The sequence below is a fragment of the Phocaeicola sp. ICN-14070 genome, from assembly GCF_037892625.1.
GTDB lineage: Bacteria > Bacteroidota > Bacteroidia > Bacteroidales > Bacteroidaceae > Phocaeicola > Phocaeicola plebeius.
In genome coordinates, this window is record NZ_JBBKBF010000006.1 from 57,672 (window position 1) to 115,342 (window position 57,671).

Sequence of the window (57,671 nt, forward strand, 5' to 3'; positions counted from 1 at the left end):
TCAATGCCAAGTTATCTATACCTCCTGAAATACGAGAATATCCAAATTTCAAACCGACCACCGTGTTATCCTTTATCGCATAACCGACAAAAGGTTTTACCGACAGGGTACGCAAATTCAAATCAATATCCTTCAGCAACGAAAACAACAATCTGCTGTTGTCACTTTCAAAATTGAATACAGATACAGTCACCCCGCCAATCCATTTATTTTTCGGGATAAAACGATAATTGGTAATTCCACGGTCATAACGTCCCACAGGCTTGGTATAAATAATCCGCGAAGAATCCACCGGCATCTTTGCTTCCGGTATCGGTACATACACCGTGTCATGCACTACCACCAGTTTATATTTCATCAATGAATCTCCACGGGTCACCGCTACTGAGTCCACCGCCTGAGCTTTCATCTGCAAACATCCCATACAGAAGAACAAACACCACATTATATACAATTTCATCTTCATCATGCTTACAAATAAAATGCAATTCCCAAACCGATTGAGAATATATTAATCTTAAAGTTCGCGGAGGTAGACGATTGCTCTCCTGTCTCCACCTGATTCGTAACCTGTCTTGTCTTGCTCAGATTAACTCCTAACACACCAATACTGACTTCCACTGCCGTATAGTTATTGATAAAAGCTACCATTCCCGGAGAAACTCCAAACCCAAGATCTGTCGACTTGGAATAAGTACCGGTAAGCGCTTCACCTTTTCCATTCGAGACCTTCGACTGACTTCCACCGACTTCCAACTGTGTCTCGCTAAACACCGCAAAACGCTTGCTATCCCCTAAAGGAATATAGTTTCGAAAAATAGCCATGGCAGAATAAGAATGTTTCAACTGGTAAATATTGTTGATGTCAAATGACGTCTCATCATCCAAATTCAGTTGAGTTTCATCCATACGCACCAATGTACGCCCATATTTAAAGCGTCCTCCCAACGCCATATTATCTTTCAAGGCATAGGCAAACATCGGACTGAGTTTAAAAGAATACCCGTCCGAATTTATTTTTTCCACAACCAAAAAGTCATAATTATTTTCCGTATGTTCTGAATACGAAACAGAACTTCCGACAATCCATTGTCCTTTAGGGACAAAAACTTTTGACGGAAGTTTCTTTTGAGTATCTTGCGCATACCCCCCTAAGGCAGTACACGCAAGACATATTATACATAACAGTTTCTTCACAAATTCAATCGAATTATTTTATTATTCATAAATCAGCTCCATATCGTCAAGCCACATCTTGCTAGATCCACTTCCTTCAAAATAATCTCCATACTTACTAGCTGATGCAACAATAATAATAGAAGTTGGCTTACGTTGAGTTCCTCCATAGTTATCATAATCCAATTCTATGGTCAACTCTTTCAAATTTTCAGCGTCATTATAAGACTCCGTAAATACTTTCTCACCATAGGCAATAGTACCATCACCAGAATAGGTACCTTTCTCAGCGCTAAACAAGCTAGAAGAGTTTTTGGTTTTTACTACAAACGGCCAAGTTTCACCATCATACTCTTGTCCAGCCCAATCACCTACAGCTACATAAATTATACCCTGATCTGTCTCACCATCAGCTATATGGCTTCCTCCATTATCAACAGTACCAGGTTCGTAGCGTACCCAGACTTTTAAAGCCTTCGGACGACTTGTGCAAGGACATCCCCATCCCAACACACCATCAGTACCATCGGTCTTCAGATATTTTCCAGCAAAAAGATTTCCGGCAGCGAATTTACCAATAACTCCAAATCCTACAAACTGAGACGAAAGCAATATAGACTGATTTCCGGAATGTTTCACCGAAGTATCAGGAGTAGTCACATTCTTATTCATTGTAGCAGAACCATGATTTCCGGTATCCCACCACATTGACTGTCCACTTCCATACATCAGGATAGCGGAAGAAGAAGTAGAAGTAGATGTATATTCAAACCCTGCATTCTTCGGCTGGAATGTTGCCTCTGTTGTAAATTCATAAGTAACAGATGATGCCTGCTCACCGTCCATAGCTTGATATTCATAAGTAGTACCAGGTGTCAGTCCAGTGATTTCCTTACTAAATACATTTTCAGCTAAATCAGCATCCACCGTCGTCCAGTCTGCTGTATTTTTGACACGATAACGGAATTTAGGAGTAGAAGCCAACGTACCTGTCACAGTTCCATGCAAGGTTGCTTTTGAAGTCCACACTTCATACGGAATTATCTCATTCGTCACAACCGTCGCATTTGAAGCAACAATATTCCAAATCACTTTACGACTCTTTCCATTTGCATCAATCGCTTCAATTGTAGTAGATACACTGCCTTCATTTGCTGTCATTTTGGCAATCAACTCTTTTGCGAACAACAAAGTCCAGACATCGCCGTTCAAAGAAGTCTTTGAATCAGACACTGAAATACCAAAAGTTTTCAGTTCTTCATCTTTACCATCCAATTTCAACATATCGAACTGATTGGCAATAAATCCCCATTCGGTAAAACGTTCATTCTGAATGATTAAAGAACTCAAAGACGAAGAAGTAGCAACTTGCAGATAAAAATCCTTCTGTGCACCAACTTCCAAATACATAGGCTGCTCAAGGTCATAAGAACTTTCTTCCGAATCCTTGCATGTAATCACCGGACGTTGTCTGATAGTAATCACATGTTCTTCTTCTGCCAGCGGAGTTTCATCTACTTTAATCTGCAAAGCAGCACCACCAGTAGGATCCTGCCCTACAGCCGTATAGCTATAGTTCAAATTATAAAGTGTAGCCGACTTCAAGTCACTCAATTCAGTAGATTTTTCATACGACTCACCTCCTAATGTCTTTGCACTAAACTTACAAGTCAATTTATGGTTATCTTCCGGCAGACTGAAATATCCTTTTGCATCCGCATTTGCTGAAGAATAAACTAATTCTCCGGTAGCCGATGTAACCGTTACCTGACAATCTCCCTCGAATGCCTCTTTCAACGACTCATCCCAAGTGATAGCTACTACAGTATTGGCAATTCCACAATCTACCTCTACAGTACTAACTTGTCCCTTCGTAATGGTAAAATCCTTTTTTCCTTCAAAAAAGCGCTGTTCAAACGAAGCAGCTACAGAGTCTCCAGCAGTTACCCGTACAGAATAGTTACCATTTACCAATGCAATTTCCGAAGGTACATTTTCTACTCCCTGATACTTTTGTATCAATGTTTCGCCATCGTAAATACGAATCTTGCAATTTTGTTTCAGCACCTCCTGTTCCTCGCTGGCTAAGCTACGAGAAACTACGTTTACTTTATCCGACACTCCGATAGAAAGCTTTAAGCTTCCTTCGGCCTCAGCAAAGCCCGTGTCAGTTTTGCAAGAAGCCAAGCTTAAAACAGCACTTGCAAAAGCTATTATATAATAATATCGTCTCATTATTCTACACTCTTTATCTTTAATGTTTCTGTTGCCTCCAAGCCAATCTGATCAACTAAACGAATAATAAAATTATGATTTGCAGCTCCATAGATACCCAGCAAAGAAGTAAAGTCTGTAATATCAAAAAGAAGTTTGGTTTGGCCCATCACAGCATCTCCCGTAGGGAATCCCAAACCCTTCAGCCCTGCTTCCAAAGCTCCAGGTTCTGCCAAATCAAAACGATCAGTTAACCCAACACTTTCCAACACCTTTTTCGTCAGAGTTTTAGAGTCAATTGTTACATATACATGAGCTATACCATTAAGCGCAGAAAGAGTCACTTGCAACTGTGCGCTAGCACCTTTTTTAACTTCCAATACATCTTTAGTGATATCAAAAGCTTTTCCATTAAAGTTAGATCCCACAATAGTCGGAGCATTTTCATCGCCATCACCATCGCCCGGATCTTCACCGCCTTCTTCTGGGAAATCATCTATTCCAGGTTCTTTTCCCGGATCAGTTCCAACGACTTCATCCGATCCTGTCATCGATGAATCAACTACAATTGCCACACCTAAAGTACCATCACCTTCAGAACCATCACTTACAGGTGCAAACTTGTATTTTATAATATTATGTACACCGATTTTTACACTCTCAAACCGTTCGCTATAATCTATACTTTCTCCATCAATTGTACCTTTCAGAGTGACAATCATAGAAGTCGTTTCACCTTCAGGAGCAATCAGATAAGCCGAACGTGTTTCTGAGTATGGAATTTCTAAAGAATTCTCTCCCACAGTAATTGTCGTCACGACATCCTCTCCCATTTTACCTTGGAACTCTTCATCATATTCCACTGAAAATAGCATGTTTGCCAGTTTACAAGTAATAACAGGAACATCAACTACTTCATTTTCTTTTATCTCACAGGTCGCAGTTCCCTTATAATAAGGTGTATCAAACCCATTAGACGGAGTTTCTGCAGATGTAACCACAATAGAATAAGTCCCCACGGCCAACGACACAATTTCAGGCATTGCATTGTAATTCCATTGTTCTACTTTCTGCGACTGAGCATCATATATGGTCACCAAAAAATTGCTTACATCCACTGTTGATTCAGCACGTGAACCCACATACACCGTATCGACATTCGTATTTACTTCTGCCTTCATTGAGGACAAATTCAAATCCCCTTTCGCACTAGAGACACTTTCCATGGCTTCACTATGGCAAGCTGTAAAAGCTAACATACCCGCAAGCAGCGTCAAACAGATTAAAAAATATTTCTTCATATTATGTAGGCTTTTATTCGTAATTCAGTTTAATATCATCAATTCTCAATACACTTCCAATACGAGCCGTTTGTTGCTGACCCGAAATCTCCATTGTTCTTTTTTTACTATCTACAGAACCTGAAGAGGATTTAAATACCATATAAATAGAAGACACCTTTTTATGCACATCCGGAGAATAGGTAAACGGTAAAGTAATTGTATTTCCACTCGGGTCACCCTCTTCTCCATTAGGTATCTCATTTGAAGCAACTATAGTACCGTCTGCAGCCTTTAATACAACTTGCATATAAAATTTTTCATTATCATTAAAAGATTCATATTGATACCAGAAAGTCATAGAATTGGGTCTACTTGCAAATGAATGACCTTCCGATGCATGTCCTCCACTATCATTAGATGTACCAATCCAAATTTCACCCGCATGAGGTGTTGTTGAGCCTCCATCAACAATCGCTGCACTACCCACAGCAATAGTAGCTATTTGAATTGATTTTTCACCTTGAGATTTATTTGATGATGACCATGAGATAGTAGGAAATACTTTATACTCATAATAAAAAGCAGCACATTCAGAAAGCATTGTTGCCCTACTATTAACAGCCCACCATGTATCATTTTCATTCGTATTCCAAGGCAAATACCATTCACGCTCTCCAGTACCAGCCCACGTTATCTTATATGTAAATATTTCCGTATGCCATTCCTCAAATCCCGCATTCCCCACTTGAGCCTTCGGTTCAGTAGTTATACCAAGTTCTTGGGAGAACGAAGCTACTTCTCCCCCACGCTTATACACAGCACGCAAAGTATAAGGAATACCCTCTGTTTCAGTTGCCCCTTCTCCCAGACCAGTCAATAAGAACAATCCGGTTTCAGCATCATAAGACTGGTGAGGCCATGCTATCCACTCCTCTCCCTCTTTATACTGAATTTCTACTGTAGAAGAAGAAATGGTACGCGATGAACGTGATTTAGCAGATGCAACTACTTGAAGATATGCCTTCGTTGCCCACACATCCGCATCACCATTCTTTAAAGACAAAGTAAGTTCCGGATCTTCTACCTTAAAAGTGCGTTCAATAGTTTTCGCACCATACTGTGCTTTAAACTTCACTCCATTCTCCGTATCCACCAAAGGCTCCGGATAAGTAAATGTCACCTTATATTTATTTTCTTCCGTTCCTGGCTGTATATTAATATTTTCAGCAGTAAACTCCTGAGGAGCACCCAAGTATATATAATAGAACTTAATTAAGGCTGGATCACCCTCTAAAGTCAAATCAGCGGTCATCGTTGTGCTACCATACGAAACATACTCAGGCAAAGCCACAGCAAAACCATTATTACGAGTAGTTACTTTCAATACTAAATCTTCCGATACTTTAGTCAATACATCCGTAGCTCGAAGCGTAAACGTATGCACATCATTTCCATCAGAAGTACAATATAAATAAGGAAGCACATTTTTAAAATCAACCAATGCTATTTTATCATGGTTGGCTCCCAATCCTTTGGTAGAAAGTCCCAGCTCAGTCAGCTTCTGCGACTGTTCAGTCGTAAGATTCATCAAATCCACACTTTCCGGCCACCCCTGTGCCTTCAAAGCCTCAGAAACCGTTATCAATTCACATTTAGCCAACCCGGAAGATGCATTTAAATAAGCCTCCAATTTATCGGAAACAGTACTACCTTCCATCACTTCAATCGCATTTCCCGATGTAAATCCATAAGCTGCAAATTCAGGAGCCGGTGCATTCAGAGCCTCATCCGAAATATTAATATCCACATTCTGCTCTGAAGAAGGATTATCATTAAACACAATCTTCAAAGAAGCCGTAGAAGCGTCCACATCCATTGTCAAGCGATATTCGTGTTTCACTTCTGCCGTAAAATTCTTTGGATTTAAAGTCACCTTTTGAGATACACCCTGACGGGTCACCTCCAAGAACAATTCCAGATTTCCCGGAACGAAATATGCCCCACGTGTTTCGTCATCAGCATAAGTTATCTTATTCCCCTTCGAAGAACTGACATAAGCACTATATGAAGAAAAATAAGACTTAAAATCATCCGTATACGAAAGAATAACTCTAGCTTTATTAATCGTACACGTTACAGAAGCCTCCGCTGTTTCATCTTTACCAACCTCCACAGTGGTACTTCCCAAATAACTCAAAGCATCAAAGCCTTCTGCATTTGCATCTCCATACGAAGCTGTCACCAAATATGTACCTACAGGAACAGATACTGGTTGAAATTTCCCAAAACTATCCCATGAATTAGAGACCTTACCATCAGCAGATTCTATCGCCAATGCAAAGTCATTAATTTCAGGAGCCACTTCTTCTGAAGCTCTGGATTCAGCATCCGCCAAACTCCAGTCCGTGCTAACTCTCACATCTATGCGCCCTTCAAGCGAACTCCGTGTATCTTCTTTCGTACACGAAGCTAGTCCTATAAACAAAAAGGACAACAATCCGTAACAAATCTTTTTCATCTTCTATTTTCTATGAAAACTTCTATTTTTTCGGGTGCAAAATAACACCAAATCGCAAATTCTCACAAGGTCTATTTCTTTTATTTTTGGCTGATTTTTAAATAAGAGTAAAACACACACTCTTTATTCTATCTGAAAACTAATACTAATCAGCTATTTTAGGCATACATCGATAGTCTATTTTTAAGATTACCGCATTTTCTAAACAAGCAAAAATATTTTGAATACATTTCATCCATTATCATACCTCATATTCCAGCTCCAACATCCCAACAAGCAGAGAATCCACAAATGAAACAAGTAATAATAATAAGCTTATGAAGTTTTTTCTTATCTTTGCAAGATATAGTAATATCTAATCTATAATCAAAACAATGAATTTAAAGTACATTTTAGCCGGATTTTTACTAAGCTTATCTATAAGCTCCTGTATTCAGGACGAAGCTCTAAATGTAGAAGCAGCTATAGACAGTTGCACCGGAACAAACATCCAATCCACCACAATTGACCATTTAAGAAAAGAAATAGAAGTCTATGTACTAGACGGTACTGATATTTCCCACCAGGAATTGATTTTCACTCTTCCTGAAGGGGCTTCCATTCAAGCAGAGGAAGCTGAAACAAACGACCAGCCTCCTTTGTATGATTTCAGCCAAAAGACATTACGAACATTTATCGTAACTTCTGAAGATGGAGCAACGCAAACCAAGTACCTTATTCGAGTAAACAAACTGACTTTACCCACAAGCTATTCTTTCGAAGAATTAAAAGAAATAACTCCATATAACGTATTTTATTTGACAAATGAGTCCGGTATTATGCAGTGGGCAAGCGGAAATCCAGGATACGACTTAAGCGGAATGGCATTAGACGAAACTCAATACCCGACTGTACAACATCCTACTGGCTATTCAGGAAAATGTGTAAAACTCACCACCCTCAGTACAGGAAACTTTGGAAAGCCTATAGGAATGCCTATTGCTGCCGGAAATTTATTTATCGGATCATTCGATACTCAAAATGCCGTACTTGCTCCTTTGCAAGCGACCCACTTTGGATTTCCGTTTACCAAACGCCCTTCCAAAATTACCGGCTGGTTCAAATATAAAGCAGGAGAGGTTTTTACCGATAAATCAGGAAACATTGTTACTGGCAAAAAAGATAAAGGAGACATCTACGCAGTACTTTATGAAGCTCCCAGCAGTGATTTCTCATTAGATGGCAATCTTTTTCCGAATAATGGTACCGGAATAGATGAACACATTGTCCTTTTAGCACGTATTTCCGAACAAGAAATGACAGAAACAAGTGAATGGACAAAGTTTGATTTAGACTTCAAGTCTCAAAACGGCAAAACAATCAACACTGAAGACTTAAAAAATGGAAAATACAAACTTGCAGTTGTATTCTCCTCCAGTGTCATGGGGGCGTATTTCCAAGGAGCCGTAGGAAGTGAACTATGGATAGATGAAGTAGAAATTATTTGTAAAAATTAATTATTATAGAAGAAAGACATATGAAAAAACATATAAAACCAATATTAGCCCTCCTTTTATGTGGCTTTACTCAAATTAGCCATGCACAATCATCAGAGCACAAAGGTTTGATATGGCTGGCTTCACACGGACTTGACTACGAAGTAAAAGCAGGAATAAATATAGGAGGAACTTCCCCTTTACCTCTACCTAAAGAAATCAGGAGTTTAGACAGCTATTCTCCCGGACTCGCCATTACATTGGAAGGAAATGCCACCAAATGGATTGACGCCCAGCAAAAATGGGGAGTAAGTCTGGGTATAAGGCTTGACAGCAAAGATATGGAAACAAAAGCCAGCGTAAAAAACTATGGCATGGAAATATTCAGTGAAACCGGAGGAAAAATAAAAGGACTCTGGACTGGAGGGGTAAAGACAAAAGTAAAAATGTCATATCTGACTATTCCCGTCTTAGCTAATTATCGTATCAGTAGTCGCTGGAAAGTCATGGCAGGTCCTTATTTTTCATATATGATGAACGGAGAATTTTCAGGAAATGTATATGAAGGACATTTGCGAACTCCTGACGCCAGTGGAAGCCGGGTTAATTTTGAAGGAGGAAATATGGCTGCATATGATTTTTCAAACAATCTCCGCCATTTTCAATGGGGATTACAAGTAGGTGGAGAATGGAAAGCCTACAAGCACCTGAATGTACATGCAGATTTGACCTGGGGCCTGAATGATATATTTGAAAAAGACTTCACCACGGTTTCATTTGCCATGTACCCCATTTATCTGAATCTCGGATTTGGATATGAATTCTAATATTACGAACCAACCATAAAAAATACGAAAAGAACATATTGTATTTAATATGAACCCCGAAAGTTAGACAAAAAACTTTCGGGGTTTATATTAATCATACCACGCCTACCAGCACAATATGAAAGAGATATACAGCACATGAATAAAGCGTTTGCAAAACACTTGATAAAAGAAAGAGTCCGGCAAAAATACCGGACTCTTTCCATTATGAGATAGTTTATGTCCAACTTTTGGGAATCACTTCATTGTGAAGCAACCTCTTTCTCAAATAATTGATATATTATTTATTAATAATTGCAACATTATCAACAACTAATTTACTACCTACAGCAGCATTATAAGCAGCTCCATCAGCACTAGCTGAAAAAATAACTGCAAACTTGTACAATTTTTCAGGATTGTATTCTTTAACATATTCCAAATTTAATTCAAATGGAGTATATTCTTCAACAACCTGATCACTTGTAAATATTACCTTAGCTACAATCTTATCTGAAGTGTAGATATCATCTCCATATAAAGTTTCATTTTCATTGCTAACTTCATAAAGAACTGCACTCAAAGAACATTTGTCAGTAACCCCTTCCTGCAATTTTCCATCTGCATTATAGAACTCTGTTCCAGGAGTATATTTATAATAACCAGTAACTTTTACAGGCTCTTTATAATATGGAATTCCAAACTCTGTAGTTTTCATAGCACCACCAGGGGACATCGCAGCCAAAGGATTAAAATTACCTAAGAACAAAGAACCAGCAGTTACCTTTGGAACCTTTTGTCCCATCATATTATCACTACCTTGAGTATCAACCGACTCCATACTTGCTGCCAATTTTCCAGAATGCACATCCTGTGTTGAAGTAATAGGCCAACCACCAGTATAAGAAATAGGAGGAGTAGCAAAAACACCAAATGCTTTTATAAATAAAACAGCCTGATTACAACTAGCCCATCCTCCCTCTGCTATAGGATACTGATTTTCTTCACTGGTCTGAGTTTTATCCACAGTCCAATTCTCAAAGTCATAAACAACCACATTTCCTGATATTGAAGCTTTATACTCAGCTACAGTACCATCTTCAGCTGTTACCGTATAAGTAACAACTTTGCCATTAGAAAAATCTTGTGCCTCTCCACTAGCTGGAACTACGGTAGCACCTTTTGAAACTTCAATAGTAGGAACCAACGCAGTCAAATACTCAGCTTTAGCTGTATCTGCAACCATGAAAGTAATAGTCTTAGCTTCTTCATTAATCACACTTTCACCTATAACCAAAGAGTCAACTTCTGCTACTTTTCTATCGAAGACAAAAGATGTAATCTTTGCTTCACTACTTTCATCACCTTTCAGACGAGTACCTGAATATGTAACTTTCACTGCTTGCTTTACTCCTCCTGTCAAAGTAGCATCTATATCTAGATTCAGATTTAAAGATCCATTACTGAAAACACCAGTAGCATCCACATCAGCAGTTAATAATTCAGCCTCAACCTTGGTTGTTCCAGTAAATTCATAATTATCGCCATTAGCCGTCAGCACACAGTTCTCCAAATTTATATCACCAATTTCAATTCCCATAAACGAAAAATCTGTAATAGATAAACTTACAGCGTTATCTCCAGCTTTCGTTACATTAATAATTTGAGAATTAATTGTTCCTCCCGGAATTTCTGTCCCGTTTTGCGAAATAGAAACATCTAATTTTCCTTTGTATTTGCCAGCCAACTCACTATCAATAGGAACCGCTATTGATTCATTTTCACTACAAGAACTAAACAAATTCACCGCACACAATACGGCAAACAAGTAATAAAATAAACTCTTTTTCATTTCTTGATTATATTTTTAATTGCGACTGCAAAGGAAAAGAATAAGCTTTACCTGTGCAAGGTCGATTTATATTATTTTTATTCCATTTTTTAGGTTTTTAAAATAAAAGAGAAGATAAAGCACAGATTCTATATTATTTACAAAGAATTTAGCAAAGCATAATTGGTCCATATTTAAGATTAGCAATCTTTCACCGAACTCTATTTATAACAATACAAAGCTATAGACACAAAAATAAAGTAAGCGCAATTCATTATAACGAATCACTTACAACCAATAAATAAAAAAATATATTTACCTTAAAAAGGCACATATAAGAATAAAACTTTCAGTATATTTGGAATCCATATATAAATAATAAATACTATAAAACACTAACGCTAAAAAGAAATAAAATGAATTACTCGACAATCTACCGAACCCTAGGTATCTTACTTTTTATTACTTTTAAAACAATCACGGTTCATGCACAATTTGCCGTAAAAGGAACACTTGTCGATTCACTGACCCATGAAAGTGAACCCTATGCCACCATACGCATTACGCTCGACAAGTCGCCTGAAAAACCGGTCAGAATGAATGTGACCGATGATAAAGGAAAATTCCAGGAAAAATTGCCTCAAACCGGGAAATACACTCTGCAAATCACCTCTGTAGGAAAACGCACAGTAATCCGCCATTTTACCATCACCGACAGCAAACGGGTGGCCGACCTGGGTACGCTGTACACTGGCGATGATACCCAGATGCTGAAAGGCGTGGAAGTAGTGGCTCAGAAACCGCTTGTAAAAGCCGAAATCGATAAAATTTCTTACAGTATAGAAGACGACCCTGACTCCAAAACCAATACCACTCTCGAAATGCTGCGGAAAGTACCGCTCGTTTCCGTCGACGGAGAAGACAACATACAGGTAAATGGTTCCAGCAATTTCAAGGTACACGTAAACGGAAAGCCGAACACGTTGATGAGCAACAACCCAAAAGAAGTGCTCCGCAGTCTGCCTGCCAATTCCGTCAAGTCCATTGAAGTGATAACTGAACCAGGAGCCAAATACGATGCAGAAGGCATTGGAGGTATCCTGAACATCATCACGACCGATGCCAAGATGCAGGGGTACAATGTTACTCTCGGAGCAAATGCCAATAACATGGGAGTATCGGGATATGCTTATGGAACAGTGCAGGTGGGCAAATTCACCCTCACCGGAAACTATTCGTACAATCATCAGGACCAGCCGCGCAGCCTTTCTGAAAGCGGACGTGAAGATTTTACGTCTGCCGACTACCGTCACCTGCTGTCACAAGGCTCTTCCAAGAGTACCGGCGATTTCCAGTTTGGAAATATTGAAGGAAGCTATGAAATAGACAGCCTGAACCTGATTACATTTTCAGCCAACGTATTTGGCGGAAAATTCGATACGCATGGCGATTCACGTACCGTCATGAGTGACAATGACTGGAAAGAACGCTATAGTTACCTCACCCTCAACCAGTCTAACAGCCAGTTTGGAAACATCGGCCTCAATGCCGACTACCAGCATTCTTTTAAGAAAAAGGGAGAATACCTCACTTTATCCTATAAGTTCAACAATTCACCCAACGGAAATGAAGCCGACACCTACTATGACGAAGTGAAGGATGTACCTTTCAACCTGCTTCATCAGTATTATGACAACGATGCCCATACGGCAGAACATACGGCACAGATTGATTATGTCAATCCGCTGAATGATATGCATTACATAGATGCCGGCATGAAATACATTTTCCGTGAGAATTACAGTGACAGCCAGTATTTTCTGGAAAATGCAGAAGGTGAAATGGAGGCCAGTCAAGACCTTTCCAGCAAATACCAGCAGGGACAACACATTCTGGCTGCTTACGCAGACTATCAGCTGAAGTGGAAAAAATTCGGTGCAAAAGCCGGTGTACGCTATGAGCACACGTTTATGGACGTGAAATATGACTACATGCCCGAACGCAACTTCAAGGCCGGATTCGACGACGTGGTTCCTACCTTGAACCTGTCCTACATGCTGGGCACAAGCGCCAGCCTGCGTGCCAACTACAACATGCGTATCAACCGCCCGGGAATATGGTGCCTGAACCCTTTCCGCGATACCAGTAACCCGACTTCCATCAGCTATGGTAATCCGGATCTGGACACAGAAAAAGCCCACATCCTTGGCATGACCTTCAATTCCTTCAGTGCCAAGTTCAGCCTGAATGCCAACCTTACTTATACGTTTACCAATAACGGCATCGAACGCTACTCTTTCATGAACAACGGAGTACAAGAAAACACCTACGGCAATGTGGGCAAGAGCCAGCGTACACGCCTGGCCTTATGGATGAACTGGAACCCGGGCAGTACCACCCGTCTCTCACTCAACACCAGCGGAAGCTATTCCGACTATCAAAGTAAGGAGCTGAATTCGTACAACAGCGGATTCTCTGGCGACGTATTTGCCAACGTACAGCAGACCATCCCCTGGGAACTGCGGCTCAGCCTTTACGGCGGTGGAAGCACTCCTTACGTATCCTTGCAGGGAAAAGGTTCTTCCTTTTATTATTATGGCATCAACCTGAGCCGTTCTTTCTTGAAAGAAAAACGGCTTAACATATCACTTTTTGCCAGCAATCTTTTCCAGAAATACACCTCCCACAGCAGTGAAACCTGGGCAGAGACCTTCCGTTCATGGTCGAATAACAGCTATCCTTCACGCAGATACGGAATCAGCATCAGCTGGCGGTTTGGAGAACTGAAAACACAAGTGAAAAAGACACAGCGCAGCATTACCAACGATGATGTGAAAGCAGGAGGAGACAACCAGGCTGGCGGAAGCATGCAATAAATTCATTATCTTTCTGTATCTTTGCCAAAAACAGAACAAGATGGAAAAGGAATTACCTAAAATAGATTTGCCCGAGGAATGGCTGGTAGGTACCGGAATCAGCAAGGAACTACTGGGATTGTACAGAAACTATCCGGTACGCCTGAAATGCGAAATTTTTGTACTTTGCACATCAGGAGAGGTAGAAGCTTCGGTCAATCTTAATAAGATAACGGTAGAAGCCAACGATTTTATCGTACTCACTCCCGGAAGTATCTTCCAGATAAACGACATCAAAGGAGACCTGAACATTTATTTTGGAGGTTTTTCCTCTGAATATATAGAGCGTAATCTCCAGTCGCACTCTTTTCTGGATACCATGTACCTCACACTGGGACGCCCGGTTATCCGTCTGAAGCCGGAAGGAGCCAAAATGATGGAGGAATATATGCAGCTGCTTATCAAGATGTATGAATTCCTCCCAGAAAAAATCAGACCAGAAATGGCTCCCAATCTTTATGCCGACATACACAAAGGCATCTCTATACTCTACCGCAACAAAACCGACGGAGTGCATTCTCTGTCAAAAAGCGAACTGATTTGCCGTAACTTTGCCCAGCTGGTGATGCAACATTACAACCAGACACGCAATGTGGCCTGGTATGCTGAAAAGCTGCAGATTACGCATGCTCACCTCTGTACTACAGTGAAACAGATTACGGGAAAGACTTGCGTGGATATCATTTCCTCCATGGTCATTATGGACGCCAAGTCACAGCTGAAATCATCCCAGCTTTCCATCCAGAATATTTCCGACTCACTGAACTTTGCCAATGTGTCTTTTTTCGGAAAATACTTCAAACGTTATGTAGGCATGAGTCCGCTGGAATACAGAAATAACGGATAAGAACCTAACAAACTATCCTTCAAAAAAAACGCACTTGCGTTTAAAGGAAAACGCCGAAGAATTTTGATTAAAACGCACTTGCGTTTCGGATAAAATGTACTTGCGTTTTCAATCAAACGTACTTATGTTTTTTAGTACCCTGAAAAATCCCATGAAAAGAATTTATTTTTTACTCGTTTTCAGCCTGATAGGAGTTTCCTTGCGAGCCATATCCAACATCCGGATTACTCCCGTTCCTTCCCTCCCCCAACTTCCGGTCAGTGCCATACACCGGATTTTTCAGGACAGCGAAGGCATGATGTGGTATGGCACGGTCAACGGACTGTGCTGTGACGACGGATACCAGATCAGCGTCATCCGTTCCGACATCAACACACCGGGACTGCTGAACGATAATACCATCCAGTCCATTGCAGAAGATGAAACAGGTAGAATCTGGTTTGGAACCGACCATGGAGCCTACATTCTTGACAAGGCAACCAGACAAGTCACTCCGCTAGATGCCGAACAACTGCAGACCAACTTTATCTACAGCATACGAAAGACCTCCGACGGATACATGTGGATAGCGACGGGGCACAGGCTCCTAAGATACAACACCTTGGGAGAGTTACAAAAGACTTATCTGCTATACGACCATGAAGGAAAACCCTCATGGATGGCCGGTTTTTGCGAAAGCCGGCAAAAACAGATTCTGATTACCGTAGGAAGAGAAGGTATCTACCGTTACGACAAAAAGACAGACACCTTTACCCGTTATGCCAATCCTCCTTCAGAGAGAAACCTCACCTGCATTGTGCAAGACCGTACCCACAATTATTTCTGGGTAGGCACCAGTTCCAGCGGCCTGCTCCTCTTCAACCCTTCTGCTCCCAAGGACTCCGTCTATACTTACTCACCGTTACCGGTCAATCCCATGGGAGAAACCGAAGGAGAGATTTTGTATATGGAACAGGACAGTCACGAAGGAACTCTCTGGATGACCACCCGAAGTTCCTTGATTGCCATGCGCTACGATGAAGCACATCGCTCCCTGCGCCAGACAGATTTCCGTCTTCCCGCAGAATACGGAAACATGCTCAATGAAATCTATCAAGATAAAGAGGGAAATCTCTGGGTAGCCTCTTTCGATGGGAAAAGTTTCATTATCCACTTCACGGAAAATGCTCCGGAAGAATTCACGCTGCCGGCCCTGCAGCAAAGAGTACGGTTCCAGCCGGCCATCATGGCACTGAGTGATGCGGGCGAAGGCAAAATGTGGATTTCACAAGAACGGACGGGACTCGGCCTGTACGATCTGTCCCGCCACGAAGTCATGCTTTACAGCGATGTCCTCGCCCTGAAGTCTCTTGCCCTGGGCTCCATCAAGCAAATGACCGAACCACGGAGAGAAGGCAACGTATGGGTCATTCCCGAAGGACGCAACCTTATCTATGAACTCGGACGAGAAGGTATGCGGATGAAGCACATCCGTACCCTGAGTCTTCCCGACAAGGCCAAAAGGCACTTCACCCAAACCTACGAAGACCGCAACGGCACGCTCTGGGCTGGAACGAACAACGGATTATTCACCTTTAGCCTACGTGATAACCAATGGCATACGGTGTGCGACACACTGGGGCAGGTCAGCGCACTTAAGGAAGACAAACAGGGAAATCTATGGATTGGCACCACCAATAAAGGGCTTTATCAGCAATCCTCCAAAGGGAAATGCAAAAAAATACCTTCTTCCCTCTCCATTACCTGCCTGAGTGTGCAGGAAGACAGCCTCATCTGGATAGGAACACAAGAGGGAGGAGTCTACGCCCTGAACCCACAGACAGGAAAACTGACCGACCACACCCGGCTGTGCGGACTGAACGGAAACATTGTCAACCAACTGGAGTTCGACGTATACGGCCATCTGTGGATAGACACCAACCAGAAACTGATAGAGTATAACCCGAAAAACCATTCGTTCTCCACTTACCTCACTACCGACAATTCCATGCTGCTCAGGCGGTTTATCCCTACAGCTATCTGCAAGGGACACGACGGACGAATTTATTTCGGAGGTATCCCGGGAATCTGTGCGGTAACTCCTTCTGCCCGACTTGACCAGCCCAGCAAGAACATTCCGACATTTATTACCGGAACATACGTCATGGGAAAACCTGTCACCAATGAAAACTCCCTGACACTCCACCCCGATGAATACGACCTGGACATTCATTTTTCTTCCCTCGACTATCTGAATGCCTCCAAGATACGTTATGCCTATCGTCTGATTGGACTTGACAAGGAATGGAACTACACCGCCGTAGGACAACATACCGTCAATTATAAACATCTGCCTCACGGAAATTATGTGTTCGAAGTGAAGGCAACCGACGGATATGGAATCTGGAGTGACAAAATCACCCGCCTGCACATTGAACGTCTGCCTGCTTTCTACCAGACAGGCTGGGCCATTACCTTATATATATTACTACTGGCAGCCGGAGTCTTCCTCGGGCTTCGTTTCTACCTTCGCCGGATGAAGCTGAAAAATGAAGAACTGTATGCCGACAGCACGGAGCTGATGAAGATGCGTTCTTACCTGAACGAAAAATCAGTCCCCCAGGCAGAAGTACGGATTTCGGACATGGAATTTGCCAAACTGGATGAGATTCTATTGGAAAATATCCTGAAAGCTGTGGAAGAAAACCTGAGCGAACCCGACTTCGACGTGCAGCATCTGGCAGAAAAAGTCAACATGTCACGCTCCACACTGACCCGCAAGCTGAAAGCCATTACAGGGCTCACTCCGTTGGAGTACATCCGCCGTGTAAAGATGCAGCATGCCTGCCGGATGCTGGAAGATACCCGCGCCACCGTGAACGAAGTAGCCCTGGCTCTGGGATATTACAACCGGAAATATTTCACCACCTGCTTCAAGGAAGAGTATGGAATCACTCCCAGCGAGTATCAGAAACAGCAAGGAAAGAGGGATACATCTGAATCAAAAGAGGGATAAAAATGAATCAAAACACCCTCTGAAGCATTTCAGACTGCTCTTTGGCGCATTCTGTTCTCTTTGTCTGACGGAAATCTCTTTACATTTGAACCATCAACCTTTGTATGTAAAAACAATCTGATAAAAAAATGAGAAAAGAGATTTTATTCCTAACCGCACTGGCATCTTGCCTGTCTTCCTTCGGTCAGACTTTTGAAAAGACCGCTCAGGGAGGAAAGTTCCAGACTGCACAGCCCACATTGAACGGGGAGGTGATTTTCTACTCTCCTTCCATCGTGCGCATTGTAAAGTATCCTTCGGCTGAAATGCCCGAAAAGAAGAGTTATCCAATCATCAAGACTCCCGAAAAGGTAGAGATTTCTTACAAGCAGAACGGGAACACGGTAAGCATGACCTCCGGAAAAATGACAGTAACACTCGACGTAGCTACCGGAAAAGTGACTTATACCGACCCACAGGGTGAAACTTTATTGAAAGAAAAGGTGGAAGGCACCAACTTTATTCCCCGCAAGGATGTAAACCGCGATGCCTACACTGTCAGCCAGGCATTCAGCCTTGAACCGGAAGAAGCCATTTACGGACTGGGACAGCGCCAGAGCGGAGCTATGAACCACCGAAACCAGCAGATTCACCTGTCAAACGGCAATACCAACATCTGCATCCCTTATTTCACATCTGAAAAAGGATATGGTGTATACTGGGATAATCCGGGCATCTCCGATTTCAGCGATACCCCGTATGAAACCTCCTTCTCTTCGCAGGTAGGCCTCTGTTCTGATTACTATTTCCTTTATAAAGACGGTACACAAGACGGCGTAATTGCCTGTATCCGCGACCTGACCGGAAAGGCCACCATGTTCCCGCTCTGGACCATGGGCTACTGGCAGTGCCGCGAACGTTACAAGAGTCCCGACGAACTGTGCGGCGTACTCGACAAGTACCGCAAGCTACAAATTCCGCTCGACGGTATCGTACAGGACTGGCAGTACTGGGGATGCGATTCCAACTGGAATGCCATGAAATTCATGAATCCGCGTTACATCAACAAGATGGACGACAAGGAAGCACTTCGCTACCTTCCGAATGGAGAAGACAAGAACGCACGCTATCCAAAACCCCGTTTCAAAAGTCCGGAAGAAATGGTGGAATACGTTCATAAGCACAATGCCCACCTGATGATTTCCGTATGGGCTAGCTTCGGCCCTTGGACCGATCAGTTCAAGGAGCTCGACAAGATGGACGCCCTGTTGAAATTTGAAACATGGCCTCCAAAATCGGGTGCACATCCTTACGACCCGTTCAACAAAGACGCCCGCGACCTGTACTGGCGTTACCTCAGCCACCTGCATAAAATGAACATCGACGCCTGGTGGACCGACTCTACGGAACCCGACCATCTGAACCCCAAAGAAAGTGATTTCGACCTGATGACGGCCGACGGTTCTTTCCGCTCGGTACACAATGCGTTCCCGCTGACTCACAACCAAGGTATCTACGAACACCAGCGTGCCATATCAGACGAGAAACGTGTGTTCCAGATGACACGTTCAGGTTACCTGGGCCAGCAGCGCTACGGTGCCCTGAGCTGGAGTGGCGACGTGGTATCAAGCTGGGATGTACTCCGTCAGCAGATTCCGGCCGGATTGAACTACACGCTTTGTGGTATCCCCTTCTGGAACACAGATATAGGAGGGTTCTTCGGATGGGAATACAACAATGACTGTACCAACGTAGCTTATCAGGAACTGCACGTACGCTGGTTCCAGTGGGGATGCTTCATGCCGCTGATGCGTAACCACTGCTCTTCACCGATGATGAACGAAATTGACCTCTTTGGCAAAGAAGGCGACTGGGCTTACGATGCACAAAAACGCATGATTGAACTCCGCTACCGTCTCTTGCCTTACATTTACAGCCTGGACGGAGCCGTAGTACAGGAAGACGGTACCATGATGCGTCCGCTGGTAATGGATTTTGCCCACGACCGCAAGGCCATCCTGCTGGACGATGAATACATGTTCGGTAAAAACATCCTGGTATGTCCGGTCACCGAACCACTCTATACCAAGAAAGTAGAAAAGAACAAGGGAGTTACTACCGTGCCCGATGTAGCGAAAGCTTCAGCTCCGGTAGAAGTGTACTTGCCTAAAGGAACAAAATGGATTGACTTCTGGACCAACGAAACAGTAGAAGGCGGCCAGCACATTAAACGCGAATGTCCGGTTGACATCCTGCCACTCTACATCAAGGCGGGAAGCATCCTTCCGCTCGGCCCGAAGGTACAGTACACTACCGAAAAGAAATGGGACAACCTGGACATCTGCATCTATCCGGGAGCCAACGGCGAATTCGTACTCTACGAAGATGAGTTTGACAACTACAACTACGAAAAGGGTATGTTCTCTACCATCAAGTTCAGCTGGGACGATGCGTCACGTACACTAACCATCAGCGACCGTAAAGGCGAGTTCCCCAAAATGCTGAAACGCCGCAGTTTCCGCATCACCCTGATGCAGCCTGGCAAGCAATCGGCCGAAACTGTCATGGTGAGCGCAGACAAGAAAGTTAACTATTCAGGCAAGAAACTGACAATCAAGCTGTAAATACACCCTAACATACAAAAAACGGGGTGCACTTCAAATGTGAAGCATCCCGTTTTTGTATATATTATTTTTTAATCTTCCGGCAGCTCTACCACACCGAGCTTTTTCTTTCCGTCCATCTTGACGGACAAAGGTTTCTCAAACCGTACCCAGCGCAGGTATTTGGTTTCTTCTACCGCCGGCATGCTGTCGAGCAAAGCCTGGTTGTAGATACCGTCGTTCATATAGGCATTGATGGTGAAATATCCCACCCCGAAAGAGGTCAGATTCTGGAAGAAGTGGGTTCCCTGACTGGGGTCTACCCGGTAATTGGTCAGTCCGGCTTCCACGATGATACGGGCTGCCGAAATGTTGGGCCACTTCACCGGAATACCCAGCCACGTGTCACTGCTTCCCCAGCGTCCGGGGCCAACCAGTATGTAATGTTTACCTTCATCCAGGAAACGACGGTTGAGTTTCTCGATGTCGTAAGCTATCAACTGGTTATTGGAGGCAGAATAGCCTTCTGTCTTGACATAAATCACATCTTGTATGTCGTCCATCACCCCGTGTCCCAGGGAGTTTTCACTCTTGAGTAACAGGCGTTCATCGGGAATCACGCTCAGGTCTTCATCCAATCCGGCTTTTACATCGACCATCGGACGTATCTGCAACAGATAGAAGATGCCGCTCTTCGTACGGGCATCAAAATTGACGGCAAACTCGATTTCTACCGGACGGCGCATTTCGCCCTGACCGTATTTCTGGGCCAGTTGCAGGATGCGTGCCAGCGGGAAGACATCGTGCTGAAGGATGTTGGCAAAGGTTATCAGCTTGCGGCCGCCGGGATAAATACCATCGCGTATCACCATGTCGTACGGATCGTAGGTAGAAGCAATAAAGTTCAAAGCTCCGTCGGCTTCGGCGTCTTTCACATGGAGTTTCAACAGGTTAAATCCATCGTCGAGCGAGAAGTTCTGTCCCAGGTTCTTCAAGTCGAGGGCATAGAAGCGGGTCTGTGTTTCACGCAGGGCAATTTCCATTTCGCTGGTCTGAAGCACCTGCGTAGGATGATACGGACACACGCGCAAGGTCAGTCCGCCGTCGACAATGTATTTTCCTAACCCCAAGGCCAGACTGACGGTACCTTCTTCGGCCAGCTCGTCATTAATCGGGTAATAGTTGATGGAGCGGGCTACTCCAGAAATGGCCGGATAATAGCGGTCGCCATACTGTGTGCCGACTACTTCCTGCAGGATGACAGCCATCTTTTCCTGGTCTATCACGTTGCTGGTGGCTTGCATGTAGGCTTTACTATCCTTATAATATACGGAAGCATATACTCCCTTGATGGCATCGCCCAGCATGCGGAGCATTTCGTACTTATCGTCCAGATAGGGAATCATGTAAGTGGAATAGATTCCGGCAAAGGGCTGGTAGTGGGAGTCTTCCAGCAGACTGGAGGAACGGATAGCAATCGGTGCCTTTACCGCATCGAAGAAGGCAAAGAAGTCTTCTACCAGCCGGTCGGGCAACTTGGCACGAAGGAAGGCGCGGAGAATCACGTCGTCGGCCGCATCACTCAGGGCTATCTGGTACAACTGGTTGGAGTCCATGAACTCATCGAAAATATCGGTACAGAGGACTACGGTTTTCGGAATCATGACGGAGGCATTCTCAAACTCATCGAACTCCGTGTGACGTTTTACCATGTTGTCAATAAAGGCCAGACCGCGTCCTTTTCCTCCCAGTGAGCCATCGCTGATGCGGGCAAAGTTGGAATAACGGTCGAAGCGGTCGCGCTGGAACACGGCTACTACGCCCTGGTTTTTCATCTTACGGTATTTTACGATGGCTTCGAATATTATCTGTCGGTGGGCATCAATGTCCTGAAGTGACTCCCATGTAATCTGTTTCAAGAATTCAGCAACTGGAAAGATGGCACGCGAATACAGCCAGCGTGAAATGTGGTTGCGGCTGATGTGATAGAGGAAGGATTCTGCAGGGATGGCAAATATCACGTTCTGCAATTCCTTCAGGTTGTGGATGCGGGCCACTTCCTTCATGGTATGGGGGTCGCGGAAAATGAAATCACCGAAGCCGAAATTGTCTGACACGGCTTCACGAAGGTCGATATTCATTTTCTTGGAGTTCTTATCGATGAACACGGCACCCAGTTCGGGCGCGTAGCTGCGATTGCTTTCTTCTGCTGACTGAAGGATAAGGGGTATAAAGGAGTCCCGCTTACGGACTTCACGCAGCAGGGTGACACCGGCCTGGGGGTCGTTGACTCCGCCGTGAGGGAAACGGGCATCGGATATGATACCGAGCACGTTATTCTGGTACTTATTATATAGTTCAGTGGCTTCTTCGTAGGAACGGGCCAGCACGATTTTGGGACGTCCGCGCATGCGAAGGGTTCGCTGGTGCTCGTTCAGGGCTTCTGTGGCAAATTCCTGACTCTGCCGGAGAACGAACTTGTAGAGGTTGGGCAATACGGAGGAATAAAAGCGGATGGAATCTTCTACCAGCATAATCATCTGTACGCCGACTTCCTTAATGTCATGCTCCAGGTTCATCTTGTCTTCTATCAGCTTGATGATGGACACCAGCAAATCGGTGTTTCCCAGCCAGCAGAACACATACTCGAAGATGCTCAGATCTTCATGCTCCATTCGTTCCTTAATACCGTGCGAGAAAGGAGTCAGTACAACCAACGGTAGATGAGGGTATTGCTTCTTGATTTCACGGGCAATGTCGAAGGTATCGCTGTTGTCGGAACCCGGCATACAGATGACCAAGTCGAACATGGTGTTGCGCAACTGTTCCCAGGTTTCTTCTGCCGTGAAGACCTGCGTGAAACGAGGGGGATAGCGCAAACTCAGGTTCATATATTCATTGAAAATCTTTTCGTCAATGCGGCCGTCATCTTCAAGCATGAACGCATCGTAAGGATTGGCCACCAGCAACACGTTGAAAATGCGCTTGGTCATCAGGTTGGCAAACTGCGTATCCTTGAAATAAAGCTGACGGAGTTTAATTCTTAGTTTGGTAAGCATGGTATCTTCTTTTAAAGCTTATATTACAGAAACAAAAATCGGAATTTCACACGATTTTTGCAAATCTTTCTTGAGAGTTGATAAAAAACTAACAAAATTCAACCTGCAGCTCAAAAAATCGGGTAAATTCCTTTGAAGATATAAGTAATTTCCTATCTTTGCATATACAAAATATTTCATTTTGTCAGACCTTAAATTATTTGATTATGGACATTAACAAAATCATGTCATCACTGGAAGCCAAGCATCCAGGTGAATCTGAGTACCTTCAGGCAGTCAGGGAAGTATTGCTTTCTATCGAAGATATCTACAATCAACACCCCGAATTTGAAAAGGCGAAAATCATTGAACGGCTGGTAGAACCCGACCGCATCTTTACATTCCGCGTGACATGGGTGGACGACAAGGGTGAAGTGCAGACGAACCTAGGTTACCGCGTGCAGTTCAACAACGCCATCGGCCCGTACAAGGGAGGTATTCGTTTCCATGCTTCTGTGAACTTGTCCATCTTGAAGTTCCTGGGATTTGAACAGACTTTCAAAAATGCCCTTACTACTCTGCCGATGGGCGGCGGAAAAGGTGGATCCGACTTCTCTCCACGCGGCAAGAGCAATGCGGAAATCATGCGTTTCTGCCAGGCATTCATGCTGGAACTGTGGCGTCATCTGGGACCGGATATGGATGTGCCGGCAGGTGATATCGGCGTAGGCGGACGCGAAGTGGGTTATATGTTCGGTATGTACAAGAAACTGACCCGCGAATTTACCGGTACGTTTACCGGCAAGGGACTGGAATTCGGAGGTTCACTGATTCGTCCGGAAGCTACGGGCTTCGGCGGCTTGTATTTCGTGAAACACATGCTGGATGAAAAGGGTATCGAAATCAAGGGCAAGACAGTAGCTATCTCCGGCTTCGGCAACGTGGCATGGGGAGCTGCTACCAAGGCTACCCAACTGGGAGCAAAGGTAGTTACCATCTCCGGACCGGACGGCTACATTTATGATCCGGAAGGCATCAGCGGAGAAAAGATTGACTATATGCTTGAACTGCGTGCATCGGGTAATGACATCGTAGCACCATATGCGGAAAAATTCCCGGGAGCTACCTTCGTGCCGGGACGCCGTCCGTGGGAAGTGAAGGTAGATATCGCATTGCCGTGTGCTACCCAGAACGAATTGAACGGTGAGGATGCACAGAACCTGATAAAGAACCAGGTGCTCTGCGTAGGAGAAATTTCTAACATGGGATGTACACCGGAAGCTATTGACGCATTCATCGAACACAAGATGATGTATGCTCCAGGAAAGGCTGTCAATGCGGGTGGTGTGGCTACTTCCGGACTGGAAATGAGCCAGAATGCCATGCACCTGAGCTGGACTGCACAGGAAGTGGATGAAAAACTCCATCTGATTATGCACAATATTCATGAACAATGCGTGAAATACGGTAAGGAAAGCGATGGATACATCAATTATGTGAAGGGTGCGAACATTGCCGGATTTATGAAGGTGGCTCACGCCATGATGGCTCAGGGAATAGTCTGAATATTAAGGATAATTAAAAAATCAGACAAGCATGAGGAGCGGATGAAATATTATTCGTATCTTTGAATGCTTTAATTTTTAGCACAAAATCTCGTTTAGTTGTATTTGTATTTTGTATTGTAGCTTGCGCTATCCGCCTGTGAAGGTCTGATAGCGCATTTTTTGTATATAAACGAAAGTATAGGAAAATAAAAAAGTCCCGCAGGAACTGCAGGACTTTCAATTTGTTACGGGTGACTAGTGGGACTCGAACCCACGACATTCAGAACCACAATCTGACGCTCTAACCAACTGAACTATAGTCACCATGTTGGTAGGAAAATTTTTGCTCTTGAAGAAAGGGTGACTAGTGGGACTCGAACCCACGACATTCAGAACCACAATCTGACGCTCTAACCAACTGAACTATAGTCACCATGTTGGCTTCCTTTTCAAAAGCGATGCAAAGGTAAAGGATTTTTCTGAAACTACAAACTTTTCTTCAAAAAAATCTTCTATTTTCTCAATATATTGCCTTTTTCCCTGCCAACAGCGTATTTTTCATCAATGAAACGATGGTCATAGGCCCTACTCCACCAGGCACCGGCGTAATGTAAGCACACTTTGGAGCAACCTCGTCGAACTTCACATCACCCGTCAATTTGAAACCGGATTTGCGGGTTGCATCGGGCACGCGGGTAGTACCGACGTCAATTACTACGGCTCCTTCCTTCACCATATCGGCGGTTACAAAATTGGGCTGTCCCATGGCAGCAATCAGAATATCGGCTTCCCGGCATTCTTTCACCAAGTCTTTGCTCCGGCTGTGGCATACGGTTACAGTGGCATCGCCCGGACAGGCTTTCTGCATCATCAGCATGGCCATCGGCTTGCCCACAATGTTGCTTCGTCCCAAAATGACGCATTTCTTTCCTTTGGTGTCTATCTGATAACGACGCAACAGCTCCATGATTCCGTTAGGGGTAGCAGAGATGTAGCAAGGAAGACCGATGGACAAGCGTCCTACGTTAATGGGATGGAATCCGTCGACGTCTTTACGGTAGTCTATCGTTTCAATGACTTTCTGCTCGGAGATGTGAGCCGGCAACGGAAGCTGTACGATAAAACCGTCTACATCAGGATCGGCATTCAACTCCTGCACCTTTGCCAGAAGTTCTTCTTCCGTCACATCCGATTCGTAACGAATCAAAGTCGACTTAAACCCACATACCTCACAGGCCTTGACTTTTGCGGCCACGTAAGTTTCACTACCTCCGTCATGCCCTACCAGAATGGCAGCCAGATGGGGGCGTTTTCCTCCGCGGGCTACGATTTCGGCCACTTCGGCTGCAATTTCCTGTTTCACTTGTTCTGAAACTGCTTTTCCGTCAATCAATGTCATAAATCACTCCTTTCTGTTTTTACAAATTACACAAATGTAGAAATTTTAAAACAAACGACCTGCTTATTTTTCGGTTTTTATAGCAATTATTACAGCAATAGAAGAATTCTTGAAGCAACAGAAAGCAAGTCGACAAAAAAATATTAACTTTGCCGCGTTATTTTAATTATGAAAAGGAGAATTCTCAACATACTGTATATTGCTACAAGTCTGCTGCTGACTTTCAGTTTAGCCCCTCAGGCACATGCGGCTAAAACGAATTTCACCGTCGTGATTGACGCCGGGCATGGCGGACACGACCCCGGAGCGATAGGCAGAAGAGGAAAGGAAAAAAATATCAATTTAAGCGTAGCACTGAAACTGGGACGGCTCATCAAACAAAACTGTCCGGATACACGGGTGGTGTACACACGTGAAAAGGACGTGTTTGTTCCCTTACACAGAAGAGCTGAAATAGCCAACGAAGTCAAAGCAAACCTTTTTATCTCCATACATACCAACTCTCTGGCTTCAAGAAGCAGCAAGGTCAGCGGTACCGAAACATATACGTTAGGTCTTCACCGTACGCAGGAGAATCTGGAAGTGGCTCAAAAAGAAAATGCAGTAATTCTGATTGAGGATGATTACAAGCAGCGTTATGCCGGATTTAACCCTAACTCTGCAGAAAGCTACATTATATTTGAGTTTCTGCAAGACAAAAACATGGCACAAAGCGTGAAGTTCGCAACAGCCGTGCAACGCGGATTCCGGAATGCCAACCGGATAGACAAAGGGGTACATCAGGCTGGATTTCTGGTGTTACGCGCCACGTCAATGCCCAGTGTGCTGATAGAACTGGGATACATCACCAACCCCACGGAAGAGGCTTTCCTGTTATCTGAACAGGGCAGTTCAACACTGGCTCAAAGCATTTACCGGGCCTTTCTGAATTACAAAGGAGAGAAAACAGCAGGAAGCAGTCAGCTGATGCCTGTAGAAAGTGCAGTTCCTCTTACAGAAGCCACAGATATACCGGATGCAGAAGTAGCAGAAGTTACTGCTGCACCTGCCCGACAGACCGCTCCGCAAAGCAAAGAAGTGAGCCCTGCCGGAAAACCTGTATTCAAGATACAAATACTGACTTCCGACCGTCAACTGTCACCCAAGAGTAAGCAGTTCAAAGGACTTTCTCCTGTGGAAAGCTACAAAGAAAAAGGTATTATAAAATATACCTATGGTTCAGACACCAACTACAACAAAATACTCCGTCTTAAACGGAGCAAAGTGGATGGCAAATTCAAGGATGCGTTCATCATCGCTTTTAAAGATGGAGTGAAAATGAACATCAATCAGGCCATACGAGAATTTAAACAAAACAGATAACAAAAGAGAAAAGATAACTATATGAAAAAAGAAGTAAAAATCGGATTAGCTGGAATCGGCGCATTACTGATTCTCTTTTTCGGCATCAATTACCTGAAAGGAATCAGCATGTTCAAACCGGAAAGCTATTATTATGTAGATTTTACCGATGTGAACGGACTGGCTCAGTCGAGCCCTGTGTTTGCCAATGGTTATAAAATAGGTATTGTGCGCGACCTGCAATACAATCACCAGAATCCCGGACATGTGATTGTTGGGATTGAAGTGGATCAGGATTTGCGCATTCCTGCAGGAAGTAAGGCAGAACTAGTGACAGAGATGCTGGGAACAGTTAAAATGAACATGCTGCTGAAGTATGAATCAACTACCTTCCTCAATCCAGGGGATACGATTGAAGGTACGGCCAATACTGGCATTTTGGGAAAAGCAGAAAAAGATTTACTACCGAAGGTGGAACAGATGATGCCTAAACTGGATTCTATTCTTAGTTCACTGAACCAGCTGCTGGCTGATCCTGCATTAAAGCAGACACTTCGCAATGCAGAAAAACTGACGGCTTCATTGAACGCCACCAGCACACAGTTGCATAGCCTGATGAGCAAAGATATTCCGCAACTGACAAGCAACGTAACTGCCATCACCGAGAACCTGAAAGGTATCAGTGAGAACCTGAAGGGAATTGACTATGCAGCCACTTTCCAGAAAGTGGACTCTACCCTTCAAAACGTACATCTGCTGACTGAAAAGTTGGGTAGTAAGGATAACTCCATCGGATTACTGTTGAATGATGATGCTTTATACAAGAACCTCAATGCAACTTCTGCCAATGCAGCTTCTCTCCTGAAAGATTTGCAGGAACATCCGAAACGGTATGTACACTTCTCTCTTTTTGGAAAGAAAGATAAATAAACACATATAAATCAAACAGATAAAAGAAGGCATACCCAGCTTATGCCTTCTTTTTTGTCCTCTTAAACGGAGTTCCATTTTTAAGCATAAAATATTACAAACAGGTTACTATATAGAAATATTCTAAATAGTATCGTTCTAGGAATACATTTTCTCACAGGAGTGCAACCCTATGATTTTCAAAGGAAAGCAACAAAGCAATGGGGTTTGAAGACTAACACTTGGATATAGCTAAACAACTGACAAATAAGAGATTACCAAGATACAAGTCAAATTCATTTTATCAATAATTTAACAACTTTGTAACCTCCTATTTATCAACCCCTTAATTTATTAAAATAAAAAGCAAGGAAAAAGGGATTTGTTTTTCTGAAATTTGATTACGAAATTTGCAAGCGTAGAAGTTTCGCTTTATTAATAACAACGCACGTATGATTGAACATAACCAAGCTGTTGCATTGTGGAATCGTTGCCTGTCATTTATCAAAGACAATGTAAATGCTACAGCTTTTAAAACATGGTTTGAGCCTATCGTACCTTTAAAATATGAAGCTACGGAGAAGGCATTGACAATCGGCGTCCCCAGCCCTTTCTTCTATGAGTATCTGGAAGAAAAATATGTGGGACTGCTGCGCGCCGCCATCTATAAAGAAATAGGTGAAGGCACGGAGTTGATGTATTCTATCCTGACAGATAAGACAAACCATATCACCGTCAATATAGAAGGAACCAAACGTTCGTCTGCATTGCCGGAACAGGCTCCCGTATATAATGGTAATAAAACCCCGAATCCGTTACAAGCTCCGGCTCCTCAGGATTTGGATCCGCATTTGAACCCGAACTATAATTTCGAGAACTTCATCAAAGGAAACAGCAACGAGTTCTCCAGAACGGTAGCAGAAACGGTGGCTCAAAATCCGGCACGTACTTTCAACCCGTTATTTATTTATGGCCCGTCCGGTGTGGGTAAAACCCACCTTATTAACGCCATCGGAACACGCATCAAGGAATTATATCCGGAGAAACGCGTATTGTATGTATCTGCTCACCTCTTTCAGGTGCAGTATACAGACTCGGTACGTACCAACCACTTTAATGATTTCATCAGCTTCTACCAAACAATCGACGTGCTGATTATTGATGATATTCAGGAATTTGCCGGAGTAACCAAGACGCAAAATACGTTCTTCCACATATTCAACCACTTGCACCAGAACGGAAAACAGCTTATCCTTACTTCAGACCGTGCTCCCGTAATGCTTCAAGGTATGGAGGAACGACTGCTTACCCGTTTCAAATGGGGATTGGTAGCCGAACTGGAAAAACCGGATATTGAACTGCGAAAGAATATCCTGCGCAACAAGATAAAACGTGACGGACTGGCCATTCCGGAATCTGTAATCAGTTACATTGCAGAAAGTGTAAATGAAAGCGTGCGTGAACTGGAAGGTATCGTCAATTCATTATTGGCACAGTCTATTCTGTTCAAACGCGAAATTGACCTGGATTTAGCACAGCGTATTGTCAGAAAAGCTGTGAAGTGCGCCGAAAGCAAACCTATGACCGTGAGCGATATCATCACCAAGGTGTGCGAACATTACAAAATAGATGAAACGGCCATTCATACCAAGACCCGTAAACGGGAAGTAGTACAGGTAAGACAAGTGGCAATGTATCTGGCCAAAAAACATACAGATACTTCTTCTTCCAAGATCGGTCAGCTAATCGGAAACAAAGACCATGCTACTGTGTTACACGCCTGCAAGATTGTAAAAGATCAGGTAGATGTGGACAAGGCATTCAAAGCAGAAATTGAAGAAATCGAAATGAGTCTTCGTACAAGATAAGAGAAAAGGCAGCTGAGGTTTCAGCTGCCTTTTCTCTTATCTTTTTTGCATCGTACATCAATCATCAAACCCCTGACGCTTCAACACCTTCTTCAATCCTTCGGACATAAACTCATTATCACTCTTCTTATAACGAAGATCGGTAAAGATTTGAGCCAGCGTCTCTGCATGATTGATTTCTACGAAATGTTTGTTTTCGGGTAGACCTTCCTTGTATGCATAGATTTCATCAATCATAGAGGGCGTATAATCCTGGTATTTTTCTTCATGAATAATGCCTTGAACCGGCAAACGATCAGGCTGTTCCGGGCATTCATCCGGATAACCTACGGTAATCGTAGCGACAGGAACAACTAACTTGGGCAGTTCCAGCAAATCAATGATCTGGCCTGGATTATAAATGGTAGTTCCAAGATAACAGATACCCAATCCGGCCTCTTCCGCCAATGTACAAAAATTTTGTGTAACCAGCAATGCATCGGTAGCAGCATTCAGAAAAGAAATGAAGTTGTCATAACCCGGCACAGCCTTCCGCTGTTCACACCATTTGCTGAAACGATTGAAGTCGGCACAAAAAGTAAGCACTACAGGAGCCGAAGTCACCATAGGCTGGTTAAAGTGAGCAGGTGCAAGACGGGATTTCATTTCCGCATCACGAGTCACTACCACACTATATAACTGCATATTTCCCATTGTGGAAGCGCGAAACGCTTCTTCCAATAATTCATTCAGCAAAGCAGCAGGCACATCGTCCTGTTTATACTTGCGAATGGTACGTCTGTTCTTTATTGATTCCATAATAAATAGGCTTTATGTGATACTACACAAAGGTAACAAGAATCATTGAATATCCCTACTCCCTTCTTAAGCAAGAAACACGCATATTTCAACAATGTTTCCCAATTCGGAAAACTTTTTAGATATACAAATTTTATAATAGGCTAAATATCAGACATATATAAAAACAAAATAGAAAACCACCCGCATTGTTAATAACTTCTTTCTTTTTTATTTTGCCAATTTAAAAAACATCTTTAGCTTTGCAGACGTTTGTTAGCAATAAAAGCGAATTCTACACCTTTACAATTTTTATTGACAACAAACTTATTCATATAATAACCGTGGAAAAGAAAACGTACAGCTACGATGAAGCCTACAACGCTTCGTTGGAGTATTTCAAAGGAGATGAATTAGCCGCACGTGTTTGGGTAAACAAATACGCAGTGAAAGACTCGTTTGGAAACATCTATGAGAAATCTCCAGAGGATATGCACTGGCGAATTGCCAATGAAGTAGCCCGTATAGAGGCTAAATATCCTAATGCAATCAGTGCTCAAGAACTTTTTGACTTACTTGACCATTTCAAGTACATCGTTCCTCAGGGGAGCCCGATGACGGGAATTGGGAACGATTACCAGATTGCTTCACTCTCTAACTGCTTTGTAATCGGACTTGACGGAAGCGCCGACTCATACGGAGCCATTATCCGCATCGATGAAGAACAGGTACAACTGATGAAGCGACGTGGTGGCGTAGGACATGACTTGTCACACATCCGCCCGAAAAGTTCTCCGGTTAAGAACTCGGCCCTGACTTCAACCGGCCTTGTTCCTTTCATGGAACGTTATTCCAACTCTACCCGTGAAGTGGCTCAGGACGGACGTCGCGGTGCCCTGATGCTGAGTGTATCTATCAAGCATCCGGACTCTGAATCTTTCATTGATGCCAAGATGACGGAAGGAAAGGTTACGGGTGCCAACGTGTCTGTAAAGCTGGATGATGAATTCATGCAGGCTGCTGTAGAAGGGAAGCCTTACACCCAGCAATATCCGATAGATTCTCCTAACCCGATGGTGTCAAAAGAAATTGATGCTTCAGCTTTATGGAAGAAAATCATACACAACGCATGGAAATCGGCTGAACCGGGTGTATTGTTCTGGGATACGATTATCCGCGAATCCGTGCCCGACTGTTATGCCGACCTGGGATTCCGTACAGTATCGACCAACCCTTGTGGAGAAATTCCATTGTGTCCGTACGACTCATGCCGCTTGCTGGCTATCAACTTGTACTCCTACGTAGTAAATCCGTTTACTCCAGAAGTTTATTTTGACTTTGAGTTGTTCAAGAAACACGTAGCACTGGCCCAGCGTATCATGGATGACATCATCGACCTAGAACTGGAAAAGATTGAATGCATTCTTGAAAAGATAGATTCTGACCCTGAAAGCATGGAAGTGAAGGGAAGCGAACGTCACTTGTGGGAAAAGATTTATCATAAATCCGGACTGGGACGCCGTACTGGTGTAGGTATCACTGCGGAAGGCGATATGCTGGCTGCCATGGGATTGCGCTATGGTACGGAAGAAGCAACTGAATTCTCAGAAAAGGTACATAAGACAATTGCACTGGAAGCTTACCGTTCGTCAGTAAACATGGCTAAGGAACGTGGAGCTTTCGAAATCTACGATGCGGAACGCGAAAAGAACAATCCGTTTATCAACCGTCTGAAGGATGCGGATCCGGAACTGTACGAAGAAATGAGAAAGTATGGTAGAAGAAACATTGCCTGCTTGACCATTGCTCCGACAGGAACTACCAGCTTGATGACACAGACTACTTCTGGTATTGAACCGGTATTTATGCCAGTGTACAAACGCCGCCGTAAAGTAAATCCGAACGATGCGAATGTGCACGTAGATTTCGTGGACGAAACAGGAGACGCATTCGAAGAATACGTGGTATTCCACCACAAATTCCTCACTTGGATGAAAATCAACGGCTATGATCCAGACAAACGCTATACACAGGAGGAAATTGATGAACTGGTAGAAAAATCGCCTTACTATAAAGCTACGTCAAACGATGTAGACTGGCTGATGAAAGTAAAGATGCAGGGACGTATCCAGAAATGGGTAGACCACTCTATCAGTGTGACCATCAACTTGCCTAACAATGTAAGCGAAGACCTCGTCAACCAGTTGTATGTAGAAGCATGGCGTTCTGGCTGCAAAGGATGTACGGTATACCGTGACGGTTCGCGTGCCGGAGTGCTTATCTCTACCAAGAAAAAAGACAAGAAGGAAGAGGAAGAATGCCGCTGCAAACCTCCTCAGGTGGTAGAGGTACGTCCGAAAGTGCTGGAAGCTGATGTGGTACGATTCCAGAACAACAAGGAAAAATGGGTGGCATTCGTAGGCCTGCTCGACGGAAGACCGTATGAAATCTTTACCGGTCTGCAAGATGATGAAGAAGGTATCGTATTACCGAAATCTGTAACTAGCGGACGTATCATCAAGAGCTACGATGAAGATGGAACCAAACATTATGACTTCCAGTTCGAAAACAAGCGTGGCTACAAGATGACCATTGAAGGACTTTCTGAAAAATTCAACAAGGAATACTGGAACTACGCCAAACTGATTTCAGGAGTACTCCGCTGGAGAATGCCTATCGAGCAGGTTATCAAACTGGTAGGTTCTCTGCAACTCGACAGTGAAAACATCAACACCTGGAAAAACGGTGTGGAAAGAGCACTGAAGAAATACGTTCAGGACGGCACTGAGGCCAAAGGCGTGAAATGCCCGAACTGCGGACATGAAACACTGGTATATCAGGAAGGCTGTCTGATTTGTAAGACATGCGGTTCTTCACGTTGCGGATAATCGCCGATAAAATACATATTTTATAAATGCACAGGCATGAATCGTACAGGTTTCTGAGTTTCAGCAATCATACGATTCATGCCTCTCTTATTCATGAAAGAAGATGAAACAAAGCGACATGTATATTCATTTGAAGGGACTGAAGATTTTCGCCTTCCACGGGGTACTGCCACAGGAAAACAAAGTAGGTGCCGAATACACTCTCAATCTGCGGTTGAAAACCGACTTCAGTCAGGCCTCACAAACTGACGACCTGAACTATACCATCAATTATGCCGAAGTGTTCAAGGCCGTGAAAGAAGAAATGAAAATCCCTTCCCGGCTGTTGGAGCATGTCATCCAGCGTATTGCCGGACGATTGTTTCACGATTTCCCGCAAATCACAGAAATCAAGATTGCCCTGTTCAAGCAGAATCCTCCTATGGGAGCGGAATGTCAGGAAACAGGAGTAGAATCTATTTACACCAAAGACTAACGCAATATGAAAAAGATTGTCATTTTTGACCTGGACGGAACTTTACTAAACACCATTGCCGACCTGGCAGCAGCTACCAATTACGCGCTGACTCAGTTTGGCTATCCCACACATGACACGGACGCTTATCGTTTTTTCGTGGGAAACGGCATCAACAAACTTTTTGAGAGAGCTCTTCCTGAATCGGAAAGAACACCGGAGAACGTGCTGCGCATACGCTCTAAGTTTGTGCCTTATTACAACCTACACAATGCGGATTTAAGCCGCCCTTATCCCGGCATCGAGAAGCTGCTTACACAACTTCAAGAGCAACATATTCAAGTAGCCGTAGCCTCCAACAAGTATCAGGAAGCTACCGAAAAGCTTATCCGGCAATATTTCCCTTCCATTCATTTCACGGCAGTGTTCGGACAGCGGGAAAATGTACCGACCAAACCCGACCCACAAGTCATTCACGAGATTATGGAAATAAGTGGCGTACAGAAAGAAGAAGTGGTCTACATCGGTGATTCCGGAGTAGACATGCAGACCGGACTCAATGCAGGAGTTACCACCATAGGTGTATGCTGGGGATTCCGCCCGAAAAGCGAATTAGAGGCATTTCAGCCTGACCTTTTGGTTGAAAGTCCGGAAGAAATTGCGGCGTTTCTGCAACTTTCCTGAGAAAGAAAATTCCTAAACCGTCCTTGTGCTTTCCCTAAAACGCAAGGACGTTTAAATTCAAACGTAAGTGCATTTGATATAAAACGCTTTTACGTTTCAGTTAAAACACAAGTGCATTTTAAACCAACGTAAAAGAGTTTTTTATAAGACTGAAATCACTCACGAGACAGCCGCTTGAGAGCCAGATGATGACCTGCTTGAGCGGCTTTTTTATACCAGAACATGGCCAGATGCAAATCAGGAGCACCAGTCCATCCTTCTTCATACCCTTGTCCGATACGATAGAAAGCATAGGGATCTGACGAATGGCGGTACGCCTCAAAAGCTTGCGGAAGTGACACGGGCAACGTCCCGCATCCTTTCCGATACAAATCACCCAAGTTGGCCGAAGCATAGGTCAAATCACCTTGGCGAACGGCCTCCTTAAACCAGAATTCCGCCTGATAGCCATCGGGAAACACCCCTACCCCTTCCTGATACAAAGTACCGATGTCATTCAATACCACTCCGTCTACAGGCGTTCCTTCACGATATTCCTTCCCTAACTCCAGCAACATGTCCACGTCTTCCCGCGAAAAGCTTTCCCATGTCTCTGTACCGTCAGTCTGCCATGACTTAACCCGCCCGATGGAAACATGCTGTGGCACGTCGACCTCCACATCCATCGCATAGGCCATGCGATCGGCCAGAAACTCTTCCTTAGTCGCTTCTAACAGCCAGCCTTTCCGAAGCAGATACTGTATGTAACCATAAATGCGTGAGGTAGAAGAATGAAGATTCACCCCATATTTCTTCAACTGTTCCAAAGACACATAACGAATTCCGTCTTTAGATAGTTCCAGGTAACAACGGGGAATGACAGAAAGTATCACTTTCAGCGAGGCAATTTCCTCTCCGATACAGTCTTCTATCCATTGCGCTCCCAGCCTTTCATATACACTGTAAGTCTTTCCATCCTCCCGCGACATCAGTTTCGGAGTGTGTCCGTTCAGATGCAATCCCAAGGTATCAATCAGGTAAGGAAAAAATTTATAGTCGTCGTATGAAGACAACCCGTCCATGCCTATCACTATTTTGCCATGCATATCATCGGAAATGACAAACGAAGTGGTGGAATGCTCCGGACGATGAAAATAATAATGAGTTTCCCCACGGTAAGTACCCTGCACGGTCAGTTCCACAGGAACCTCCAGCTTGCGAAAAAAGTCCTTTATTTGCAAAGGAGATGCCGCATTCAGTTGAAAAGAAATTCGCATAGTTACTCTTTCTGCTTTTAATAAATCTTTGCTCGAATCTCACCACTACCTATGCACAAACGAGCATCCTTGTCATAAATCACCCCGAATTGTCCGGGCGCTATGCCCTGTATCGGTTCCTCGCTGGAAACATGCAACGTTCCGTCTTCGGCAAAGCGCACTTTCCCAGTCTGAAAGGTGTCCGTGTGACGTATTTTGAAACAAATTTCAGTTTCCTGTTCTTTCCATGGATTCAGAGTGATAAAATGAAAATCCTTTACACAGAAGGAATGCCCAAACTGTTTTTCTGTATCATACCCATGCGACACATAGATAATGTTTTCTTCCACATTCTTGTCTACCACAAACCACGGACCACCGCCCAGTCCTAGCCCTTTACGCTGGCCTATGGTATGAAACCAGTATCCGCGGTGCTGTCCGATAACCTTTCCGGTTTCCAGTTCCACGACTGGCCCCGGACGTTCTCCCAAAAAACGACGGATAAAGTCATTGTAGTTTATCTTACCCAAAAAGCAAATACCCTGGCTGTCTTTCCGCCGTGCACTTGGCAAAGATGCTTTCACTGCCATATCCCGCACTTCTTCCTTGAGAAAACCGCCCAAAGGAAACATCAGGCGAGACACCTGCAAGTAGTCAATCTGAGCCAGGAAATCGGTCTGGTCTTTTACCGGGTCTTTGGCCGTAGCCAACCATGTATATCCGTCTATATCCAGCGTAGAAGCATAATGCCCCGTAGCAATCTTATCGTAACCCTGCCCGGCTTCACGGTCAAAACAGCCGAATTTTATCAGTTTGTTGCACATCACGTCCGGATTGGGAGTCAGCCCACAGCGTACCCTGTCTACCGTATATGCCACCACATTGTCCCAATAAGCCTGCTGTAAATCGACAATATGGAAAGAAAGGCCATATTTACGTGCAGTGGCAGAAGCCAGTTCAATATCCTCCTCCGCCGTACAAGTCAACCCATCGTCTGTATCCATACCGATTTTTATATAAAACAAATCAGGCTTATGTCCTTGTTCACACAACAGATGCACGGCTACTGCACTGTCCACTCCTCCCGAAATCAACGCTGCTACATTCATATCTTTCTTTTTTAACGGCAAATATACCACCGGCATTCCACATGCCCAATACCCTTTTCAGGGTATATCTCATTTCATAGCCTGGAACTGCTCGATAAGCGAAGTGATGTTTGCCGTAAACAAACGGGCTGAAATGGCCAGCAAAATGATACCGAAAAACTTACGGATTACGTAAATACCACCCTTCCCCAGCAGACGTTCAATACGATCGGTCAATTTCATGACAATAAATACCCATACCATATTAAGAATCAATGCCAGCACGATGTTGATGGGTGCATATTCCGCCCGCAGTGAAAGCAAAGTGGTAAACGCACCGGCACCAGCCAACAAAGGGAAGACCAAAGGTACCAGCGTGGCCTCCTTAATCGGACCTGTATTCTTGAAAATTTCAATATCCAGAATCATTTCCAACGACATCAGGAAGATGACAAACGCACCGGCTACCGCAAACGAAGCGATGTCTACCTGAAACAAACGCAACATCATGTCGCCCGCATAAAAAAATCCTAGAAGAAGTGTAAAAGCAATGAGAGTGGCTTTAAGGGCATTCACGGACCGCCCTTTCTGTTTCAAATCCAGAATAATAGGAATGGAACCAATAATGTCAATCACGGCAAAAAGAACGATAAAGGCACTCAGAAACTGCTGAAAATCTAATCCACTCATAGCTATATCCAAAATTATTACTGCAAAGTTATGATTTTTCTACACACTTGCAAGGGAAGAACAAACATTATCAGACTGTAAGAAAGAATAAAAAAGATAAAAGGCATAAATGGACGATACTTTCAGTAGGGAAATATACTTAACTTTGTATGTTAAAAGATAACTTAATAAAGTTAACGAGAAATGGAATTGACAATGTACGATAAGCTTTTACAGCTACCTCTATTTCAGGGTATGTCGAAATTTGACTTCACTGACATTCTGGAAAAAGTAAAAATTCACTTCAACAAATATGAACCTGGAAGCTGCCTGGTTAGACAGGATACTCCATGCAACCAACTCATTTTTGTGCTGGATGGAGAAGTACAAATAGAGTCCAAGGACAGAGCCCATCAATATACAATTTGGGAAACTTTTAAAAGTCCGAATGTAATCGAGCCTTATTCTTTGTTTGGCATGCGTCCTTACTTCACAGCTTCTTACACGGCGGTTACGGAGGTCAACACACTGAACATTGACAAATCATACATTCTCAATGAGCTATGCCGGTATGAGGTGTTCAACCTGAACTACATGAACATGTTGAGCAACCGGAGTCAGGTAATTTACAACAAATTGTGGAATTCGCATATCGGAAAAACGCGCGACAAGATTATCAACTTTCTTCTGCTGCGCTGCATGACTCCATACGGAGCGAAAAAACTGTCTATCCGAATGGAAGATTTGGCACGCCTGATTGACGATACCCGCATCAACGTATCGAACGTATTGAACGACCTTCAAAACCGGGGACTGATTCAGTTAGGACGGCGTACCTTCAGCATTCCCGAACTAAGGGAGGTAGTACTGCTGTTAGATAAGAAAGACTAAGCGTAATTACAACCTTTATTTTTTTGAAGCAATATGAACAATCCATTTTTACAACCCTATCATACACTCCACGATACTACTCCTTTCCAGCAGATACGGATTGAAGACTACGAACCGGCCGTTCGGGAAGGCATGCGACTGGAAGACGAAGAAATTCAACAAATCACCAGCAATCCGGAAGAACCGACTTTCCAGAACACCATTTTAGCTCTGGAGCATGCCGGGAAAACCCTCGACCGGGTCACTACCATACTCTTCAACCTGCTGAGTGCGGAAACCTGCGACGCGCTGGAAGAAATAGCAGAAAAGCTGACTCCGGCACTGTCTGAACATGCCAATAACATCAGCCTCAACGAACAGCTCTTTGCCCGCGTAAAAGCGGTATACGATAAAAAAGAATCCTTGCAGCTGACTCCAGAAGAACGTCGTTTGCTGGAAAAGTCATACGACGGTTTTGTTCGCAACGGAGCCAATCTGTCTGAAGAAGACAAGGCTACTTTCCGAAAGCTGAGCATGGAACTGAGCAGCCTGACATTGAAATTCTCGCAGAATCACCTGAAAGAAACCAATGGCTACGAACTGGTGCTGCACACCGAGGACGAACTGGCCGGACTTCCAGAAAATGCCATAGAAGCAGCCGCACATACGGCACACGAAAAAGGGAAAGAAGGTTGCTGGGTAATCACTCTGCAGGCCCCAAGCTACGTGCCTTTCATGAAATACAGTGACAAGAGGGAACTGAGAAAGACGCTCTACATGGCTTATAACACCCAATGTTGTCACGACAATGAATTCAACAACCTGAAGATTGTGGAACAGCTGGTCAACCTCCGCATGGAACTGGCTCAACTGTTGGGCTTCAAGAATTACGCTGAATATGTACTGAAAAAACGCATGGCCGAAAACAGCGAAAATGTATACAAGCTGTTGAACGACCTGCTGGAAGCTTATACACCGACTGCTCGTCAGGAAGTAGAAGAAATCCGTGCCCTGGCCCGCGAACTGGAAGGTGAAGACTTCGAACTGATGCCGTGGGATTTCTCTTACTATGCGGAAAAGCTGAAAAACCGGAAATTCAGCCTGGATGAAGAAGCGCTCCGCCCTTACTTCGAACTGAGCCGTGTAAAAGCCGGTGTATTCGGACTGGCTACCCGCTTGTATGGCATCACTTTCAAGGAAAACAAGGAAATTCCGGTATATCATCCGGACGTACAGGCGTATGAAGTGTTCGACCGCGACGGAAGTTTCCTGGCTGTACTCTACACAGACTTCCATCCCCGCGAGGGCAAGCGTTCGGGTGCCTGGATGACCAGCTATAAGGAACAATGGATAGACGACAACGGATGTAACAGCCGTCCGCATGTGTCTGTCACCATGAATTTTACCAAACCGACCAAGGACAAACCTGCCCTGCTGACATTCTCGGAGGTAAATACCTTCCTGCACGAATTCGGGCACGCATTGCACGGCATGTTTGCCAATACCCGTTTCCAAAGCATGAGCGGAACCAACGTGTACTGGGATTTTGTGGAACTTCCTTCACAAATCATGGAAAACTTTGCCATAGAAAAAGAATTTTTGAATACATTCGCATGTCATTACCAGACAGGCGAACCCATTCCGCAAGAACTGATTCAGCGCATCGTTGATGCTTCCAATTTCAACGTGGCATACGCCTGCCTGCGCCAGCTCAGCTTCGGATTCCTTGATATGGCCTGGTACACTCGCCAAAGCAAGTTCGAAGGCGATGTAAAAGCCTACGAAAAAGAGGCATGGCAGCGTACGCAACTGCTTCCGCAACCGGAAGATACCTGCATGAGCGTACAGTTTGGTCACATCATGTCGGGAGGATATTCTGCCGGATATTACAGCTACAAATGGGCTGAGGTGCTGGATGCCGATGCTTTCTCCGTATTCAAGGAGACAGGCATCTTCAATCAGGAAACTGCCCGTTCATTCCGTGAGAATGTACTGTCAAAAGGAGGTACTGAGCACCCGATGACATTATACAAACGTTTCCGTGGTCAGGAGCCGACCATTGAAGCACTATTAAAAAGAAATGGTATAAAATAAGGATACAAATGAAGACATTCAGACTCTACTGGTTCTTTACGTTACTCCTGTTACTAGCCGGATGTAACCAGAAAGACGATGTTAACGAAATTTTCTCCAGCGGACAGACGTGGCACTGGAGCAACTCCTATAGTACCAGTGACTGGAAGGATGACAACAAATTCAATTCCACACTGACACGTGATGAAGTAGCTAAAATCAACGACAGCCAGGACAGCTACAACATCATTTTCAAGGAAGACGGTACCGTGGAAGGCAACGGAAGTAATTTCAGTTTTACCGGTACATGGAGTGCCAACGGAGAAGACCAGAGCTTTTCTATCCAGTTAAAGCCCAGCGGTAATCGCAGCGGACTGGACAAAACGTTTTATGACGAAATAAGCAATGCCAAATTCTATCGGGGAAGTTCCAGAACCATCAAGCTGTTCAACCTCGACAAGAATCATTATATTCAATTCTATCCCAAAGGATTCAACGATTAAGCATACCACTATGAAACCAACGGAACATAAGCAAGAAATACTGGACAAACGCTACATGCGCATGGCCTTAATCTGGGCAGAGAACTCCTATTGCCAACGGCGGCAGGTAGGCGCATTGATTGTCAAAGACAAAATGATTATTTCAGATGGCTACAACGGTACTCCTGCCGGCTTTGAGAATGTGTGCGAAGATGAGAACGGAGTAACCCGCCCCTATGTGCTTCATGCTGAAGCCAATGCCATCACCAAGATAGCCCGCTCCAGTAACAGCAGCGAAGGAGCTACCATGTATGTCACCGCCTCCCCTTGTATCGAATGTGCCAAACTGATTATTCAGGCCGGCATCAAACGAGTGGTATATGCAGAAAAATACCGTTTGGAAGACGGGTTGGACTTGCTGAAAAGAGCCAATATTGAAGTTGTATATCTTAACCCCAATGAATAAATAACATGAAAAACAATAACACACGCTTTATCCCGTTCCTGTTGGCCATCTGCCTGATTGCGGGCATCGCCATCGGCACATTCTATGCCAACCATTTCTCAGGAAACAAGCTGGGCATCATCAACACTTCATCCAACAAGCTGAATGCGTTGTTGCGCATCATCAACGACCAATATGTAGATACGGTAAACATGGGCGAACTGGTGGAAGAAGCCATGCCGCAGATTCTTTCGGAACTCGACCCGCATTCTTCTTATATTCCGGCCAAGGACCTGGAAGCTGTAAACGCCGATTTGAAAGGTAGTTTCAGCGGTATCGGTATCCAGTTTACCATTCAGAACGATACCATTCATGTAAACAGCGTCATTCAGGGCGGTCCCTCGGAAAAAGTGGGTTTGATGGCAGGCGACCGTATTGTGGAAGTAGATGATTCTGCTTTTGTCGGTAAGATTGTGACAAACAGTGAAGCCATGAAACGTCTGAAAGGTGAAAAAGGCAGCAAGGTGAAACTGGGTGTTTACCGTCCGGGCGAAAAGGACTTGCTTCATTTCACTGTTATCCGTGGAAACATTCCAGTGAAGAGTATCGATGCCGCCTATATGATTAATGAAAAGGTAGGCTACATAAAAGTCAACAAGTTTGGTGAAACCACTTATCCGGAACTGCTTATCGCACTGGCCAAACTGAATCAGAAGAACTGTGAAGGCCTGATTGTCGACCTGCGTGGAAATACGGGAGGTTACATGGCTGCTGCCATCCAGATGGTCAACGAGTTCTTGCCAAACAACCGTCTGATTGTCTACACCCAGGGACGCAAGTCGCCGCGCGAAGACTACAACTCCAACGGAACAGGAAGCAACCAGAAGATGCCGCTTGTGGTACTGGTGGACGAAGGTTCGGCTTCTGCCAGCGAAATCTTTGCCGGAGCCATCCAGGACAATGACCGCGGTACCATCGTAGGACGCCGTTCTTTCGGAAAAGGTTTGGTACAGCAGCCCATTGAATTCAGCGACGGCTCTGCCATCCGTCTGACCATCGCACGCTACTACACCCCATCCGGACGCTGCATACAGAAACCTTACGAAAAAGGTAAGGAATCGGAATACGAACTCGATTTGCTCACTCGTTATGAACACGGCGAATTCTTCTCTGCCGACAGCATCAAGCAGGATGAAACTGAAGTATATCACACCCGCCTGGGCCGTCCGGTATACGGAGGAGGAGGTATAATGCCCGACATTTTCGTACCACAGGACACAACCGGCATGACCTCGTACTTCCGCATGGCTGCTAACCGTGGACTGATTATCCGCTACACATTCGACTATACCGACCAGAACCGCAGCACCTTGCAGAAATATGATACTCCGGAAAAGATGGAAGCTTACCTGAAAGGACAAAACCTGCTGAATAAGTTTGCCGCATGGGCGGAGAAAAAAGGCTTGAAGCGCCGTAACAACCTGATGATGAAGTCACGCCGCTTGTTCGAAATGAGTTTGTACGGAAACATTATCTATAACATGCTGGGTATGGAAGCATACGTGGAATACCTGAATGAATCGGACAAGACCGTACTGAAAGCCGTAGAAATTCTGGAAAAAGGTGAATCTTTCCCTCAGGCTCCAAGCCCGCAAGCAACTACTGACAAAAAGGAATGATACCTTATGGATAAAAAGGAACTGCGACGGTTAATCGCACAAGAAAAACGGAATTATTCCGTTGCTCAAAAAACTGAATGGTCTTCCAGCTTGTTTCAAAAGCTGGAGGACCATCCATTGTTTTTGCAGTCACACACTCTCCTGCTCTATCACTCGCTACCCGATGAAGTACTGACTCACGAGTTCATCAAGCGCTGGCATCCATACAAGCGCATTGTGCTTCCACTTGTCAAAGGAGATGAACTGGAATTCCGATATTATGAAGGGGAAGATTCATTACAAATCGGTGCTTTCGGCATTGAAGAGCCCACCGGTAGCCTGGTAGAAAATCTGCATGAAATAGAGCTGAGTATTATTCCTGGTGTGGCCTTCGACTGCTCAGGCAACCGGTTAGGACGTGGAAAAGGATATTACGACCGCGCCTTGACCAAACTGCAATCCTATCGCATAGGGGTATGCTTTCAATTGCAACTGCTGCCACATATTCCCGTAGAAGCCACAGACCTGCCCATGGACGAAATATGGACAGAACAAGGCTGCGTATTCAGCGGAACACAATGTTCACAATAACCTGGGAGCCGACCTGGGCATTCAGGTTACGAATCAGCATTTCACGTCCCATCATCAGTTCCTGACGAATCACGGAAGAAGAAAGACTGACATAAAGTACCTGGTTTTTAATAAAAAGATTCGTGGTGTAACGGGTAATGACCGGTCCCACCACATCTTTCCAGGCATCCACCAGACGATATTCATTCAAAGGAGTCTCCAGCCCTTGCTGGCGGAGAAACTGCCGGAGCACATCGCCAATCTGTTCAGTGTTATTCCGCTTCATAAGACTCCTTTCGTTCGGACACTTCTCCGTTTTCCACCTCAAACAGTTTGTAATCGCCCTCTATCTTTTTCAAGATACGGTCCAGATGGTCACGGTTGGTATCGGTAATAAAAATCTGTCCGAAATTATCTCCTGCCACTAATTTGACAATCTGCTCTACACGAAGTGCATCCAGTTTGTCGAAAATATCATCCAGCAGAATCAAAGGAGTCGTACCGCTTCCGGTACGCTTCAAAAATTCAAACTGTGCCAGCTTGAGGGCAATCAAGTAGGTTTTGTTCTGCCCCTGAGAACCTTCCCGCTTCATGGGGAATTCTCCCAACTGCATAATCAAATCGTCCTTATGAATGCCTTTCAAGGAATACCCCATCACCCGGTCACGCTGACGATTGGTACGCAGCAAGGCAAGCAAATCACCCTCTGCCGCATGCGACTGGTAAAAAAGCTTTACCTCCTCCTGGTTTTGGGATATATAAGAATAGTATGACTGGAAAATCGGAATAAACTCATCGATGAACTGCTGACGTTTACGAAATACCACTTCACCCGTAGAAGCCATCATCTCTTCCCATACGTTCATCAGTTCTTCGTCGGGCTCCAGTTCCGCTTTCAGCAACGTATTACGCTGTACCAAGGCTTTATTGTAGCGAATCAGCGCATCCAGATATTCCCGGTCGAACTGCGAAATCACCACGTCCATGAATCGTCTTCTTTCCTCACTCCCCCCGGCAATAAGCAACGTATCAGCCGGAGAAACCATCACTAAAGGAATCAATCCGATGTGGTCGGACAAGCGGGTATACTCTTTCTTATTCCGCTTGAACTGCTTCTTCTGCCGACGCTTCAACCCGCAATACACTTCTTCCGGATCACCGTCTTCTGTTTCATAAAAACCTTGCAGCACAAAGAAGTCCTGTTCGTGCCGTATATTCTGAGAATCAATAGGGTTAGTTGCACTCTTACAAAAAGAAAGATAATACACAGCATCCATCAGGTTGGTCTTTCCCATCCCGTTCTTTCCGATAATGCAGTTCATCTTGCGGGAAAAAGCCAGCTCGGCCTGTTCCAGATTCTTATAGTTTAATATCGAAATGCGTTTAAGCCACATAAAAACAATCACTATTTGGGATACAAATTTAACAATAAAAGCAAGATTGATTAAAAAAACTGCCCGCAAATTTCATTTATACACATAAATCAACTACTTTTGCTGTCCAAATACGTGGATTGGAAAAATAATAAAAAACAAATATCAAATGACTGAACAAAAACACACTAATGACCCATTGAATGTAGACGAAGCGCTCAGCACTTCAGAAGCATTCCTAATTAAAAACAAGAATGCACTTTTGGGAGCAGTAGTCGCTCTGGTAGTTATCGTCGGAGGTTTCCTCGGATACAAACATTTCATTTCTGAACCGAATGAACTGAAAGCTTCAGAAGCTATCTTCAAAGGTGAACAGTATTTCGGAGCTGACAACTTTGAAGTTGCCTTGAAAGGTGACAGTCTGGGATATGCAGGTTTTGTGAAACTGGCAGACGAATTCAGCGGTACAGATGCAGGAAACCTGGCAAACGCATACGCAGGACTTTGCTATGCACAGTTAGGCAAATACGAAGATGCTATCAAATATCTGGATAAATTCAGCGGTGATGATTTACTGGTTGCTCCTTCAGTAATGGGAGCTCTGGGAAACTGCTATGCACAGACTGGACAACTTGACAAAGCTGCCGCTACTTTGCTGAAAGCAGCCGACCGTGCCAACAGCTTGTCAATTAGCCCGATTTTCCTGATTCAGGCTGGACAAATCCTGGAAAAACAAGGAAAGAATGCAGAAGCCGTAGAAGCTTACAAGCAGGTTAAAAATAAATACGGTAACTCATATCAAGCAATGGATATCGATAAGTACATCGAACGTGCTTCTTTGAAATAAACCACAAGAAACATACTTCTATTAGTATAAGTATCATTCAGGCCGGACCGAGGTTTTTCGGTCCGGCTTTTTTCTTTAACATACAAACTTAAAAAGACAAACAATATGGCTACAGTTTATCACAATCTTTCAGATTACGACTTTAACTCCGTACCCGATGCCTCACAGATGCGCTTCGGTATCGTAGTATCTGAATGGAATCATAACATTACGGGAGCTTTACTTGAAGGAGCAGTCAACACATTGAAAAAACACGGAGCAAAGGATGAAAACATCCTGGTATATTACGTTCCGGGTAGTTTCGAACTGACTTTCGGCTCATCACAACTTGTTAAAAGTGGAAAAGTAGATGCAGTCATTGCATTAGGCTGCGTAGTACGTGGCGATACGCCTCATTTTGACTATGTGTGTGCCGGAGCTACCCAAGGCATTACAGAACTGAATGCAACTACCGATACACCAGTCATTTACGGCCTCATCACAACTAATAACATGCAGCAGGCAGAAGACCGTGCCGGAGGGAAATTAGGAAATAAAGGTGACGAATGTGCAATTACAGCAATAAAAATGATCGATTTTATTTGCAAGTTAAAAAAATAATCGTACCTTTGCATCGCAATTGAGAAAAGCACTAAACCTTGATTGCAGACGGGCAAATACCAGAGTGGCCAAATGGGGCAGACTGTAAATCTGCTGGCTTACGCCTTCGGTGGTTCGAATCCATCTTTGCCCACTAAAAATTGCGGAAGTAGCTCAGTTGATAGAGCATTAGCCTTCCAAGCTGAGGGTCGCGGGTTTGAGCCCCGTCTTCCGCTCTTTTTAAAATATTGTTGGGCAAGTACCAGAGTGGCCAAATGGGGCAGACTGTAAATCTGCTGGCTTACGCCTTCGGTGGTTCGAATCCATCCTTGCCCACCGCAAATTTGCGGAAGTAGCTCAGTTGATAGAGCATTAGCCTTCCAAGCTGAGGGTCGCGGGTTTGAGCCCCGTCTTCCGCTCATGAAAAAAGCCTGTCTTTCGACAGGCTTTTTTCGTATCCTTTTCTTGCTTATTTCCGGAAAGGAGGTTTCACTACCTGCGCTTTCAGTTTTCTTCCACGATTGTCCAGATAAATCTCCGTACCCGGCTTACTGTATTCGGTCTTCACGTATCCCATACCGATACCTATCTTACGCATAGGAGACATGGTTCCTGAAGTAACCTGACCGATAGGCTCTCCGGCCTCATTCAGCAACGCATAGCCATGACGGGGAATTCCACGGTCAATCATCTCAAAACCTACTAATTTCCGGCTGACACCTTCTGCTTTTTGTTTCTCCAATGCCGCACGATTGGTGAAATTCTTACCCTCCACAAATTTGGTAATCCAGCCCAATCCAGCTTCCAACGGAGAGGTTTCATCAGTAATGTCATTCCCGTACAGACAGAAGCCCATTTCCAGACGCAGTGTATCGCGAGCACCCAAGCCTATCGGCTTGATGCCAAACTCCTGACCTGCTTCGAAAATCGCATCCCAGATTTTCATGGCTACTTCCGGATAAAAATATAATTCAAAGCCCCCGGCTCCGGTGTATCCGGTATTGGAAATAATCACATTCGGTACTCCAGCAAATTCACCAACTTTGAATGTATAATAAGGAATGGATGACAAATCTACAGAAGTCAGTTTTTGAAGCGTTTCGCAAGCCTTAGGCCCCTGAATGGCCAACTGTGCCATACGGTCGGAAGAATTCTCTAGTTCTGCTCCTACCCGATTATGAGCCATGCACCAGTTCCAGTCCTTTTCAATGTTAGCGGCATTGACAACCAACATGTATTTATCCGGTTCGTATGCATACACCAACAGGTCGTCCACAATCCCTCCGGTCTCATTAGGAAAACAAGTGTACTGCACCTTGCCCGGTGTAAGCACAGCAGCGTTATTGGAAGTCACTTCCTGAATAAATTCGAGTGCATGAGGGCCTTTTACCCAAAATTCACCCATGTGAGAAACATCGAAAACACCTACCGAATGGCAGACTGTGAGATGTTCATCAATAATTCCTGAATATTCAATTGGCATGTTGTAACCCGCAAACTCATGCATCTTGGCTCCGAGTGCAATGTGTTTCTCGGTAAATGGAGTTGTTTTCATAAGGTATATATTAAGGTTGATAAATAAGTTGCGAGTCCGACCTCGGCAAGGCGAACCCGCAATCGTTGTATAATTAGCAGTATCTTTTAGCAGTAAGTTCCGCAATCTTTACCACCACGTTCATGGCTTTTTCGATAGACTGTACAGGAACAAACTCATAACGTCCGTGGAAATTCAATCCGCCGGCAAAGATATTCGGACACGGAAGTCCTTTGAATGAAAGTTGCGCACCGTCCGTACCTCCACGAATTGCTTTTACTTTCGGAGTCACCCCAGCTTCCTGCATTGCTGCAAAAGCTATATCAATGATATACATCAACGGTTCCACCTGCTGGCGCATGTTATAGTACTGGTCTTTCAGCTCTACGGTAACCGTACCCTCTCCGTACTTCTCGTTCAACTGTGCAGCATAGTTCAGCAAAGCCTGCTTACGTGCTTCAAACTTCTCACGGTCATGGTCGCGAACAATATATGAAAGCACCGTATTTTCCACTTCACCTTCCATACCAATCAGATGATAGAAGCCTTCGTATCCTTCCGTCGTACCCGGCGTTTCATTTGCAGGCAATAGAGAAGCATATTCATTGGCCACCAACAAAGAGTTAATCATCTTGTTTTTTGCATATCCTGGGTGTACATTGCGTCCCTTTACCCGAATCTTTGCAGCTGCAGCATTGAAATTTTCAAATTCCAGTTCGCCAACTTCTCCTCCGTCCATGGTATAAGCCCACTTCGCACCAAATTTCTCCACATCAAACTTGTGAGCTCCCAGACCGATTTCCTCATCCGGATTAAAACCGATACGAATATCACCATGCTTGATTTCCGGATGTGCAATCAGATAAGCCACCGCACCTACAATTTCTGCAATTCCGGCTTTATCGTCCGCCCCCAACAAGGTATGACCGTCGGTCACAATCAAATCCTCACCTACATGATCCAGCAGTTCCGGGAAATTAGCAGGAGACAGAATGATATTCTCCTCCGCACACAGAGGAATATCCTTTCCATCGTATTTCTCTACGATACGCGGTTTCACATTCTCTCCGCTCATATCGGGACTGGTATCCATGTGGGCAATAAAGCCTACCACCGGAACCTCATGGTCCACATTCGAAGGAAGTGTGGCAAACAAATACCCGTTTTCGTCCAAGGAAATATCTTTCAATCCCAGTTCCTCCAGCTCCGTTTTCAGGTATTGCGCAAATACCATCTGCTTCGGCGTACTCGGAGTGACACCGGTCGATTCGTCCGACTGCGTATCAAAAGTCACATACTTTAAAAAGCGTTCAATTACTGTCATATCACTTTATTGTTTACAAATATCTTACTTTTGTAAAAGTAAAAAATACCCAGAGAATGACCAAAAGACTTACCATTTTTTATCAGAACGCAAGGATGATTTACCTACTTACGGCGAAAATTCAGACACCAGTCTGCCTTTTAAGTTAAAAAGACAAGGGAATCCAAAAACTCTTAAAATAAGCCCAATCAGATTCGACTCTTTTTTTGTAATTTTGTCGTATGAAAAAATACTTACTCATTTGCATCTATTGCCTGTTCATCGTAGCAGGATATGCACAAGAATCTCTTCAAGACAGTCTGCCACACCATCAATTGACAGAAAAAGAGCTCAAGAAACAGAAAAAAGCAGCCCGCAATTTTCATTATAACATATTGGGAGGACCGAGTTATACCCCTGATTTTGGCTTGCTGATAGGCGGAAGTGCCCTGATGACATTCCGCATGAACCCGAAAGATACCACCATGCACCGTTCAGTTATCCCTGCTTCCGTAGCTTTCATGTTCAACGGGGGACTAAATCTGGTGGTAAAACCACAGCTTTTCTTCAAGAACGACCGCTTCCGTATTTTCGGACAGTTTACATTCAAGAATACCCAGGAAAACTTCTATGGCGTAGGATATAATACCAATAAGAATTATGTACGCAGTGACACGACCAGCCAGTATCGCTACAGCGGCATACAGATTAACCCGTGGTTCCTTTTCCGTCTGGGAGAAAGCAACTTTTTTGCAGGGCCACAGATTGACATTACCTACGACCACATTATGGATCCGGCCAAATATCTGGTGGAACAGCCTGACTACAAACGTGCAGGAGGTACCGCCGACGGCTACAAGGATTTCAGTTCCGGGGTAGGTTTCCTGCTTACTTACGACACACGCGACGTTCCAGCCAACCCTTACAAAGGTCTCTACTTCGACTTAAGAGGACTGATATACCAGAAGTTTTTAGGCAGTTACTCTAACTTCTCTCATCTGGAACTGGACTACAGACAGTACAAGAGCGTCGGGAAACGAAAGGTAGTGGCATGGACGGTACAAAGCAAGCACTCTTTCGGGCACAATCTTCCGCTGAATAAATACGTACTGAGCGGTACTCCTTTCGACTTGCGAGGATATTACATGGGGCAGTACCGCGATAAATCTTCGCACGTGGCACTGGCCGAATATCGCCAGATGTTCAATACAGACCAGAGCAATTGGATTAAAAGAGTAATCAATCGTCTAGGCTTCGTAGCCTGGGGAGGATGCGGATTTATGGGACCTACGCCTGGAAAAATAGAAGGAGTGCTTCCTAATGCCGGCCTGGGACTTCGCATAGAAGTACAGCCCCGCATGAATGTCCGACTGGATTTAGGACGCGATTTCACCAACAAGCAGAATCTGTTTTATTTCAACATGACCGAAGCATTCTAAAAAAGCACACCGACATTCATCCCTCTTCACCAAAGAGAATTTCAAAGAGTTTTTATGCATAAAAAAGGGAGGTTCGTTTGAACCTCCCTTTCTATATTTATATTCAGCAAAATTCATCAGAAACAGCTGGAACCATCGAAGCAATGTGTACAAACTTTGCACTTCGGCAAGCCAATAGCTTCAATCAAGGTTTCCAGCGTATTGAACTTCAATGAAGTCAATCCGAAACGGGCACGAATACGTTCTACCAGTTCCTTGTATTCCGGAGAATCTGTAGTAGCGTATTTGTCGAGTTTAGCATTTTCATCACCCTCAATTTCCTTGATGATACGACGGGTTATCAACTCCATATCTCCCTTAGAAGATGTAAAGCCAATGAAAGGACATCCGTAAATCAGCGGCGGACAAGCAATACGCATGTGTACCTCTTTTGCTCCGTAATCGTAAAGAATGTTCACATTGTCACGAAGCTGAGTACCACGTACGATAGAATCATCGCAGAACAACAGACGCTTGCCTTGCAGCATGGCACGGTTAGGAATCAACTTCATCTTGGCTACCAGCGAACGCATGCTCTGGTTGCTCGGAGTAAAACTTCTGGGCCAAGTCGGGGTGTACTTGGCTATAGCACGATGATAAGGAATTCCCTTACCTTCTGCATAACCTAAAGCCATACCTACCCCCGAATCAGGAATACCGCAGGCACAGTCCACTTCAGATTCATCTGTCTGTCCCATCTTGTATCCGCTCATGAAGCGAACTTCTTCCACATTCTTACCTTCATAACAAGAAACAGGGAAACCGTAATATACCCACAAGAAAGAGCAGATCTGCATCTTCTCGTTCGGTTTGCGAAGCTGTTCAAGACCGTCGGCACGCATGCGCAGAATTTCACCCGGTCCTACATATTTGTCAATTTCAAAATCCAGGTTCGGCAAACTGCTTGACTCGCTGGTGGCAGCGTATGCCCCATCCTTCTTTCCGATGATAATTGGTGTACGTCCCCATTTGTCACGAGCCACAATGATACCATCTTCAGTGAGAATCAACATAGAGCAGGAACCCTTGATTTTGTTGAATACATTTTCAATGCCATCCACAAAATCCTTTCCTTGTACAATAAGCAATGCTACCAGCTCCGTAGGGTTGGTTTTTCCCATGCTCATCTCCGAAAAGTGCATATTGTTGCTCAACAACTCCTGCACCAGTTCATCCATGTTGTTAATCTTCGCTACCGTTACAATGGCAAAACGTCCCAAATGAGAATTAATCATCATCGGTTGAGGATCCGTATCACTGATGACACCAATTCCCGCCTTTCCCTTGAACTTAGGAAGTTCACTCTCGAACTTCGTGCGAAAATAAGAACTCTCCAGATTGTGAATCGAACGTATGAAACCCTCGCCTTCGGCGTATGTCGCCATTCCGGCGCGTTTCGTTCCTAAATGTGAATTATAATCCGTACCGTAAAATAAATCGGTCACGCATTCAGCCTTAGAGACTGTTCCGAAAAAACCACCCATTCTGTATGTATGTTATTTAGTTGTTATGATTTTCGGGTGCAAAAATACAGAAAAAAACGGGAAGTCATTGCCAAGCTTTTTCTATAAACATATTTTTTAATACAATGAGTGAACAATTTCATCCTTCCGCTTGTTTATACATCATAACTCCTTTACAGAATCCCCCTTTTCCAACAAGGGAAGAAGCCGCACGTAAATCATACAAAGGGCTTAACTAGACTTTACACTATGTACAAAAGCCGCCGTACAACACCGGCGGCTTTTCTTTTTCCTTATTTATAAACACAAAAAAAGTTGAACAAAACTGTCCAACTTTTCTGAGCCTCTTGTCGGATTCGAACCAACGACCCCGAGATTACAAATCACGTGCTCTGGCCAACTGAGCTAAAGAGGCGATAATCATGTCTTTTCTTGAGCCTCTTGTCGGATTCGAACCAACGACCCCGAGATTACAAATCACGTGCTCTGGCCAACTGAGCTAAAGAGGCGGGTGGGTAAGCTTACCATATCGCGCCGCTACAACCAACTACCTTTGCTGCGATCAAGCCCTGGAGGATTCGAAGGGAGCTGGCCGTATGGGACTTACCCGTATTTCAACATGTTCTCGACAGACATCTTACCGATGTTTCTCGATTGCGGGTGCAAAGGTAGGCATTTTTTTTGAATACGCAATACCTTCATGAAAAAAAATATACCAAAATGGTAAAGAATATGATTTTTCAGTCTTTTTATATACCATAGCTCACTGAAAAAGACTACTTTTGTAACCATTATCAAACGTAACTATCATGACAACAGAAAGACCGATAACCTTGCAGGAATACGCCATGCGGTTTGGAACTTACATGGGATTGTTCTGGATTTTCAAATTCATCTTCCTCCCCATAGGCTTTTCCATCCCGTTGCTTCAGCTCCTGTTTATCCTGATGACCCTCTTTGTACCGGTGTTAGGCTACATTTATGCACGCCGCTACCGCAACCAGTATCATGAAGGTAATTTTTCTTTCACTCAGGCGTTCAGTTTCTGCTTTCTGATGTATCTTTTTGCTTCTATCCTGACAGCGCTGGCACACTACGTGTATTTCCGCTTCATTGATCAGGGTTACTTGTTGAATACGTATCTGGACCAACTGGAAAATATAAAGGATTCAGTAACTGGTGATATGAAGATTTCCGTAGAACAACTTATCGGCAGTCTGAATGTCATTTCTTCTCTCAGTTCTTTACAACTGACCTTTCAGCTGCTTTCGCAGAACTTCTTCTATGGAATTCTGTTAGCTATTCCCACCGGTCTGGTAGTCATGAAAAAGAAAAACTAATCGCTTTAGCAATATAAATATGGATATATCTGTAGTCGTACCTCTATATAATGAAGAGGAGTCCTTACCCGAACTGTATGCTTGGATTGAACGCGTAATGCATGAGCATCATTTTACTTACGAAGTTATCTTTGTAAATGATGGCAGTACAGACCACTCCTGGCAGGTCATCGAAGAACTTAGCCGGAAGTCAAAAGAAGTGAAAGGCATCAAGTTCCGCCGTAATTATGGAAAATCACCTGCCTTATTCTGCGGATTCAAGAAAGCAGAGGGAGATGTAATCATCACCATGGATGCTGACTTACAGGACAGTCCGGATGAGATTCCGGAACTTTACCGCATGATTACAGAAGACGGCTATGACTTGGTTTCCGGATGGAAACAGAAGCGCTATGACCCGCTGTCGAAAACAATCCCGACCAAACTATTCAATGCTACCGCACGTGCGGTTTCGGGAATACATAATCTGCACGACTTCAACTGCGGACTGAAAGCCTATCGCCGGGACGTAGTGAAAAACATTGAGGTGTACGGCGAAATGCACCGCTATATTCCCTACTTGGCTAAAAATGCCGGCTTCAACCGTATCGGAGAAAAGATTGTACATCATCAGGCACGCAAATATGGAAAGACCAAGTTCGGACTGAACCGTTTCGTCAACGGCTACCTGGATTTGCTTACCTTGTGTTTCTTGTCTACCTTCGGCGTGAAACCGATGCACATCTTCGGCTTCTTAGGCTCCATCATGTTCATCCTGGGATTTATCGCTGTCATTGTGGTAGGTGCCACCAAACTCTATGACATGTATTGCGGCAATCCATATCGCCTGGTAACCGAAAGTCCCTATTTCTATCTGGCACTGACCACCATGATATTAGGAACCCAGCTTTTCCTGGCCGGATTTATCGGAGAACTGATAGCACGCAATTCTCCTGAAAGAAACAACTATCAAATCGAGAAAGAAATTGAATAATGAAAAAACTACCGATTGTATTAGGTATCCTCTTGGTGGCAGTCGTTTCCTTTTTTCCAGCTTGTGAAGTGGAAAACTGTCCGCCCAATGCACTAGCGTATGCCCAATTTGCATTTGTAGACCAATATGGACGATCTGTGCAGTACACCGATACACTCACAGTCATCGGGCAGTTGGAAACCGCTGATACGACAATTTACGACACGCTGATCAATAAGTCAACCAACACAAGTACGCTCAGCCTGCCGCTCAGCTACGGAGAACAAACCCGGTTTATTCTTCAGTATGCCAACCGTCAGCGAGACATCCTTACAATTACTCACCGCAATATCCCTTACTTTATCAACCTGGATTGCGGTACCATGATGTTTTATGAAGTTACCAATGCGGAAACTACCACCCGTATGCTCGATTCGCTTGTCATTACCAATCCGAACATAGATAATTATGAGAAAGAGAATTTCAAGATATATTTCACTATTTCTGATACTAACGAGTAGCTGTCTTTTGCTTTCTCCCTTGCAGGCACAGAAACCGGGCGTACATAAAGCAACTCCCGCAGAGATTAAAAAGGAAGACAAGAAGAAAGCTGAGCCGACAGAGCCTGTTCCGCTCTATCAGGGAACGAGCATAGGAGTGGAAATTGCCGGACTGGGAAGTTATTTATTAGGCAGCGACATTCTGAATACTGAAATTGCCGTACAAGCCAACTTGAAAAATCGCTTTCTTCCCGTCATTGAAGTGGGATACGGAAAGGCAGATGCCATAAATGATGGAAACAACTTGCATTACAAGACTTCTGCTCCTTACTTCCGTATCGGAATGGATTATAATGTGTTTTACAAAAAGACACACCTCCCGGGGTATTTGTATGTGGGTCTTCGCTACGGTATGAGTTCATTCAGTTATGATGTAGACGGCCCTAGCATGACCGACCCAAACTATGGCGGAGAAATCTCTTATCCGTTTGCTTATTCCGGAATGAAAAGTAGTGCCAGCTGGCTGGAAGGCGTATTCGGACTTAAAGTGAAAATATACAAAGGTTTCTGCATGGGTTGGAGTGTGAGATACAAAATGAGAATGAGCGTAGAAGGTCATGACAATTCCATTCCATGGTATGTCCCCGGATTTGGAAAAAATGCCGGGAGCAGTTTTAACTTGACGTATAATCTCATATACAACTTACCCTTCTGATTCACATGAATTTAATCGAAACCATTTTATTGTCTATCAGTCTGGCTATCGACTGTTTCACCGTATCCGTAACCAGCGGAATTATTCTGCACCGTATCCAATGGGGCACATTTTTACGAATGGCTTTTTTCTTCGGTCTCTTTCAGGCACTGATGCCCTTCTTGGGATGGTTAGGTGCCAGTCGTTTCCAGCATCTGATTGAAGCCTACGACCATTGGATTGCCTTTGCCCTATTGGCATTTTTAGGTATCCGCATGATACGTGCGCAATTTAAAGAAGAAGAAACCGCTTCCTTCAACCCTACCAGCCTGAAAGTGACACTGGCATTGGCTGTAGCCACCAGTATTGATGCATTGGCCATCGGTATCTCGTTTGCCTTTGCCGGATTCAAGCAATTGGAAAGTCTTTGGATGCCTCTGACCAGTATTGGAATTGCCTCTTTCGTACTCTCACTAGCAGGAAGCCTCATCGGCGTATTCTTCGGCAAGCGTTTTCACCTGCGGGTGGAAATCTTCGGAGGACTAGTACTGATTGGCATTGGTATCAAAATATTAGTAGAACATTTATTCTTGCAATAAAATCATGAACAAAAACAACTTAAAATGGCAGTTGCCGTTTCTTGTGCTACTCATCGTAGGAACGGTACTGATTCTGAGAAAACAATCTCCTTACCAGACCGACCAGGGACTGGTATTCGGTACGGTCTATAAAATTACTTACCAATCATCCGAAAACCTGAAAGAAGAGATTGAGAAAGAACTGCAGAAAGTAGACAACTCTTTGTCGCCGTTCAACAAGCAATCGGTCATTACCCGCATCAACCACAATACAGACATGCACGCCGACAGCCTGTTTGTGTATGTATTCAATATGGCCAAAGAAATCTCCAACGAAACCGGAAAGGCTTACGATGTAACCGTGGCTCCGTTAGTCAACGCCTGGGGATTCGG

45 protein-coding genes and 8 tRNA genes (2 of these 53 cut by a window edge) are annotated in these 57,671 nt (G+C 44.2%); 32 read left to right on the forward strand and 21 right to left on the reverse strand.

Annotation, left to right across the window (positions count from 1 at the left end; genetic code table 11):
• The 5 genes in view from WKT20_RS03140 to WKT20_RS03160 are tightly spaced (at most 21 nt apart) and all read right to left on the reverse strand, a layout consistent with a single transcriptional unit that may run on beyond the window.
• Positions 1 to 460 carry the 5' portion of a hypothetical protein gene (locus tag WKT20_RS03140; RefSeq protein WP_340416817.1) on the reverse strand. The gene continues 416 nt to the left of window position 1, outside the view, so the window shows 460 of its 876 coding nt (coding positions 1-460); its start codon is at positions 458 to 460; the stop codon falls past the left edge of the window.
• Between the two features lie 11 nt (positions 461 to 471).
• The gene (locus WKT20_RS03145; RefSeq protein WP_118163795.1) at positions 472 to 1,197 is read right to left on the reverse strand and encodes a hypothetical protein; all 726 of its coding nucleotides are present in this window, start codon (positions 1,195 to 1,197) and stop codon (positions 472 to 474) included.
• A gap of 21 nt (positions 1,198 to 1,218) precedes the next feature.
• Positions 1,219 to 3,411 carry a DUF4493 domain-containing protein gene (locus WKT20_RS03150; RefSeq protein WP_340416818.1) on the reverse strand — a complete coding sequence of 731 codons (2,193 nt, stop codon included), beginning with the start codon at positions 3,409 to 3,411 and terminating at the stop codon, positions 1,219 to 1,221.
• Positions 3,411 to 4,691, reverse strand: a complete 1,281-nt coding sequence (locus WKT20_RS03155) for a DUF4493 domain-containing protein (protein WP_340416819.1) — start codon at positions 4,689 to 4,691, stop codon at positions 3,411 to 3,413. Before WKT20_RS03155 ends, WKT20_RS03150 begins: the two co-directional genes overlap by 1 nt.
• 13 nt (positions 4,692 to 4,704) lie before the next feature.
• On the reverse strand, positions 4,705 to 7,191 hold the full coding sequence (locus WKT20_RS03160) for a DUF4493 domain-containing protein (RefSeq protein WP_340416820.1): 2,487 nt from the start codon (positions 7,189 to 7,191) through the stop codon (positions 4,705 to 4,707).
• Positions 7,192 to 7,565: 374 nt separating this feature from the next.
• Between WKT20_RS03160 and WKT20_RS03165 the strand changes: the two genes are divergently transcribed.
• Together WKT20_RS03165 and WKT20_RS03170 are read left to right on the forward strand one after the other, a co-directional pair.
• Positions 7,566 to 8,687 carry a PCMD domain-containing protein gene (locus WKT20_RS03165; RefSeq protein WP_118163805.1) on the forward strand — a complete coding sequence of 374 codons (1,122 nt, stop codon included), beginning with the start codon at positions 7,566 to 7,568 and terminating at the stop codon, positions 8,685 to 8,687.
• A 20-nt stretch (positions 8,688 to 8,707) separates the two neighbouring features.
• Complete coding sequence (locus tag WKT20_RS03170; protein ID WP_118441232.1) at positions 8,708 to 9,493, forward strand: porin family protein; 786 nt, start codon at positions 8,708 to 8,710, stop codon at positions 9,491 to 9,493.
• Between the two features lie 280 nt (positions 9,494 to 9,773).
• Here WKT20_RS03170 and WKT20_RS03175 read toward each other — a convergent pair whose 3' ends face one another.
• Positions 9,774 to 11,324 (reverse strand): PCMD domain-containing protein, encoded by a 1,551-nt coding sequence (locus tag WKT20_RS03175; RefSeq protein ID WP_340416821.1) that lies wholly within the window; start codon positions 11,322 to 11,324, stop codon positions 9,774 to 9,776.
• A 395-nt stretch (positions 11,325 to 11,719) separates the two neighbouring features.
• Between WKT20_RS03175 and WKT20_RS03180 the strand changes: the two genes are divergently transcribed.
• The 4 genes from WKT20_RS03180 to WKT20_RS03195 all read left to right on the forward strand — a co-directional run bounded on the left by WKT20_RS03180 (position 11,720) and on the right by WKT20_RS03195 (position 20,663).
• Positions 11,720 to 14,179, forward strand: coding sequence for a TonB-dependent receptor domain-containing protein (locus WKT20_RS03180; RefSeq protein ID WP_340416822.1), 2,460 nt, complete (start codon positions 11,720 to 11,722; stop codon positions 14,177 to 14,179).
• 40 nt (positions 14,180 to 14,219) lie between these two features.
• Positions 14,220 to 15,065 (forward strand): helix-turn-helix domain-containing protein, encoded by an 846-nt coding sequence (locus WKT20_RS03185; protein WP_040312925.1) that lies wholly within the window; start codon positions 14,220 to 14,222, stop codon positions 15,063 to 15,065.
• 151 nt (positions 15,066 to 15,216) lie between these two features.
• Positions 15,217 to 18,060, forward strand: a complete 2,844-nt coding sequence (locus WKT20_RS03190; protein ID WP_340416823.1) for an AraC family transcriptional regulator — start codon at positions 15,217 to 15,219, stop codon at positions 18,058 to 18,060.
• A gap of 128 nt (positions 18,061 to 18,188) precedes the next feature.
• Positions 18,189 to 20,663: a glycoside hydrolase family 31 protein gene (locus WKT20_RS03195; RefSeq protein WP_340416824.1), complete on the forward strand. Its 2,475-nt coding sequence runs from the start codon at positions 18,189 to 18,191 to the stop codon at positions 20,661 to 20,663.
• A gap of 71 nt (positions 20,664 to 20,734) precedes the next feature.
• On the opposite strand, the gene WKT20_RS03200 is transcribed toward WKT20_RS03195, so the two are convergent.
• A complete protein-coding gene (locus tag WKT20_RS03200) occupies positions 20,735 to 23,701 on the reverse strand; it encodes a PEP/pyruvate-binding domain-containing protein (protein WP_340416825.1) in 2,967 nt (988 codons plus the stop codon).
• A gap of 206 nt (positions 23,702 to 23,907) precedes the next feature.
• On the opposite strand from WKT20_RS03200, the gene gdhA reads away from it, so the two are divergent.
• Entirely contained in the window at positions 23,908 to 25,245 is a 1,338-nt protein-coding gene (gene gdhA, locus WKT20_RS03205; RefSeq protein WP_007561126.1) for an NADP-specific glutamate dehydrogenase, read from the forward strand.
• 232 nt (positions 25,246 to 25,477) lie between these two features.
• Here gdhA and WKT20_RS03210 read toward each other — a convergent pair.
• The 3 genes from WKT20_RS03210 to folD all read right to left on the reverse strand — a co-directional run bounded on the left by WKT20_RS03210 (position 25,478) and on the right by folD (position 26,626).
• Positions 25,478 to 25,551, reverse strand: a tRNA-His gene (locus WKT20_RS03210).
• Positions 25,552 to 25,586: 35 nt separating this feature from the next.
• Positions 25,587 to 25,660, reverse strand: a tRNA-His gene (locus tag WKT20_RS03215).
• 87 nt (positions 25,661 to 25,747) lie between these two features.
• Positions 25,748 to 26,626, reverse strand: a complete 879-nt coding sequence (gene folD, locus WKT20_RS03220) for a bifunctional methylenetetrahydrofolate dehydrogenase/methenyltetrahydrofolate cyclohydrolase FolD (RefSeq protein ID WP_007561124.1) — start codon at positions 26,624 to 26,626, stop codon at positions 25,748 to 25,750.
• A gap of 168 nt (positions 26,627 to 26,794) precedes the next feature.
• Here folD and WKT20_RS03225 point away from each other — a divergent pair, with 168 nt between their 5' ends.
• The 3 genes from WKT20_RS03225 (at position 26,795) to dnaA (ending at position 30,744) form a co-directional block, all read left to right on the forward strand.
• A complete protein-coding gene (locus WKT20_RS03225; RefSeq protein WP_117702488.1) occupies positions 26,795 to 27,988 on the forward strand; it encodes an N-acetylmuramoyl-L-alanine amidase family protein in 1,194 nt (397 codons plus the stop codon).
• Between the two features lie 21 nt (positions 27,989 to 28,009).
• Positions 28,010 to 28,897 carry an MlaD family protein gene (locus WKT20_RS03230; protein ID WP_117702487.1) on the forward strand — a complete coding sequence of 296 codons (888 nt, stop codon included), beginning with the start codon at positions 28,010 to 28,012 and terminating at the stop codon, positions 28,895 to 28,897.
• A gap of 431 nt (positions 28,898 to 29,328) precedes the next feature.
• On the forward strand, positions 29,329 to 30,744 hold the full coding sequence (gene dnaA, locus WKT20_RS03235) for a chromosomal replication initiator protein DnaA (RefSeq protein ID WP_117702486.1): 1,416 nt from the start codon (positions 29,329 to 29,331) through the stop codon (positions 30,742 to 30,744).
• 57 nt (positions 30,745 to 30,801) lie between these two features.
• Here dnaA and WKT20_RS03240 read toward each other — a convergent pair whose 3' ends face one another.
• Entirely contained in the window at positions 30,802 to 31,542 is a 741-nt protein-coding gene (locus WKT20_RS03240) for an NADPH-dependent oxidoreductase (protein WP_117702485.1), read from the reverse strand.
• 323 nt (positions 31,543 to 31,865) lie between these two features.
• On the opposite strand from WKT20_RS03240, the gene WKT20_RS03245 reads away from it, so the two are divergent.
• The 3 genes from WKT20_RS03245 to WKT20_RS03255 all read left to right on the forward strand — a co-directional run bounded on the left by WKT20_RS03245 (position 31,866) and on the right by WKT20_RS03255 (position 35,547).
• Positions 31,866 to 34,409 carry an adenosylcobalamin-dependent ribonucleoside-diphosphate reductase gene (locus tag WKT20_RS03245; protein WP_118242766.1) on the forward strand — a complete coding sequence of 848 codons (2,544 nt, stop codon included), beginning with the start codon at positions 31,866 to 31,868 and terminating at the stop codon, positions 34,407 to 34,409.
• A gap of 103 nt (positions 34,410 to 34,512) precedes the next feature.
• Positions 34,513 to 34,884, forward strand: coding sequence for a dihydroneopterin aldolase (folB, locus tag WKT20_RS03250; RefSeq protein WP_007561113.1), 372 nt, complete (start codon positions 34,513 to 34,515; stop codon positions 34,882 to 34,884).
• Positions 34,885 to 34,890: 6 nt separating this feature from the next.
• Positions 34,891 to 35,547, forward strand: a complete 657-nt coding sequence (locus tag WKT20_RS03255) for an HAD family hydrolase (protein ID WP_118242720.1) — start codon at positions 34,891 to 34,893, stop codon at positions 35,545 to 35,547.
• 155 nt (positions 35,548 to 35,702) lie between these two features.
• Here WKT20_RS03255 and WKT20_RS03260 read toward each other — a convergent pair whose 3' ends face one another.
• The 3 genes from WKT20_RS03260 to WKT20_RS03270 all read right to left on the reverse strand — a co-directional run bounded on the left by WKT20_RS03260 (position 35,703) and on the right by WKT20_RS03270 (position 38,560).
• Entirely contained in the window at positions 35,703 to 36,803 is a 1,101-nt protein-coding gene (locus WKT20_RS03260; protein ID WP_117702483.1) for a tetratricopeptide repeat protein, read from the reverse strand.
• A 17-nt stretch (positions 36,804 to 36,820) separates the two neighbouring features.
• Complete coding sequence (gene mnmA, locus WKT20_RS03265; protein ID WP_117702500.1) at positions 36,821 to 37,891, reverse strand: tRNA 2-thiouridine(34) synthase MnmA; 1,071 nt, start codon at positions 37,889 to 37,891, stop codon at positions 36,821 to 36,823.
• 69 nt (positions 37,892 to 37,960) lie between these two features.
• On the reverse strand, positions 37,961 to 38,560 hold the full coding sequence (locus WKT20_RS03270; protein ID WP_340416826.1) for a MarC family protein: 600 nt from the start codon (positions 38,558 to 38,560) through the stop codon (positions 37,961 to 37,963).
• A gap of 183 nt (positions 38,561 to 38,743) precedes the next feature.
• Between WKT20_RS03270 and WKT20_RS03275 the strand changes: the two genes are divergently transcribed.
• The 6 genes from WKT20_RS03275 to WKT20_RS03300 are packed head-to-tail and all read left to right on the forward strand — an operon-like array spanning position 38,744 to position 44,658.
• A complete protein-coding gene (locus tag WKT20_RS03275) occupies positions 38,744 to 39,430 on the forward strand; it encodes a Crp/Fnr family transcriptional regulator (RefSeq protein WP_007561101.1) in 687 nt (228 codons plus the stop codon).
• A gap of 33 nt (positions 39,431 to 39,463) precedes the next feature.
• Positions 39,464 to 41,503, forward strand: a complete 2,040-nt coding sequence (locus WKT20_RS03280) for a M3 family metallopeptidase (RefSeq protein WP_340416827.1) — start codon at positions 39,464 to 39,466, stop codon at positions 41,501 to 41,503.
• An 8-nt stretch (positions 41,504 to 41,511) separates the two neighbouring features.
• Positions 41,512 to 41,985: a DUF4847 family protein gene (locus WKT20_RS03285; RefSeq protein WP_117702481.1), complete on the forward strand. Its 474-nt coding sequence runs from the start codon at positions 41,512 to 41,514 to the stop codon at positions 41,983 to 41,985.
• A gap of 10 nt (positions 41,986 to 41,995) precedes the next feature.
• Complete coding sequence (locus tag WKT20_RS03290) at positions 41,996 to 42,430, forward strand: deoxycytidylate deaminase (RefSeq protein WP_117702480.1); 435 nt, start codon at positions 41,996 to 41,998, stop codon at positions 42,428 to 42,430.
• Between the two features lie 5 nt (positions 42,431 to 42,435).
• Entirely contained in the window at positions 42,436 to 44,088 is a 1,653-nt protein-coding gene (locus WKT20_RS03295; protein ID WP_340416828.1) for a S41 family peptidase, read from the forward strand.
• 6 nt (positions 44,089 to 44,094) lie between these two features.
• Positions 44,095 to 44,658 (forward strand): 5-formyltetrahydrofolate cyclo-ligase, encoded by a 564-nt coding sequence (locus tag WKT20_RS03300; protein ID WP_270653360.1) that lies wholly within the window; start codon positions 44,095 to 44,097, stop codon positions 44,656 to 44,658.
• Here WKT20_RS03300 and WKT20_RS03305 read toward each other — a convergent pair.
• Positions 44,633 to 44,923: a DciA family protein gene (locus WKT20_RS03305; RefSeq protein WP_007561091.1), complete on the reverse strand. Its 291-nt coding sequence runs from the start codon at positions 44,921 to 44,923 to the stop codon at positions 44,633 to 44,635. The genes WKT20_RS03300 and WKT20_RS03305 overlap by 26 nt on opposite strands.
• Entirely contained in the window at positions 44,910 to 46,031 is a 1,122-nt protein-coding gene (gene recF / locus WKT20_RS03310) for a DNA replication/repair protein RecF (RefSeq protein ID WP_340416829.1), read from the reverse strand. Before recF ends, WKT20_RS03305 begins: the two co-directional genes overlap by 14 nt.
• Before the next feature lie 148 nt (positions 46,032 to 46,179).
• Between recF and WKT20_RS03315 the strand changes: the two genes are divergently transcribed.
• From WKT20_RS03315 to WKT20_RS03340, 6 genes are all read left to right on the forward strand, one after another.
• Entirely contained in the window at positions 46,180 to 46,857 is a 678-nt protein-coding gene (locus WKT20_RS03315; RefSeq protein WP_340416830.1) for a tetratricopeptide repeat protein, read from the forward strand.
• Between the two features lie 105 nt (positions 46,858 to 46,962).
• Positions 46,963 to 47,457 (forward strand): 6,7-dimethyl-8-ribityllumazine synthase, encoded by a 495-nt coding sequence (gene ribH / locus WKT20_RS03320; RefSeq protein WP_340416831.1) that lies wholly within the window; start codon positions 46,963 to 46,965, stop codon positions 47,455 to 47,457.
• A gap of 50 nt (positions 47,458 to 47,507) precedes the next feature.
• Positions 47,508 to 47,590: transfer RNA gene (locus WKT20_RS03325), tRNA-Tyr, on the forward strand.
• A 9-nt stretch (positions 47,591 to 47,599) separates the two neighbouring features.
• A tRNA-Gly gene (locus WKT20_RS03330) sits at positions 47,600 to 47,672 on the forward strand.
• A gap of 17 nt (positions 47,673 to 47,689) precedes the next feature.
• Positions 47,690 to 47,772 (forward strand) — tRNA-Tyr (locus WKT20_RS03335).
• 10 nt (positions 47,773 to 47,782) lie between these two features.
• Positions 47,783 to 47,855 (forward strand) — tRNA-Gly (locus tag WKT20_RS03340).
• Between the two features lie 50 nt (positions 47,856 to 47,905).
• On the opposite strand, the gene gcvT is transcribed toward WKT20_RS03340, so the two are convergent.
• Complete coding sequence (gcvT, locus tag WKT20_RS03345) at positions 47,906 to 48,991, reverse strand: glycine cleavage system aminomethyltransferase GcvT (protein WP_117702475.1); 1,086 nt, start codon at positions 48,989 to 48,991, stop codon at positions 47,906 to 47,908.
• A 73-nt stretch (positions 48,992 to 49,064) separates the two neighbouring features.
• Positions 49,065 to 50,294, reverse strand: coding sequence for a peptidase T (gene pepT / locus WKT20_RS03350; protein WP_117702474.1), 1,230 nt, complete (start codon positions 50,292 to 50,294; stop codon positions 49,065 to 49,067).
• Positions 50,295 to 50,515: 221 nt separating this feature from the next.
• On the opposite strand from pepT, the gene WKT20_RS03355 reads away from it, so the two are divergent.
• Positions 50,516 to 51,712 carry a BamA/TamA family outer membrane protein gene (locus WKT20_RS03355; RefSeq protein ID WP_117702470.1) on the forward strand — a complete coding sequence of 399 codons (1,197 nt, stop codon included), beginning with the start codon at positions 50,516 to 50,518 and terminating at the stop codon, positions 51,710 to 51,712.
• Positions 51,713 to 51,828: 116 nt separating this feature from the next.
• On the opposite strand, the gene WKT20_RS03360 is transcribed toward WKT20_RS03355, so the two are convergent.
• The 3 genes from WKT20_RS03360 to WKT20_RS03370 form a co-directional block, all read right to left on the reverse strand.
• On the reverse strand, positions 51,829 to 53,235 hold the full coding sequence (locus WKT20_RS03360) for an amidophosphoribosyltransferase (protein ID WP_007563075.1): 1,407 nt from the start codon (positions 53,233 to 53,235) through the stop codon (positions 51,829 to 51,831).
• A 320-nt stretch (positions 53,236 to 53,555) separates the two neighbouring features.
• Positions 53,556 to 53,629, reverse strand: a tRNA-Thr gene (locus WKT20_RS03365).
• A 20-nt stretch (positions 53,630 to 53,649) separates the two neighbouring features.
• Positions 53,650 to 53,723 (reverse strand) — tRNA-Thr (locus WKT20_RS03370).
• 300 nt (positions 53,724 to 54,023) lie between these two features.
• Here WKT20_RS03370 and WKT20_RS03375 point away from each other — a divergent pair.
• The 6 genes in view from WKT20_RS03375 to WKT20_RS03400 are tightly spaced (at most 19 nt apart) and all read left to right on the forward strand, a layout consistent with a single transcriptional unit that may run on beyond the window.
• A complete protein-coding gene (locus WKT20_RS03375) occupies positions 54,024 to 54,554 on the forward strand; it encodes a DUF4199 domain-containing protein (RefSeq protein ID WP_117702468.1) in 531 nt (176 codons plus the stop codon).
• A 19-nt stretch (positions 54,555 to 54,573) separates the two neighbouring features.
• Positions 54,574 to 55,527 (forward strand): glycosyltransferase family 2 protein, encoded by a 954-nt coding sequence (locus WKT20_RS03380; protein ID WP_117702467.1) that lies wholly within the window; start codon positions 54,574 to 54,576, stop codon positions 55,525 to 55,527.
• Positions 55,527 to 56,027, forward strand: coding sequence for a DUF6452 family protein (locus WKT20_RS03385; protein WP_007563084.1), 501 nt, complete (start codon positions 55,527 to 55,529; stop codon positions 56,025 to 56,027). Before WKT20_RS03380 ends, WKT20_RS03385 begins: the two co-directional genes overlap by 1 nt.
• Entirely contained in the window at positions 55,975 to 56,721 is a 747-nt protein-coding gene (locus WKT20_RS03390; RefSeq protein ID WP_117702466.1) for a DUF6048 family protein, read from the forward strand. Before WKT20_RS03385 ends, WKT20_RS03390 begins: the two co-directional genes overlap by 53 nt.
• Positions 56,722 to 56,726: 5 nt before the next feature.
• On the forward strand, positions 56,727 to 57,299 hold the full coding sequence (locus WKT20_RS03395; RefSeq protein WP_007563088.1) for a manganese efflux pump MntP: 573 nt from the start codon (positions 56,727 to 56,729) through the stop codon (positions 57,297 to 57,299).
• A gap of 4 nt (positions 57,300 to 57,303) precedes the next feature.
• Positions 57,304 to 57,671, forward strand: partial view of an FAD:protein FMN transferase gene (locus tag WKT20_RS03400; protein WP_007563090.1) — the beginning only. The gene runs 646 nt beyond the window's last position; only the first 368 of its 1,014 coding nucleotides appear in the window; it begins with the start codon at positions 57,304 to 57,306; the stop codon falls past the right edge of the window.

Bases quoted from the DNA above. Each gene is read 5' to 3' on its own strand.
- WKT20_RS03150 (WP_340416818.1), bottom strand. From the start codon at position 3,411: ATGAGACGATATTATTATATAATAGCTTTTGCAAGTGCTGTTTTAAGC.
- WKT20_RS03155 (WP_340416819.1), bottom strand. From the start codon at position 4,691: ATGAAGAAATATTTTTTAATCTGTTTGACGCTGCTTGCGGGTATGTTA.
- WKT20_RS03160 (WP_340416820.1), bottom strand. From the start codon at position 7,191: ATGAAAAAGATTTGTTACGGATTGTTGTCCTTTTTGTTTATAGGACTA.
- WKT20_RS03165 (WP_118163805.1), top strand. From the start codon at position 7,566: ATGAATTTAAAGTACATTTTAGCCGGATTTTTACTAAGCTTATCTATA.
- WKT20_RS03170 (WP_118441232.1), top strand. From the start codon at position 8,708: ATGAAAAAACATATAAAACCAATATTAGCCCTCCTTTTATGTGGCTTT.
- WKT20_RS03175 (WP_340416821.1), bottom strand. From the start codon at position 11,324: ATGAAAAAGAGTTTATTTTATTACTTGTTTGCCGTATTGTGTGCGGTG.
- WKT20_RS03180 (WP_340416822.1), top strand. From the start codon at position 11,720: ATGAATTACTCGACAATCTACCGAACCCTAGGTATCTTACTTTTTATT.
- WKT20_RS03185 (WP_040312925.1), top strand. From the start codon at position 14,220: ATGGAAAAGGAATTACCTAAAATAGATTTGCCCGAGGAATGGCTGGTA.
- WKT20_RS03190 (WP_340416823.1), top strand. From the start codon at position 15,217: ATGAAAAGAATTTATTTTTTACTCGTTTTCAGCCTGATAGGAGTTTCC.
- WKT20_RS03195 (WP_340416824.1), top strand. From the start codon at position 18,189: ATGAGAAAAGAGATTTTATTCCTAACCGCACTGGCATCTTGCCTGTCT.
- WKT20_RS03200 (WP_340416825.1), bottom strand. From the start codon at position 23,701: ATGCTTACCAAACTAAGAATTAAACTCCGTCAGCTTTATTTCAAGGAT.
- gdhA (WP_007561126.1), top strand. From the start codon at position 23,908: ATGGACATTAACAAAATCATGTCATCACTGGAAGCCAAGCATCCAGGT.
- folD (WP_007561124.1), bottom strand. From the start codon at position 26,626: ATGACATTGATTGACGGAAAAGCAGTTTCAGAACAAGTGAAACAGGAA.
- WKT20_RS03225 (WP_117702488.1), top strand. From the start codon at position 26,795: ATGAAAAGGAGAATTCTCAACATACTGTATATTGCTACAAGTCTGCTG.
- WKT20_RS03230 (WP_117702487.1), top strand. From the start codon at position 28,010: ATGAAAAAAGAAGTAAAAATCGGATTAGCTGGAATCGGCGCATTACTG.
- dnaA (WP_117702486.1), top strand. From the start codon at position 29,329: ATGATTGAACATAACCAAGCTGTTGCATTGTGGAATCGTTGCCTGTCA.
- WKT20_RS03240 (WP_117702485.1), bottom strand. From the start codon at position 31,542: ATGGAATCAATAAAGAACAGACGTACCATTCGCAAGTATAAACAGGAC.
- folB (WP_007561113.1), top strand. From the start codon at position 34,513: ATGAAACAAAGCGACATGTATATTCATTTGAAGGGACTGAAGATTTTC.
- WKT20_RS03255 (WP_118242720.1), top strand. From the start codon at position 34,891: ATGAAAAAGATTGTCATTTTTGACCTGGACGGAACTTTACTAAACACC.
- WKT20_RS03260 (WP_117702483.1), bottom strand. From the start codon at position 36,803: ATGCGAATTTCTTTTCAACTGAATGCGGCATCTCCTTTGCAAATAAAG.
- mnmA (WP_117702500.1), bottom strand. From the start codon at position 37,891: ATGAATGTAGCAGCGTTGATTTCGGGAGGAGTGGACAGTGCAGTAGCC.
- WKT20_RS03270 (WP_340416826.1), bottom strand. From the start codon at position 38,560: ATGAGTGGATTAGATTTTCAGCAGTTTCTGAGTGCCTTTATCGTTCTT.
- WKT20_RS03275 (WP_007561101.1), top strand. From the start codon at position 38,744: ATGGAATTGACAATGTACGATAAGCTTTTACAGCTACCTCTATTTCAG.
- WKT20_RS03280 (WP_340416827.1), top strand. From the start codon at position 39,464: ATGAACAATCCATTTTTACAACCCTATCATACACTCCACGATACTACT.
- WKT20_RS03285 (WP_117702481.1), top strand. From the start codon at position 41,512: ATGAAGACATTCAGACTCTACTGGTTCTTTACGTTACTCCTGTTACTA.
- WKT20_RS03290 (WP_117702480.1), top strand. From the start codon at position 41,996: ATGAAACCAACGGAACATAAGCAAGAAATACTGGACAAACGCTACATG.
- WKT20_RS03295 (WP_340416828.1), top strand. From the start codon at position 42,436: ATGAAAAACAATAACACACGCTTTATCCCGTTCCTGTTGGCCATCTGC.
- WKT20_RS03300 (WP_270653360.1), top strand. From the start codon at position 44,095: ATGGATAAAAAGGAACTGCGACGGTTAATCGCACAAGAAAAACGGAAT.
- WKT20_RS03305 (WP_007561091.1), bottom strand. From the start codon at position 44,923: ATGAAGCGGAATAACACTGAACAGATTGGCGATGTGCTCCGGCAGTTT.
- recF (WP_340416829.1), bottom strand. From the start codon at position 46,031: ATGTGGCTTAAACGCATTTCGATATTAAACTATAAGAATCTGGAACAG.
- WKT20_RS03315 (WP_340416830.1), top strand. From the start codon at position 46,180: ATGACTGAACAAAAACACACTAATGACCCATTGAATGTAGACGAAGCG.
- ribH (WP_340416831.1), top strand. From the start codon at position 46,963: ATGGCTACAGTTTATCACAATCTTTCAGATTACGACTTTAACTCCGTA.
- gcvT (WP_117702475.1), bottom strand. From the start codon at position 48,991: ATGAAAACAACTCCATTTACCGAGAAACACATTGCACTCGGAGCCAAG.
- pepT (WP_117702474.1), bottom strand. From the start codon at position 50,294: ATGACAGTAATTGAACGCTTTTTAAAGTATGTGACTTTTGATACGCAG.
- WKT20_RS03355 (WP_117702470.1), top strand. From the start codon at position 50,516: ATGAAAAAATACTTACTCATTTGCATCTATTGCCTGTTCATCGTAGCA.
- WKT20_RS03360 (WP_007563075.1), bottom strand. From the start codon at position 53,235: ATGGGTGGTTTTTTCGGAACAGTCTCTAAGGCTGAATGCGTGACCGAT.
- WKT20_RS03375 (WP_117702468.1), top strand. From the start codon at position 54,024: ATGACAACAGAAAGACCGATAACCTTGCAGGAATACGCCATGCGGTTT.
- WKT20_RS03380 (WP_117702467.1), top strand. From the start codon at position 54,574: ATGGATATATCTGTAGTCGTACCTCTATATAATGAAGAGGAGTCCTTA.
- WKT20_RS03385 (WP_007563084.1), top strand. From the start codon at position 55,527: ATGAAAAAACTACCGATTGTATTAGGTATCCTCTTGGTGGCAGTCGTT.
- WKT20_RS03390 (WP_117702466.1), top strand. From the start codon at position 55,975: ATGAGAAAGAGAATTTCAAGATATATTTCACTATTTCTGATACTAACG.
- WKT20_RS03395 (WP_007563088.1), top strand. From the start codon at position 56,727: ATGAATTTAATCGAAACCATTTTATTGTCTATCAGTCTGGCTATCGAC.